Origin of the sequence: Candidatus Methanoplasma cognatum (assembly GCA_009777615.1) — an archaeon.
GTDB classification, from domain to species: domain Archaea; phylum Thermoplasmatota; class Thermoplasmata; order Methanomassiliicoccales; family Methanomethylophilaceae; genus Methanoplasma; species Methanoplasma cognatum.
The window spans coordinates 1-57,671 of record WRLM01000006.1; the positions used below are offsets into that span (position 1 = coordinate 1).

The 57,671-nt window shown below is 52.3% G+C and carries 25 protein-coding genes and 1 tRNA gene (1 of these 26 running past the window's edge); 12 read left to right on the forward strand and 14 right to left on the reverse strand.

Annotation, left to right across the window (positions count from 1 at the left end; genetic code table 11):
• The coding region (locus FWG96_06760; GenBank protein ID MCL2032946.1) for a glycoside hydrolase family 99-like domain-containing protein at positions 1-10,148 on the reverse strand (10,148 nt) is incomplete at its 3' end.
• Between the two features lie 752 nt (positions 10,149-10,900).
• Between FWG96_06760 and FWG96_06765 the strand changes: the two genes are divergently transcribed.
• The 4 genes from FWG96_06765 (at position 10,901) to FWG96_06780 (ending at position 16,029) form a co-directional block, all read left to right on the forward strand.
• On the forward strand, positions 10,901-11,272 hold the full coding sequence (locus FWG96_06765; GenBank protein MCL2032947.1) for a MarR family transcriptional regulator: 372 nt from the start codon (positions 10,901-10,903) through the stop codon (positions 11,270-11,272).
• Positions 11,273-11,394: 122 nt separating this feature from the next.
• Positions 11,395-13,158, forward strand: a complete 1,764-nt coding sequence (locus FWG96_06770; GenBank protein MCL2032948.1) for an ABC transporter ATP-binding protein/permease — start codon at positions 11,395-11,397, stop codon at positions 13,156-13,158.
• Positions 13,155-14,999, forward strand: coding sequence for an ABC transporter ATP-binding protein/permease (locus FWG96_06775; GenBank protein ID MCL2032949.1), 1,845 nt, complete (start codon positions 13,155-13,157; stop codon positions 14,997-14,999). The genes FWG96_06770 and FWG96_06775 overlap by 4 nt, the downstream gene beginning before the upstream one ends.
• A 160-nt stretch (positions 15,000-15,159) precedes the next feature.
• Positions 15,160-16,029 (forward strand): EamA family transporter, encoded by an 870-nt coding sequence (locus FWG96_06780; GenBank protein ID MCL2032950.1) that lies wholly within the window; start codon positions 15,160-15,162, stop codon positions 16,027-16,029.
• Positions 16,030-16,072: 43 nt separating this feature from the next.
• On the opposite strand, the gene hdrB is transcribed toward FWG96_06780, so the two are convergent.
• The 6 genes from hdrB to FWG96_06810 form a co-directional block, all read right to left on the reverse strand.
• On the reverse strand, positions 16,073-16,918 hold the full coding sequence (gene hdrB, locus FWG96_06785; GenBank protein MCL2032951.1) for a CoB--CoM heterodisulfide reductase subunit B: 846 nt from the start codon (positions 16,916-16,918) through the stop codon (positions 16,073-16,075).
• A gap of 4 nt (positions 16,919-16,922) precedes the next feature.
• On the reverse strand, positions 16,923-17,354 hold the full coding sequence (hdrC, locus tag FWG96_06790; GenBank protein ID MCL2032952.1) for a CoB--CoM heterodisulfide reductase subunit C: 432 nt from the start codon (positions 17,352-17,354) through the stop codon (positions 16,923-16,925).
• Between the two features lie 153 nt (positions 17,355-17,507).
• Positions 17,508-18,311, reverse strand: coding sequence for a LysR family transcriptional regulator (locus FWG96_06795; GenBank protein ID MCL2032953.1), 804 nt, complete (start codon positions 18,309-18,311; stop codon positions 17,508-17,510).
• 518 nt (positions 18,312-18,829) lie between these two features.
• Complete coding sequence (locus tag FWG96_06800; protein MCL2032954.1) at positions 18,830-19,420, reverse strand: hypothetical protein; 591 nt, start codon at positions 19,418-19,420, stop codon at positions 18,830-18,832.
• A gap of 82 nt (positions 19,421-19,502) precedes the next feature.
• Positions 19,503-20,729: a radical SAM protein gene (locus tag FWG96_06805; GenBank protein MCL2032955.1), complete on the reverse strand. Its 1,227-nt coding sequence runs from the start codon at positions 20,727-20,729 to the stop codon at positions 19,503-19,505.
• Positions 20,730-20,899: 170 nt separating this feature from the next.
• The gene (locus FWG96_06810; protein ID MCL2032956.1) at positions 20,900-22,030 is read right to left on the reverse strand and encodes a radical SAM protein; all 1,131 of its coding nucleotides are present in this window, start codon (positions 22,028-22,030) and stop codon (positions 20,900-20,902) included.
• Between the two features lie 143 nt (positions 22,031-22,173).
• On the opposite strand from FWG96_06810, the gene FWG96_06815 reads away from it, so the two are divergent.
• Positions 22,174-22,668 (forward strand): hydrogenase maturation protease, encoded by a 495-nt coding sequence (locus FWG96_06815; GenBank protein ID MCL2032957.1) that lies wholly within the window; start codon positions 22,174-22,176, stop codon positions 22,666-22,668.
• On the opposite strand, the gene FWG96_06820 is transcribed toward FWG96_06815, so the two are convergent.
• Positions 22,643-23,917: an insulinase family protein gene (locus tag FWG96_06820; protein ID MCL2032958.1), complete on the reverse strand. Its 1,275-nt coding sequence runs from the start codon at positions 23,915-23,917 to the stop codon at positions 22,643-22,645. The two genes, FWG96_06815 and FWG96_06820, sit on opposite strands and share 26 nt — an antisense overlap.
• 56 nt (positions 23,918-23,973) lie before the next feature.
• Here FWG96_06820 and FWG96_06825 point away from each other — a divergent pair, with 56 nt between their 5' ends.
• The 3 genes from FWG96_06825 to FWG96_06835 are packed head-to-tail and all read left to right on the forward strand — an operon-like array spanning position 23,974 to position 25,622.
• Complete coding sequence (locus tag FWG96_06825; GenBank protein MCL2032959.1) at positions 23,974-24,717, forward strand: PAC2 family protein; 744 nt, start codon at positions 23,974-23,976, stop codon at positions 24,715-24,717.
• Positions 24,718-24,723: 6 nt separating this feature from the next.
• The gene (locus tag FWG96_06830; GenBank protein MCL2032960.1) at positions 24,724-25,197 is read left to right on the forward strand and encodes a pyruvoyl-dependent arginine decarboxylase; all 474 of its coding nucleotides are present in this window, start codon (positions 24,724-24,726) and stop codon (positions 25,195-25,197) included.
• A complete protein-coding gene (locus FWG96_06835; GenBank protein MCL2032961.1) occupies positions 25,194-25,622 on the forward strand; it encodes a hypothetical protein in 429 nt (142 codons plus the stop codon). Before FWG96_06830 ends, FWG96_06835 begins: the two co-directional genes overlap by 4 nt.
• Positions 25,623-25,624: 2 nt before the next feature.
• Here FWG96_06835 and FWG96_06840 read toward each other — a convergent pair whose 3' ends face one another.
• Both FWG96_06840 and FWG96_06845 read right to left on the reverse strand, forming a co-directional pair.
• Positions 25,625-26,356, reverse strand: a complete 732-nt coding sequence (locus FWG96_06840; GenBank protein ID MCL2032962.1) for a hypothetical protein — start codon at positions 26,354-26,356, stop codon at positions 25,625-25,627.
• 87 nt (positions 26,357-26,443) lie between these two features.
• Positions 26,444-28,339 carry a phosphoadenosine phosphosulfate reductase family protein gene (locus FWG96_06845; GenBank protein ID MCL2032963.1) on the reverse strand — a complete coding sequence of 632 codons (1,896 nt, stop codon included), beginning with the start codon at positions 28,337-28,339 and terminating at the stop codon, positions 26,444-26,446.
• A 58-nt stretch (positions 28,340-28,397) separates the two neighbouring features.
• On the opposite strand from FWG96_06845, the gene FWG96_06850 reads away from it, so the two are divergent.
• Positions 28,398-29,072: a site-2 protease family protein gene (locus FWG96_06850; GenBank protein ID MCL2032964.1), complete on the forward strand. Its 675-nt coding sequence runs from the start codon at positions 28,398-28,400 to the stop codon at positions 29,070-29,072.
• Between the two features lie 179 nt (positions 29,073-29,251).
• Here FWG96_06850 and FWG96_06855 read toward each other — a convergent pair whose 3' ends face one another.
• Complete coding sequence (locus tag FWG96_06855) at positions 29,252-30,685, reverse strand: FAD-binding oxidoreductase (GenBank protein ID MCL2032965.1); 1,434 nt, start codon at positions 30,683-30,685, stop codon at positions 29,252-29,254.
• A 105-nt stretch (positions 30,686-30,790) separates the two neighbouring features.
• Here FWG96_06855 and FWG96_06860 point away from each other — a divergent pair, with 105 nt between their 5' ends.
• Positions 30,791-31,423: an adenylate kinase gene (locus FWG96_06860; GenBank protein MCL2032966.1), complete on the forward strand. Its 633-nt coding sequence runs from the start codon at positions 30,791-30,793 to the stop codon at positions 31,421-31,423.
• A gap of 156 nt (positions 31,424-31,579) precedes the next feature.
• Here the strand turns inward: FWG96_06860 and FWG96_06865 are convergent, their stop codons facing one another.
• A complete protein-coding gene (locus tag FWG96_06865) occupies positions 31,580-41,821 on the reverse strand; it encodes a hypothetical protein (protein MCL2032967.1) in 10,242 nt (3,413 codons plus the stop codon).
• Between the two features lie 617 nt (positions 41,822-42,438).
• Complete coding sequence (locus FWG96_06870; GenBank protein MCL2032968.1) at positions 42,439-54,780, reverse strand: hypothetical protein; 12,342 nt, start codon at positions 54,778-54,780, stop codon at positions 42,439-42,441.
• Positions 54,781-55,312: 532 nt separating this feature from the next.
• Here FWG96_06870 and FWG96_06875 point away from each other — a divergent pair.
• Both FWG96_06875 and FWG96_06880 read left to right on the forward strand, forming a co-directional pair.
• Positions 55,313-55,388 (forward strand) — tRNA-Gln (locus FWG96_06875).
• A gap of 321 nt (positions 55,389-55,709) precedes the next feature.
• Entirely contained in the window at positions 55,710-56,954 is a 1,245-nt protein-coding gene (locus tag FWG96_06880; protein ID MCL2032969.1) for a magnesium transporter, read from the forward strand.
• A 325-nt stretch (positions 56,955-57,279) separates the two neighbouring features.
• On the opposite strand, the gene FWG96_06885 is transcribed toward FWG96_06880, so the two are convergent.
• Positions 57,280-57,671 carry the 3' portion of a potassium channel protein gene (locus tag FWG96_06885; GenBank protein ID MCL2032970.1) on the reverse strand. The gene runs 190 nt beyond the window's last position, so the window shows 392 of its 582 coding nt (coding positions 191-582); its start codon lies off the right edge, out of view — the gene reads right to left on this strand; the stop codon is at positions 57,280-57,282.

Sequence of the window (57,671 nt, forward strand, 5' to 3'; positions counted from 1 at the left end):
GTGAGATGATCGAGGACTATGTCGTCTTCCACGAAATACCAGCCATCGACCGTGTTGTAGCCTGTCAGATTGCCGTCCATGGTGGAGAAATAGCTCTGATTGATCCTTGTCACACTCGCGTGTGTTTTCAAGGTTCCGTCCACATCGACATAGGTGTAGCCTGATTCCGCGACCCGCATGGTGAAGTTGACGTCGGACGCCGATGCAGTGTACGAAGCCGACGGCACCGTTCCCGACATCAGGATGTAGTCGGTCATGGAAACGCCGGTTATTACGACCGCCGATCCGGCATTCGCCGTTATGGTGTATGTGCCGTCCGCCGCCGTGGTGTATGAAGCCGCAAGGGCTCCGGTGCAGGTGATGGTCACTCCGCTGAGGCCGACGGAAGTTCCGTCTATGGACACCTTGCCGGATACCGTGAAGGCATCCTGGTTGACGGTGAAGGTCACGGTGAAGGTCACCGGGGAGACGGAGTTTGTGTTGCCGGCCGCCGGACCCACCGCGAACACAGCTGTGTATGTGCCTACGGGGAGACCGTCGTTCGGTTTGACGGTGAAGCCGCCGCTGCCGCCGTCCGGGATACTGCCTATCGAAGTCGACGACAGCGTGAAGGACGACGTGCTTCCGCTGACCGGGGTTATCGAAAGATCGCCGGTCGGCAGGTTGCCGACGTTATTTACCGACATCGCATTAGCGGATATGGAGCCGTAACCTACGTTCGCTGTTCCGAAGTCCCAGGAGCCTGGGACAACCTCTATTCCGTAGGCGGCGATCTGCGCGATGAACTGGTTGTTCTTTATCAGAATATTGTATGTGTGTGTTCCGCCCACATATGTATCGTTCTGCGACGCGCCGCTCACCGTTCCTCCGCCGATCAAGATTATGGTCTCGCCCGCGTAGGTGCTTGGTAATGCGGTGTCATCGAAGGCGACCATTGTGTTCCCGTCGCCGACAAAGGCATTGCCGGTGACGGTGGAATAGGTAAACGACTGATCCAATGTGCCCGTGAATCCGAACGAGGATCTGCCCATGCCTATCGTAAAGTTGCCGATGATCTGGCTGCCGGCGCCGAATTGAACCGTATTGGTGGTATCGTCAAGGGTGACGTTGCCGGTGATCAGACCGTAGTTATTGAAGGTCGCGGATAAGGTGCCGGTGAGGATGCCGTTCCCGCCGCCCTTGATCTCTGCCCCTTCTTCGTTGGTGATGGTGACACGGCGTGTGGTGTAAATGCCGTCCGCGGCCTCGCCTTCGATAGTGCCGGAGTTGCTGACGGCGAATGAGGAAGATGAGGCTGCGCTGGCATAAATGCCGTATGTCTTCCCTTGGATCTCGCCGCCGGCGCCGTTAGTGATGGTTACCTCTCCATTACCGGCAAGGATGCCGGCGCCGTAACCGTTGGTCTGCGTACCGTTGGTCTGCGTGCCGGTGACCGTGCCGTTGTTGGTTATCGCACCGCTGGCGATGTTTATGCCGCCGCGGTATCCTTCGATCCCGCCTCCGGCGTAATTGGTTATGTTGCAGGGAACGGAGCTCGTATGAATGATGCCGTAATTGGCATACGACTGGTATGGAGAAGAGTATACTCGGATCATACCATAGTTATGTATCGTGGCACTGCTGCTTTGTGCTACATACACGCCGTTGCCTGCACCGGAGATCGTGCCTTCGTTGGTAAGCTGAAGGCTGCCCCCTATGGCAGAGATACCATACGTAATATTGCCGACACCGATGTATCCGCCGCTCTTGTTTTCGATGGCGACGTTGCCGGAGTCAATAGCAATTGCGACGTTGCCGCTTATTGTGCCCCAGTTCATTATTGTGCTGCTGCCGTTGCCTGTGAGGGATATGCCGTTGCTTCCCGTTATCGTTCCGTAGTTATTGATCTCTGCGCCGGCCCCGACAGACATTGCATCATATCCGCCGCTGGCAATATTGCCGTAGTTGGTGATCTTGCCGCCGCTGGTGGAGGTGAGGAAGATGACGGGGCCTCCCATACTTTGTAAGGTGCCGGTGACCCCATTGATTATCTCACCAGTATATTGTAAAATGATGCCGTTGCCAGCATTAGTGACGATGTGGGCGGTGTTGATGAGCTTACTTCCGCTGCCGAGAACGGTCTGATTTCCGCTGCTGACCTTCCCTATGGAGGGGACGGGCGGCAGATGCTCGGAATACACCGCAAAGGTGCGGATTGAGCCTATGTTGACACTGCCGGTCACCGTCAGTGTGCAGCCGTCGGCTATGATGATGCTGACGTCGCCTGTGATGAACAGCGTACCGGCGATCAGAGCATCCTCGGCCAAGTAGTACCATCCTCCCGTAGCCGCCGCATCGGAACCATTCATTTCATAGCGCGATGATGAAAAGAACATGAGGTCAAAATAAGCCTGATCTACCATCAGCGCGCCATGGGTGCCCGGACTTCCGTCCACGTTGACATAACCATAACTTGCCTGCTCAACTGTGAAGTTTACGTCGGACGCATTTGTTCTGTAAGACGCCGACGGTACCGTTCCCGATACCAGGACATGGTAAGCCAAGGAAACGCTGGTTATAACAACCATTGACCCGGCATTCGCCGTTATGGTGTATGTGCCGTCGGCGGCGGTGGTGTATGAGGTCATCAAAGCTCCGGCGCAGGTTATGGTCGCTCCGCCGATACCGGCGGAAGTTCCGTTGATGGTCACCTTGCCGGATACCGTGAAGGTATTATGACTCATGGTGAAGTTGACGCCGGACGCATCTGTTGTGTACGACGCAGGTATCGTTCCAGTGACCATGGTGTAGTAGTTCTTTGAAACGCCTGTTATCACGACGGTCGAGCCGGCACTAGCCGTTATGGTGTATGTGCCGTCAGCGGCAGTGATATATGACCCAGCCAGGGCTCCTGTGCAGGAGATCGTCGCTTCGCTAACACCGGCGGAAGTTCCCTCAAGTGTCACCCTGCCGGATACCGTGTATGTGCCAAAGGGATAGACCGTTTCCGCGATCATGCCTTGGCTCAGATTATAGAAGCTTCCGCTTCCGGTCGTGGTGAGCTGGGAGGCGCGGACCATATAATACCGTGTGCTTCCGGGATCCGCATGGGTCCAATCTGTTCCCTGTACGATAGCAAGCCGCGTATAGGGCCCGTCCTTGTTCGTCGCGCCGTATATGTAGTAATCTGTGATCGCGCTGTCCGCAGAAGCGGTCCACTGCAGATGCGTTCCGTTCGTTGTGCCGCTTGCTTGCAGGTCTGTAGCGGGCAGTACGGGATACATATGCAGCGTTGGGTCCCCTATGAGATTTATGTGGGCATTGCTAACATTACTAATATAGGGTGTGTTGGGGCTGCCGTATGGGGATGTTCCGGTGATTATTCCGTAATTGTTCTGCGTCAGCATGACGCTGTAACCGATAGTTTCCCCCAGCGCCATATGATGGAAGTACCAATCCGGCCGTCCGACCCAGGCGCTGGCGAGTCCATAATCCGATGTGGCGATGAATGCGCGCAGAAGATTGTCCTGTCTGTCAAAGTCCACAAAGTAACTGCCAAGGACCTGGGCGAAGATTATGCCGAAGTTCTGCGAGGATGCAATGGTGCTCGTTGTAAGCGTACCGCCAATGGCGCCTACGCTCGTGTAAGTGCCGCCTCCGGCAATATGCGCCCATGTGTATGTGTTCTGCGAGAGGTGTTGCGACCACGATCCGGCGTCTATTCTTGCACCCGGTCCCCATAATGTTGGGAAAAGCCTGTAGGCATTATCTGAGACGCTGTTCACGGTCCCCGCAAACCCATCCGAGATCAAAGCGTCCTTGGTCGTGGTCATCTGACCGATCCTGTACTGATGGTCTTTGTTCAGATACTGCCGCAACAGCTCCGTGGCATCCTTTGAGAAAGCGGGCATATTGTTGAAATCCACCCTTCCGACTTGCAGCTGCACTTCCCGGATGGTCGAATTGGATGAATCCCAAGGCGCAGCTACAGCCCCATAATACAAGTCCGACGGTAACGGGCGGGGGTCATGTCCGTCGGGTGCGAAATTGGCGGTTCTGAGAACAGGTATATGACCCAATAAGAACACAGCTTTGACATTAGCTGGGTCCGCATTGTAATCCGCCTGCACCAAGGCCCGCGCCGATTCCGGCGTCGCGTTCCTTGATACATCATGGCGCAGTACTCCCCAGCCATCGCCGATCAGGTCATTCTTAAGGGTCTCGATCTCAGCGCTCAGCGCTGCCGCCTGTTCGGCCTCTACAAGCAGTACGACCTTGCCGCGGTATTCCACGGCCGGTATTTTTATGCCGGTACTGATGTAACCCGCATCGCTGAAGATGTTGCTGCCGTTGACACAGTATTCGTATATCTGGCCGACGGTTACGTTCGTATCCACATAAAAGGTTGCATCGCTGCTAAGAGTAGCGATCGGCGGTCCCCACTCCATTGCGTCCTTGTCTTTCCGGTAGACATCATAGCGGCCAAGATCATACGGCACCTTGCCGGGCCACTCCACCCGGATCGTTGCAGGAGATTCACTTACCTGGGCGCTTAACGCCAATACAGAAATAGTATCATTCAAGGCGAAATTGATATTGGACACCGACGCTGTGTAAGGCGCCGAGGGTATTGATCCGGATACCACCAGATAATTCGCCCTGACGACACCGGTTATAATGACCGTTTGCCCGACATTCGCCGTTATGGTGTATGTTCCATCGGCGGCATTCATATATGATTCTGCCAGGGCTCCGGTGCAATATATGGTCACTCCGCTGAGACCGACGGAAGTTCCGCTGAGGGACACCCTGCCGGATACCGTGAATGTGTCATGTCTCATGGTGAAGTTGACGTCGGACGCATCTGTTGTGTACGACGCTGGTACCGTTCCTGAGATCCGGGTGTGGTAAAGCTTAGAAACCCCTGTTATTGTTACGGTCGAGCCGGCATTCGCCGTTATGGTGTATGTGCCGTCCGCTGCCGTGACGTATGAGGCCTCCTGGGCTCCGGTGCAGTAGATGGCTACGTCGCTTATGCCCGCGGAAGTTCCGTCAAGGGTCACCTTGCCGGACACTGTGTATGTGGAGGCCGCTTCCGCTATCACGCCTTGGCTCAGATTATAGAAGCTTCCGCTTCCCGTTACGGTAAGTTCGGAAGCGCGGACCATATAATACTGCGTGCCTCCTGGATTTGTATGGGTCCAGTCGGTTCCCTGTACGATGGCGAGCCGCGTGTAGGGTCCATCCTCGTTCGACGCGCCGTACACGTAGTAGTCGGCGACCCCGCTGTCAGCAGATGCTGTCCACTGCAGATACATTCCGTTCATCGTGCCGCTGGCCTGCAGATCTGTTGCCGGCAGTACCGGGTACATCCGCAGAGTGGGGTCCCCCATCAGGTTTATGTGAACGAAGTTACCGTTTATGCCGGCGTAAGGATAACCTGTTATGGTAAAGGGGAAGACTCCTCCTGTGTTGTTCTGTGTCAGCCTGGCGCTGTAACCGATGGTCTCTCCCAATCCCATGTGGTGGAAGTACCAGGACGGCCTTCCGACCCAGGCGTTGGTAAGCCCGTAATCAGGTGTGGCGAGGAATGCGCGCAGAAGGTTGTTCTGCGTGTCCCACTCCACGAAGTAACTGCCGAAGGTCTGGGCAAAGATTATGCCAAAATTCTGTGAGTTGGCGATGGTACTCGTAGTAAGCGAACCGCCGGTGGCGCCGACGCTCGTGTAGCTGCCCCCTCCGGCGATGTGCGCCCATGTGTATGTGTTCTGAGACAGATACGACGACCACGATCCGTCATCTATCTGCGCGCCTGGCCCCCATAATGCGGGGAAAAGCCTGTAGGCATTATTGGAGACGCTGTTCGTAGACCCAGCGAATCCGTTCGCGACAAGAGCATCCTTGGTCGTGGTCATCTGACCGATCCTGTACTGATGGTCTTTGTTCAGATACTGCCGCAGCAGTTCCGTGTCGCTCTTTGAGAAAGCGGGCATATTATCGAAATCTACCCTTCCCACCTGCAGCTGCACTGTCCCGGGGATCCTTGAGGGAGACAGGTCCCAGGATGCGGTCATGGTCCCGTAATACGTATCCGCCGGGAATGAGCGGAAGCTATGTCCGTCCGGTCCTAGACTGCCTGATTTGAAGATCGGTACATGGCCAAATAGGAACACCGCTTTGACATTGGCCGGGTCCGCATTATAATCCGCCAGCACCAAGGCCTTCGCCGATTCCGGCGTCGCGTTCCTCGACACATCGTGGCGCAGCACTGTCCAGCCGTCGCCGATCAGATCGTTCTTAAGAGTTTCAAGTTCAGCGCTCAGCGCCGCCGCCTGTTCGGCCTCCACCAGCAGAACGACCGCGCCGCGGTATTCCACAGCCGGTACATTTATGCCGGCGCAGACGTAGCCTGCGTCATAGAAACTGCCGCTGCCGGTGACACAGTATTCATAGATCTGGCCAACGGTCACGTTCGTATCCACATAATAGGTTGCGTCAATGCTAAGAGAAGCGATAGGTTCCCAGGCATTCGAGTCTTTGCTTTTTCGGTAGACATCATAGCGATCGAGGTTATACGGCACTTTGCTGGGCCATTCCAGCCGGATCGTTGCCGGCGATTCGCTCACTACGGCGCTCAGCATAACCACATTGTCGGCGTTGGGGGGATACACTTGTTCAGGCTTCATGGTGAAGTCAACATTGGATGCTACTGTCGTATATGATGCCGAAGGTATTGTCCCAGATGCCCTGACGTATTCCGCCTTGGTGATGCCGGTTATCACAACTGTGGATCCTGCATTCGCTGTTATGGCATACGTGCCGTCGGCGGCTGTGATATATGACGCCTCCAGAGCTCCCGTGCAGGTAATCGTCACTCCGCTGAGGCCGTTTGTGGTTCCGTCAACGGACACCTTGCCGGACACTGTGTATGTGGAGGCCGCTTCCGCTATCACGCCTTGGCTAAGGTTATAGAAGCTTCCGCTTCCGGTTGTGGTGAGTTCGGAAGCGCGAACCATATAATACTGCGTGCCTCCTGGATTTGTATGGGTCCAGTCGGTTCCCTGTACGATGGCAAGCCGCGTATACGGCCCGTCCTTGTTTGACGCACCGTATACGTAGTAGTCTGTGACATCATTGTCCGCAGAAGCGGTCCATTGAAGATGCATTCCGTTCGGGGCGTAGTTAGTCTGGAGATCCGCCGCCGGCAGTACCGGGTACATCCGTAAGGTGGGGTCTCCCATCAGGTTTATGTGGGCATAGTTACCAGTTATGCCGACGTACGGATAACCGGACAGCGGCGAGGAGACTCCTCCTGTATTGTTCTGTGTCATCCTGGTGCTGTAGCCGATGGTCTCTCCCAATCCCATGTGGTGGAAGTACCAAGCCGGCCGGCCGACCCAGGAATTTGTGAGTCCGTAATCCGGCGTGGCGAGGAATGCGCGCAGAAGGTTGTTCTCTGTGTCAAAGTCCAAGAAATAACTGCCGAAGGACTGAGCAAAGATCATGCCGAAGTTCTGTGAGTTGGCGATGGTGCTCGTATAAAGCGTACCGCCAGCGGCGCCGACGTTAGTGTAGTTGCCGTATCCGGCGATGTGCCCCCATGTGTATGTGTTCTGAGACAGATACAACGACCATGATCCGTCATCTATCTGCGCATCCGGCCCCCATAACGTCGGGAAAAGCTTATAGGCGTTATCGGAGACGCTGTTCATGGTCCCCGCAAACCCGTTCGCGACCAAAGCGTCCTTGGTCGTGGTCATCTGACCGATCCTGTACTGATGGTCTTTGTTCAGATACTGCCGCAGCAGTTCCGTGGCGCTCTTTGAGAAGGCGGGCATATTGTCGAAATCCACCCGTCCCACCTGCAGCTGCACTGTCCCGGGGATCCTCCCAGGAGACAGGTCCCAGGATGCAGTCATGGTCCCATAATAAGAGTCCCCCGGCAATGCGCGGGCCGCATGTCCGTCCGGGGCGAAATTGCCTGTTCTGAACACAGGTATATGGCCAAATAAGAACACCGCTTTGACGTTGGCCTGGTCCGCATTATAATCCGCCAGCACCAAGGCCTTCGCCGATTCCGGCGTCGCGTTCCTCGACACATCGTGGCGCAACACTGTCCAGCCGTCGCCGATCAGATCGTTCTTAAGAGTTTCAAGTTCAGCGCTCAGCGCCGCCGCCTGTTCGGCCTCCACCAGCAGAACGACCTTGCCGCGGTATTCCACGGCCGGTACTTTTATGCCGGCGGTGATGTAACCTGCGTCATAGAAGCTGGTGCTGCTGTTGACACAGTACTCATAGATCTGGCCGACGGTTACGTTCGTATCCACATAATAGGTCGCACTGCTACTCAGAATAGCGATCGGCTGTCCCCAGGCTGCCGCATCTTTGCTCTTTCGGTAGACATCATAGCGGCTGAGATTATACGGCCCTTTGCTGAGCCATTCCAGCCGGATCTCTGCCGGCGATTCGCTCACTATGGCGTTTAGCATGATCACGTCATCGGCGTTGGGGGGATACTCCGCGCCTCTTATTTCCTCCCAGACGGCATACAGCATGACCGGCACGGTGATGAGTTTAGTGTAGTCTCCGCCTTGCTGATAGGTCGGCGCTGCCGCATTGGGATCTTCGGACCAGCCCAAGAATACGTGTCCTGAACGCGTCGGGATCTCCGACGGAAGTATGGTCGGCGCAGAAACATACGGCCTTGTTATGTAGTCGGGGGCGCCTTCGCCGCCGTTGGCATCAAAGCTGATCTTGGCATGCCACACCGCATAGAGGGTCCTGTTCCTGTTCTCGATAAATAGATCACCGGGCTGGTACACAGCGGTCCCTCCGTCGTAGCCCCAGCCCATGAAGAGCAGACCGCTGCGGACAGGCTGCGTCTGGTCCAGAGTGATCTGTTCGTTGTAACCTTTCGTCTGGGAGGCGACAGGGGGCGTTCCGTAATACATTTCATAGTTGATAGTATAGGTGGCGGAGATCTCCTGCCCGCTCCTGAAGACATCCTGAATACGCTCCAGGAACTCAAAGCCGTTCTTTACGGTCGGCTCGATGATAGTCCCTTCTCCGAACTCGTTCCAGCAGTGCAGCATTCCGATGCCTTTCGTTTGGTCGTAGTTGTTGACTATTGCGGCGTATCCGTCGCGCAGGTGCGATTCAAACTCATCCGGCGTCGGCGTACAGATCTTAGCTGTTTCCGCACCTCCGAGTCCTCCCCAGGACGGGATCCTCTCCCAGCCTGCTGTCATCGGTACAAAATAGGTCATGTTGGGGTAGGTCTTTAAGATCCATTCCCATTGAATGACGTAAGCTTCGCTGAGCTCCTCATAATTTTCCGCGCCGGGGTTGGCAACATTGGTGTAAGGGGTGCCTTCCACGCCGCGGTGGTTGAAATAAGCCGTAATGGCGTCGGCCCCTGCGGATACGGTGAAGTCAAACCAATACGAATACGGCTCGACACACATCACAAAGTATATGCCGTCCAGCCCACGTTCCTTCGCCCTGTCCCGTGCATGATCAAGCATTTCGGCGGCCGTTATACCAATGGCTTGGGCCTGCTCTCTGAGGCCGGCTGGCTCAGCGGTCGTACCGCCCCCGTCCGAAAAGATGTACATTACAGGTTTGTTGTCTATCTGCAGATATTCTGGATTGCTAAAGTGTTCATCGATCCAATAATCGATCATTTCATTCCATTCGTCGATCGATGTCGGCGACGGGAAACTTTCGTGGTTGCACCAAAGCAGAGAGTAAGAAACAAGGTCCCGATTTTCCGCTTCGAGGTAAGCGCGGACTGCGGGGTTGATTATGTCCGGATTGACGCCCGGTATCCAATACCAGGCCATTGACATGAAGTCTATTCCATAATCAGCCATCCATTCGATGTGCTGCTCCATCGCCCCCACATCGCGGGACTCATACCAGCCCGCTAACGGTTCTCTGTCCGGGCTGTACGGCTTGATCTTATCCCATGTGTGTAGTCCCAAGACATTCAGGGCTATGGGATCGGGTTCAGCGGTCCACTTCCCAAAATAGTACATGCCGAGCATGACATCGTCGTCAACGACCGCCGCATCATTCGTTTGAGACTGATGGACGATCCCTCCAATGAACAGCAGCGCTGATATCAGCACTGTTGCCAGTATAAGCTTGGATCGAGTTATTTTTTTCATTTAAACCCCCCTGTATATCTCCGTTTTGTCACAAACGAGAACACGGATTTTTTCAGTACTCTATATCTAATTATATAATATATAAACGGCTCACTTTTAGTCAATTCCATACATATCCAGTATGAAAAATTTCAACACAATCAATAGAGAAATTTTGACAGAATAATCATATCCTGTTGACATCTCGCCGCATAAAAAAACAAAGTCTTCCTTTATCGCCCTTTGCGCTCATTCATCCCCCGGTATACCTGCGGCATGCGCTCTGTTCCTTACTCTTCCGGTGACCTCTCCGGTCGCTTTTCGGCTCCGCTGCTCTCCGGAAAAGGAGTTCGCGATCGGTGGGAAACGCCCAATTCATACTTCACCCCTGCACAATCAGATGGGGGTTCTGGAACAGCATGTCTGCGATGCGGACGGCGTTAGCATTATCTTTATTCCCTATTGATTTAGTATGATAATCCAGTAGCTTTGAGAAGGTTCTCATTGAAGACGCTGTCTGGAATCGCATTTAAGAAAATGACTCAAAAGAACCCTGTGTCTGTTTACCCCGCCATTAGCCATGCCCGCATTTGCTTCTGTTACCATTACGATCCAATGGCCTCTGTCCGTATTTTTAATCCTAAAAGAATGTCCTATACAAAATAACTTATATAGTAAATTGCTAATGCCGTTAGCTAAATAAGGGGGTGTGAGGGACGGACTATAGTGATCTTGCGAAAGAGTTCATACAGAACATGCGGACGGTTCAGATAGTGAGCAGACAGAAGCGTGTCCAGGAGGGCATCGGAAGCGAGGCTTTCATTCTCCACTGCATCAACGAAAATCAAGGCAGGACCGTTCCCAGTCAGATAAGCGACGAAATGGGCATCAGCTCGGCCCGCGTCGCCACTGCTCTGAACAGCCTTGAGGACAAAGGTCTCATCACACGCGAGATCGACGTCGGCGACAGGCGGAAGATAATCGTCAAACTGACGCCGAAGGGCAGAGACCATGTGGAAGAATGGCATAAGAAACTACTTGAAAAATTGACGAACGTCCTTATGCAGATCGGAGAAGAGGATGCGAAGGAACTGGTTCGTATCACCGGTAAGCTCACGGAGGTGCTTTCAAAGCCCCGGCCTTGAGTGCCGCCGTTCGACCTGTGTTTAAGATGCTGCGATATCACAACGAATTTTCTCCCATCGCTGAACATCGGACGAATCAATATAACAATAAATAGCAACACAGAACGACGCAAGGTAATAGCATGACAAACATTCTCAGATATCTCAGGCCGAAAGAGTGGGCGCTGATCGGAGTCATCGTAGCTTTCATAGTGGTCCAGGTCTGGCTCGACCTGAAGCTGCCGGAGTATATGAGAACAATAACCCAGCTCATAGGAAACCCAGGCAGCACAATGGACGACATATGGTTCAACGGGAAGTATATGCTCCTGTGCTCGCTGGGGAGCCTCGCGACCGCAATAGTGGTGGGCTTCATTGCCGCCAGGGTCGGCTCGTCGTTCGCACAACGGCTAAGGAGCCTGCAGTTCGATAAAGTGGGATCATTTTCCATGTCGGAGATCAACAAGTTCTCTATCGGGAGCCTCATCACCCGCTCGACGAACGATGTGACACAGGTACAGATGATCTTCATAATGGGGCTGCAGATTATAATTAAAGCACCTATACTCGCAGTGTGGACGCTTGTCAAGATCTCAGACAGAGGCTACGAATGGACCTCTGCAACAGGCGTCGCGATGGCCTTGATCGCTGTGATGTTTATCGTCGTCATAATAAAAGTAATCCCAAAATTCAGGATGATGCAGATATTCATCGACAATATCAACAAGGTGACGAGAGAGAACCTCACAGGCCTCCCTGTCGTCCGGGCGTACAATGCGGAGGATTACCAAAAGAGGAAGTTCGAGAAGGCTAATGAGGAACTGACCGCCACCCAGCTGTACACCACCCGCGCGATGGCGACGCTGATGCCGCTGATAGGCGTCATAATGAACACTCTGATGCTGTCTATCTACTGGATCGGTGCGATCCTGGTCAATAGCGCCGGAAGCATGGAAGAGACGCTGATTGTGTTCTCGGACATGATCGTCTTCACGACCTACGCAATGATGGTAATGATGGCGGTCATGATGATAATGATGCTATTCATAATGTTGCCGCGTGCGCAGGTGTCCGCAAAACGTATCGCCGAGGTCCTCGACACAGAGCTGTCCATAAAAGACGGGACGGTGACCGGGTCCGGCAGCGGGCGGGCGGGCGAGGTAGAGTTCAGGAACGTGAGCTTCAAGTACCCAGGCGATTCCGATTACGTCCTGAAAGACATCAGTTTCTCTGCAGGGCAGGGCGAGACGGTCGCATTCATAGGCTCCACCGGAAGCGGAAAAAGCACGCTCATAAACCTCATTCCAAGGTTCTATGACGCAACGGAGGGGTCTGTCCTGGTGGACGGAGTGAACGTGCGCGAATATAAGTTGGAATCGCTGTATAACAAGATAGGCTATGTGCCCCAGAAGAGCATCCTTTTCAGCGGGACAGTCTCGTCGAACGTAGCATTCGGCGAGGGCGAAGGCGGGCAGGCGACCAATGATGACATAAGGAAAGCGGTGAGGATCGCTCAGGGTGCGGATTTCGTCGAGAATATGAAAGGTGCATACGAGGGGGAGATCGCCCGCGGCGGCGCGAACGTGTCAGGCGGCCAGAAGCAACGCCTTTCCATCGCGCGGGCAGTGTGTCGGAAACCAGAGATATACATCTTCGACGACAGCTTCTCCGCGCTTGACTACAAGACAGACAGGGCTCTGAGGACCGCCCTCAAGAAGGAGACGCAGGGGGTCACGAGCATGATCGTGGCCCAGCGCATCGGCACCATAATGGACGCTGACAAGATCGTGGTCCTGGACGAAGGAGAGATCGTGGGAATCGGGAAGCACAAGGAGCTCCTCAACACCTGCAGAGTATACAGGGAGATTGCTATGTCACAGCTGAGCGAGAAGGAGCTGGCGATATGAGCGACTACGAACCGCGCAGACAACCTCCAAGAAGAGGTCCCATGGGCGGCCCTATGGGCATGGGTCCCGGCGAGAAGCCGAAGGATTTCAAAAAGACCTGGGGGAAGCTTATCAGGTACAGCAGTGCATTCCTCCCTCTGGTCACGGTCGCTCTAGCGATGGCAGTAGCGGCGGCGGTCCTGCAGACGATTAGCCCCGACTGGATAAGGAGGCTTACGGACGAGATAACTAACGGCGTCCCGGGGCTGGGGGGAATGCTGAGTGGTATCAACATGGACCTCGTGGTCATGATCTGCATCACGCTAGTCAGCTTCTATGCCGTCGCCGCAGTGCTAAATTTCCTGTTGTATTGGATCATGGCGACCGTCACTCAGAAGATCTGCAAGAGCATGCGCTCGGACATATCGGGCAAGATCAACCGTCTGCCTTTCAGCTACTTCAACAAAACAAGCTACGGCGATGTCCTGAGCCGCACAACTAACGATGTCGACACCATCGGACAGACACTTAACCAGAGCGTGCCCACACTCGTCTCTGCGGCATCGACGCTGGTCGTCGCACTGATAATGATGTTCTGGACGAACTGGATGATGGCGCTTACCGCTGTTGGCGCCAGCTTGCTCGGTTTTGCGATGATGGCGGCCATCGTCAAGAAGTCCCAGAAGTTCTTCGTTGCGCAACAGGCCGGGCTAGGCGAGATCAACGGCCATGTGGAAGAAACATACACAGGACACAGCATCGTGAAAGTTTACAACGGCGGCAGAGAGTTCAAAGGGAAGTTTGAAGAGATAAACGGCAGACTGTACATAAGCGGGTGGAAATCTATGTTTTTCTCAGGGATAATGATGCCGCTGATGCTCTTCGTCGGCAACTTCGGGTATGTAGCTGTCTGCATCGTCGGAGCCGTGCTGACAATGGACGGAGTCATCTCATTCGGCGTGATAGCCGCATTCATGCTTTATGTGAGATTTTTCACGCAGCCGCTATCGCAGTTCGCGCAGGTCACCACCAATCTCCAGAGGACCGCCGCCGCGAGCGAGCGGGTCTTCGAGTTCCTGGAGGAAAAAGAAATGGAGGACGAAAGCAAGAAGCCGAAGCTCCTCGACCGGGCAAAGGGCAGCGTGGAATTCAGGAACGTCAGGTTCGGATATACTCAGGACAAGATCGTCATCAATGATTTCTCAGCAAAGGTAAAGCCGGGACAGAAGATCGCGATCGTCGGTCCGACCGGTGCGGGCAAGACCACTTTGGTCAACCTGCTGATGAGGTTCTACGAACTTGACGGCGGCGAGATATTGCTTGACGGCGTGCCTATCAACGAGATCCCGCGCGAGAATGTGCATGAGCAGTTCTGTATGGTGCTGCAGGACACTTGGTTGTATGAGGGCACCATAAAGGAGAACATAATCTACTCAAAGCCGGGCGTCTCAGACGACGACGTGATCGCCGCCTGCAAGACCGTAGGGCTGCATCATTTCGTACAGACCCTGCCGGAAGGATATGACACTATGCTAAGCGACTCGGCGAACCTCTCCGAGGGCCAGAAACAGCTGCTTACTATAGCTCGCGCTATCATCAAGGACTCGCGGCTGCTGATACTGGATGAAGCGACCAGTTCGGTGGACACACGTACCGAGCGCATCGTGCAGGATGCCATGGACATACTGATGAAGGACCGGACCTCATTCATCATCGCACACAGGCTGTCGACTATCAAGAACGCCGACTTGATCCTAGTGCTGAGGGACGGGGACATCGTAGAGAGCGGCGATCACAACGAGTTGCTGGCACAGCGCGGATTCTATGCCGAACTGTACAACAGTCAATTCGAAACTGCATGATCGGGCCTCCTGCATGATATTGCGCCGACGAAGATGGTCTTTACGTCCTCCTTAGCGGATGCAGTATTCTAGTAGTCATCCTTAACATTCCCAAACAAAGACCGAGGTCACGTCTTTTAATCTATTTGCCATACCTATTATCAACATCCCGGAGCCCCTTATGGAATATTGGATCATCTTCGCATTCGCTTCCGCTTTATTCGCCGGCCTGACGTCGATACTGGCAAAGATAGGTCTCAGGGGAGTGGATTCCAACCTGGCCACAGCTCTGAGGACCATAGTGGTCCTCGGATTCGCCTGGATGGTCGTTCTCGTCGTGGGTTCCCAGAACACGATCTCGGACATCAGCACATACACCCTGACCTTCCTGATACTGTCCGGATTGGCCACCGGTGCGTCTTGGCTCTGTTATTTCCGTGCGGTGCAGATCGGGCAGGTGAGCAAGGTCTCCCCAGTTGATAAGAGCAGCACGGTCCTTACGATGGTCTTGGCGTTCATCTTCCTAGGGGAAGGGGTCTCCGCCGGTACGTTGTTAGGAATGGTCCTGATGATCCTTGGAACATTCCTCATGATACAGAGGACTGGAGAGGACAACGAATCAACGGCGGACAGGAGGTCCTGGATCATCTTTGCATGCTTGGCCGCATTGTTCGCCGCCTTGACATCGATACTGGGAAAGGTAGGGATAGAGGGCGTCGAGTCGAACCTCGGGACAGCGATAAGGACCATCGTGGTCCTTCTGATGGCCTGGATCATCGTACTTATCCAGAAGAAACACAAAGATATCAGAAGCATTGGCAGGAAGAACTGGAACTTCATCATCCTTTCCGGCGTAGCGACGGGACTCTCCTGGCTTTGCTTTTATAATGCGTTACAGAACGGTCCCGCGAGCGTCGTGGTCCCCATCGACAAACTGAGTATTGTTATCACCGTCATATTCGCATTCCTGATACTGAGGGAACGGCTGTCTAAACGCGCCTTGTTCGGCCTGGTCCTGCTCACCGCAGGCACGCTGGTTCTTCTTCTTTGACAATTTAAAAGTGTTAAGGGGGGCTTACGCCCCCTGTTTATGATCAGAGTTTAACGGGTACCATGTGCGCCGAGAGACCCAGTTCCTTCTCGTCCATTCCCATCGCTATGCCGAAAAGCTGCGAGAGGTGTATGACCGGGATGTTGAACCCGAGGTCCTTCTGGCTTGAATCGAACTGGAGATGGCAGAACGGGCACACGTCGACGATGAACTGCGCGCCCGACTCCTTCATGTTCTCCAGGTTCGTTCTGGTGAATTCCTTTGCGACGTCCCCGAATGCCGCTCTGACGCCTCCGCCGGCGCCGCAGCAGAGGGTCTTCTGCTTTCTGGGGACGCTCGCTGCTCCCGTCGCCTCGACAAGGTCGTCGAGTATGCGGGGGGCCTCCGAGTCCTCAAGCTGCTTTATGTCGCTGGGTTTCAGGAAGTGGCATCCGTAGAAAGTCGCTATCTTGTAGCTTACGGGGTTGGTCACCTTTGCCTTTATCGCGTCGACGCCTATCTCTTTGTACAGCACCTCGGCGAAGTGGTAGACCTTTGTCGTTCCTTTGTACTCCATTCCGATCTCCTTAAGGAACTTGTTCGCTTTTGCGAGCACTTCCGGATGATTGTTGAGCTCGTGAGCCGCCTCGAAGAGCGATCCGTAACATCCGTTGCAGATCGTGATTATCGGCAGCCCCTGCTTCTCCGCCAGCGCGAGGTTCCTCGCCGCCGAGGCGATCCAGGTGTCCCTGCTGAACGATTTTATCACACCGGGCGCCGGACAGCAGCCGGCGTCCTCAAGATCGACGAGTTCGATGCCGAGCTTCTCACAGACGACCCTTGTGGACTTCTCCAGTCCGGGGTATCTCAGAGGCGCTATGCAGCCCAGGAAGAATGCGTATTTTGCCATACGATCACTCCACTATCTTGTTGAACCCTGTTGCGTTCATTAGCGTCACAAGGTCTTCCATCGCTTTCTTGTTCGCCAGTACGGTCGGGGGGGTCTTTGCGAGGCCCAGCTCCTCTCTCAGCTTCGCTATGTCGGCGTTGACCGAGACCGTGTGCCCTATTTTGTAGAGGTTCGCTGCGGTCTTTTTGTGGTTCTCGTAGATATGGCCTTCTGCTACCGCCATGTTCCTGAGCGCAACGACGACATCCACTATCGGAACGGCGCGGGGGCACCTCTCCACGCATGTGTAGCATGTGGTGCAGTCCCAAAGCTCCTCGCTGCCGAGTATCTCATCTTTGAGGCTGAGCTGCGTCTGCCTCATGAGTTTCCTGACCCTGTAAGAAGTGCGCCTTCCGGAGGGGCAGCTTGCTGTGCAGGTTCCGCACTGGAAGCACATTTTTACGTCTGCGCCCCCCAGGTCTGCGACCCGCTTCTCAAATTCTGGGTTTGGTCTTATCTCCGTAATAATCACCTAAGACGCACACCTTCCTTATGGTATATAAAACAAAGAGACCTGTGCGCACAGTATTACCTCAAACAGCAATAGTTATTACCGGATATTTCTGGTCTGAAGCGCCTTTACAAGCTTGTTTATCATTTTATCTTCTTTCCGATAGATCGCGGTGATGGAATGTCTCAGGACCTTCGGATCCACCGCGCTTTTCATTTTGATCCCTTTCCTCAGCAAAAGGAACTCGTCGACGAAGTAACTCTTCTTAGAACCCAGAAGCTCCGGGAGGGAGAATGTCTCCGATTCGATACTGTATTTCCTGTCCATTGTGTCAAGGAACATGAAAGCTACCCTCTGGGCGCCGTATCTGTATCTTATGAACGATGTCCCGTTATCGACGAACACCATCCCCATGTAGCCTATCTCCGTGCCGTCGAACTCGTCCGCGTCGAACAGATACAAGGGATCGTCTATGACGGCGAAATCCGCGAGGTTCTCCTTCATCATCCTGATGTTATGCTTGTCGTCAGATATGACGAGTTCGACGTCCGTCATCTTCAAAGCGGAAAGGACGGACATCATCAGGTCCTCCGTGACCGGACTGCAGCAGATAGTGAAATTATGATCGTCCGAACATCTGAGCTCGGTGGTGACATAGGTCTCCAGTATCAGCCTGCCGTCGTCATTCAGCTTTGTCCCGGCCGGCGTGGAGATCGTTATAGGCGAGCCTGCCGCTTCCTCGATCGCCGAAATGTATCTGTGAACGACCGGGACCGATATGCCCAGCGCCTTGGCGGCGGCCGTCTTGCTCCCTGTCCTGGCAACGGCAGCCAAGGTCTCCAGCTGGCGGTTGGTCACCAGACGGCCGTTGATCATCTGCTCTGTCCTTACGGATATCTCCACGCAACGTTATCTCAGACCATGCGGATAAGTTTTATTCTTCGGGCCATATTCAGGAATCCCATAAAACTTCATCCACAACACCATGGGACTCTCTCTTTGCATGATCTCACTCATCTATCGTCCAGAAACATGCCAAAGCCCTAATGCCAAGTCATTCAAAGCCATTGTCCTGGATATAAACGCAAAGGACACCTCCACGGTGCGAACAAAACGATATTTTGGGACACCAGAATTAAGAAACATAATTTTTATGAGCAAGAGTTAAAATAGTATTAAAACCATGTGTGGCCATGCGGTTGATTTTTGGTCCAGACTACTTGAAGTGGGGCGCGAATACCAACGATCCACTATGTGAGCCTTTTGCACCAAACACATGCACCTCTTTCAGACCTGAAAGGAGAGAGTCTAACTGCAGTCAAGGTTTTGCACCAAACACATGTACATCGTTGCAATAAAAAATTCCAGGCGATAATACGTTGCACACTATCCAATAGTGATGCGCGGTGTTGATATAATAATTATTTAGTCCACATGTTCAACTCATAACGCGGCAGAGTATCATAATAATCATTTAATAATTTTTTTTGTTTTCCTTTATGGCTATAAATATCTATGACCACATGGGGCCTCTCTTCTATTTTTGTAATTGTAACTTTTGCTCTCCACAAAGAGGTGTTCTCGGCGGATATTCTTAAAAAATACAGAGCGATGTCCGTTTCATTACAACATGTAGCAAATTCTGCAGTGAAGTTGTTATGCATGCCTCCCAAATTATAGTTCAGCACCCCCCCGGGGTTGATTCTTTCTATTAGGCTTTTTTCTGTTTCCCTCGGAGGGAGACCGACTTTCATTTTCTCTGCTGTGACATCGCCATAATTAAAATATAGTCCTTGTATGGCACTATTGACAGTGAGTTTGCCTATGACCTCTATGCCCACTAATAAATTTTCCTTTTCCTCATCATTCACATCGGGGCATCTAAAAAATCTTGTTTTATATCTGGGGGATCTGGAATTTTTCCACGATATCCACATTCCAAATAACATTACAATTAAAGCAATATATCCTGATGAACCAATCGCATCATTGATAAAAGATAGAATGTCCACGCTTCATTACTTCACTATATATTAATAAAATTATTTATTTTTTTGAACTGTTTTGGGTAAACTTGTAGATAGAAAAAATTCTTTAACGTGTCTTTAAATCTTGCTCTTTGATTTTATTTTTTGCAATAATTTTCAAAATATCTTGTATTATGTCCTTGTAAGTGTGACATCTTGCTGACTCGTGCTCTCTATCATATTTGGCCTTGCATCCCCCTCCACAAATCGGTAACAGTGAGCATGAATTACACCTCAAATCAATGATTGGTTCTGACCAATCCATAATCATTTTACTGTTTATTTCAAGGGGATCTATACTGCCAACCACCTTTTCCTTTATACCAACGAGGATTGGACATTTTGTAATAGTTCCATCTGTATAAAAAATAAAACTGTTTTTATCACACATAAACCTACAATATGCGGGCTTTGGAGTTAGATTAAAGTATTCTTTATCTCCACTAAACCCTGTTTCGTCAATTTTTTTTACTACTTCCAAAAGGTTGTGTGAGTTATCTATTTCCGGGCCTTGTTCATAACATTCTGTGCTAAATAACAAGGCGGGCCGAATCGACACATCTTCTTTTGAAAAATTACGCCCGATATAATCTATTAGGTCTAAAATGGAGTTGACATTACTCTTCCCTATATTTAGCCTAAAAGTCACTTTTAAACCGGAATCTATTACACTTTTAGCATTTTTTATTATGCTTTCAAAACTTATTTCTGGCGAGTCGAATTTTTTTATTTTTGTGTGAAGGGCACCATAACCATCCAACGGAACTTGAACACTTTTCACACTCCATTTACTAAACTTATCTATTATCTCTTTTGTAAGTAAGGAGCCATTGGTGACTATTGCTGAGTCATATTCCATTTTTTCGTCCGAAATTGATTTGCATATTTTGCTTATGATATCTGGTCGAAGAAGCGGCTCGCCACCAGAAAATGTTAGATGAGTGTTGTCCTTACGGTGAGATATTATAAAGTTTATTATTTTATCAACGGTTGCTCCTGACATTTCTGCCATGCCAACAGTGTTGGCGGCATAACAATAGTCACAATTCGCATTACAAGAATTAGTTATGTGTATCCAATAGCTTGTGTCAGAATAACGAACGTCTCTTAGGTCTTGTTGATCAATCCATGATTCGTATTTGTCTGTCGTAAAAAACCCCATTTTTACAATGTCAGACTCTTCGTCTAGAACCACACTTTCTTTACTTAGAAGTAAAGTCTCCACAGGATCAAATATCGCCATTGCCCCTGTTTTCGAGTTAAAAATAATCGTGCCAACTTCATCCTTTGACAAGATATTATATTTTGATGGGTGGTACACTCTCATTAACAATCCAATAATAGTTATTAAATAAAATCTTAACTCTGAGTCTTTTTGTAAATTTCGCCTTCTTTAACAAAAAAATTTGATGCCCGATAGCCTGAGCAAAAGGGAGAAAGAGCGTGCAGCGCTTTTGTTTCTGGTCATTTTGTTAATCCCATTGCTTGTTTAAAAAAAGGGTTAAGGTCCATATGATCATCCATAGCATAGTAAAAGTCATTTACTTTTCTAATAATGTGGCCCAATAGTTTTTTGTTTATATAACATGTAAAGGAGACGCCATCATCGGTCTTCCTATTCCGTAACTCTCCATTGATACGCCCACCTTGACAATATTTATACAACTCACAACTTCCAATACATTTTTCTCCTTGACACTTGGAATAAACTAACATTTTCTTGAAGCCGTCTGAGTTAAACACTTCATCGATTGTGCTAAAATTATGGATATTTCCATAGTAAAAAGAATCCTCATAACACATATTGCACAGTTCTAACTCTCCAGAGGGATCCACACACATCCATTTACCATGACATGATGTGTTTGAACATGATGTGTCTTTATTTTCTTTTATCGTTCGGATATTGCTAAAAAACGGTTCCACAGATATGCCATCTTTATCACTTATCCAATATTCAAAGAAATCAATCATTTTTTCAGTATACTTTTTTATATCAAGCTTTAGAACCTCATTTTTTTTCGCAAACCCTTCTTCGACAAGGGGATTTAGCTGTAAGTTCTGTATTCCTTCTTCTTTGAATGATTCATAAGTTTCGATAAGTCTATCAACATTGACTCCAGAAACAACTGAAATTGCGCCAACAGACATCCCGTGTGATAACAGTTCTCGGTAACCTTTCAAAAAATCGTCTTTGTTTCCTCTTAAGTAGTCATGGTTGCGACCATCGAACGAGGTCCCGCATCCGAAATTGTTTTCATGGAGAAATTTTGCAAATTCTGGCGTAACGAGTGTACAATTTGTTTGCACGTTGTTTCTCACTTCTGTATTATTAATGGTAGCGTATTGTTTTTGTAAACTTATCGCCTTTTTATAAAAATCAAGGCCAACAATCAATGGCTCACCCCCGTGCCATAAAAACTGAACCTTGGAATACTCTGGAATGACCATTCTGAAAACCTTTTCCAGCGTATCGTCGCTCATAATTTTTTTATCAAATCCTGTCTCAGAGCGATAACAATATTTACACCTCATGTTACAGAAATACGTTGGTATAAGCGTGACACTCATAACGGCATTTTTCTCAGCAACCATATGTGTATATATTAATACTATTCTATTATTCTTTTCAGTTATTGACAATTTTTGCCTAATATGCTCCCTTAATAAAATTTTGTTTTTTAAGGGGCCTCATTCACATAGCAACCAATAATAAAGAAGACAGATTTAAGGTGGATGTGGCGAAGCTTGCAGATAGGATAGTTGTTATCGGCCTTGGAAGTCCGATCATGTGCGATGACGCCGTCGGGCTCAAGGTATCGGAGGCCGTCGAAGCGCTGGGACTGCCTGATGTGGATACGCTGCAGGAGGCCGTTGGCGGACTGGATATAATCCCTATGGTCTCCGGATACAGGTACGCGGTGATCGTGGACGCCATACAGACCGGGGAATATGAACCGGGCACCGTGCTCATCTTCGACCCGGAAAGCTTTGACTGCACCGTGGCGGACGTTCCGGCGCATGATGTCAACCTAGCTACCGCGATAAAGATGGGGAGACAGATGGACAACAGCGTTATGCCTGCGGTGATCAAATTCGTCGCGATAGAGGTTGCGGACCTCCGGACGGTCAGCGAAGAGATGACCCCTAAGGTTGCGGCGGCCGTAGATCCGGCAAAGAACGCCGTCCTCCACCTGCTTGCCGGATTCAGAGATCCAGATCCGAGTTATTGAACTTCTCGATCTCCTTATTCTTCCTTCCCAGCACGGAGACGTTCAGAGTTGAGCCTCTGATGACGTCCGAAGCGACCCTCATCACGTCCTCCTCCGTTACACCGGATATAGCTTTCAGACGGTCGCTGAGGGAAAGGTACTTACCGTTGAGCAGGAAATCCCTTCCAAGCATATACATACGGTGTTCGGTCGATTCCATGGACCTCACCAGCGCGCCTTTGATCAGGTTCTTCGTTCTCTCCAGCTCCCCTTTCCCGAATCCATTGTCCCTCACATCCCTGTAGACCTTCGCGGTCGTCTCCATGCTCTCGATCACATTTCCGTCGGTGGATGACATGCATGTGCACAGCGCTCCGGCGTCGGAACGCTGTTCCACCATGTTGTATATGGAGTAAACGAGCGCCTTCTTCTCTCTGACCTCCTGGAACAGCCTTGAGCTCATCCCGGAGCCCAGGACCGCGCTAAGCAGCGTAAGCGGCGCCCTGTCCTTATGGTCTGGGTCATAGGCGGGGAACCCCATCGCAACATGATAGTGCTCAGAATTGTTCTTCCTGAAACTGTATCCCGTCTTCGGGGCGGCCGGCCTTTCTCTTTCTATCTTCTTTTTGCCGGAAAGACCGTCGAACTTCTCCTCCGCCCACGAGAGGACCTCCTTCATCTCGACTGCGCCGGCGGCGAATACCGAGATGTTCGGTATGCCGTACCTTTCTTCATAATACTCCCTGAGGTCCTCGGAAGATAACCCTTTCACTATCTCGACGGTACCTCCTTCGTCCTGAGACAGGGGGTGGCCCCTCCATATGTTCGCCGAGAAGACGTCGTGGATATACGTTTCCGGTTCGTTCTCGATCATGCTCAGTTCCTGGATGACGATCTTCTTCTCGAGTTCGACGTCATTTTCGTTGATGAGGGGATTGACCACCACATCGGAGACCGTATCCTTGGCGACATCCTTCGTCTCCTTTATCGTCACTCCGTAGAAGGCGGTCATCTCTTTTCCCGTGAACGCGTTCATCTCGCCGCCGGCGCCTTCCATCTCCTTCGCCATTTGATAGGACGACCTGTTCTTTGTCTCTCTGAACACAACATGCTCCAAAAGGTGCGATATGCCCATCACATTTTCGGACTCGTCCCTGGAACCGGTGCGCACTCCCACCATATATCCCGCGCTCTCGCACCCGGGGATCTTCTCAATAAGCACAGGTATCCCACCTGAGGTCTTCTCAAAAAAAATGTTCTTCCCGCTCATGCCCGCGGGATGATTGTGCGAGTAATTATACATTCACAATCACTACGGCAGGTATCATGACGGAGATGAAGATAATAAGGTACTCCGAACAAAAGTACGATAACCCCACCGCGATAGTGGGTCTGCCGGGGATAGGTCTTGTCGGTTCGATACTCACAAGCTTTGCGATCAGGGAGCTGGACATGGAGGTTGTGGCGGCGATCACATCCCCGGATTTCCCTCCGTACACACTGATCCAGAACGGGAATCCGTATCCGCCGGTAAGAGTGTACGGGTGCAGGAGGGAGAATACTTCGGCCGACTGCGGAGACCTGGTCATCGTGACCTCCGAGATCACGCTCAGGCCGGAACAGTACTACGACCTTAACGCGACCCTTATGGGTCTGTTCAAAGAGATGGGCATAACCAGCGTGATAGCGCTTGAGGGGATACCGCAGTTCGAAGAGAATATGAACATATTCGCCTGCGGGTCGTCGGCGGCCTCCAAAGAAAGGATAGAAGGGCTCGGGCTGAAGATGCTGAACGATGGATTAGTGAGAGGATTGACCGGAGTCATGCTCTACGAGGCGTTCTATTCGAACATGGACGTCATCGCCATGCTGTGTCCCGCCAATCCCGCGTTGCCGGACCCCAGATCGGCGGCGAGGATACTTGAGCCCCTTTCCAAGATCATGCCGGAGCTAGCGATAGATGCGGAACCGCTGTACAAAGAGGCGGAAGAGATCGAGAGCAAGATCAAACAGCAGCAGGAATACGGGTATGACGTTGCGCCCAAGGATATCCAGCAACTTTACGGGTGATCCTCTTTGCAACTTATCCCGACCAAATATTTCGTCACGTCCGGAAAGGCGGCGAGCGGTATATCCGGCCTCAACGCATTCGACCGGGCGCTAATGTCCGCCGGTATCTGCGAGCAGAATCTGGTCGCCGTATCGTCGGTGATACCGGATGGTGCGGTGATGATCGATCGTGTTGAGATACCGATGGGTGCGGTCACCCACTGCGTAATGTCCCAGATGAGGGGAAGGGGCGAAGAGGTCATTTCGGCGGGCATCGCCTACGCCCGCAGGAAGGACGGAAAGGGAGGATACGTCGCGGAAGGGCACCTGCACGGATCCGGGAAGAGCCTGAGGATAGAACTGGAAAAGAGGGTCGAAGAGATGTCGAAGGTCCGTGAAGCGGCTTTTGAAGAGACCCATTTTTTAATAGAAGAGATGGAGGTCCCGGAAGGCATGTACGGATGCTGTCTGGCGGCGCTTGTCTTCACAGAGTACAGATGACATACGCCATAATCTCCTGCAGCAAATGCCGGCGCCGGCGGATCATCGACCGTTCGTCGTCGTCCTCGATATGCCCGTACTGTAGCGGAACGGAAGAGCACAAAGGCCTCAGAGTGATCTTCGAGAACAAAGACCAGAGTGTCGTCAGGGACGCGCTTATGCGGACGCATCATATCGGCATTCCCGAAAAGAAAAGAACGGGGGCAGACCCCGATCCGCTCTCCACGATCATCTACAGATATGAGGCCTGCAAAGACCTGCAGGAGAAGATGACATTGGTCTCAAAGGGCCTGACGGACCTGTACGGCACATTCACGCTGGAGGACATTGAGAAGATCGATGAAAAGAACGCGGAGAAGCTGTTGAGCGCCATGCTGGAACTCTGTCTTGTGCGGGAAGTGAGGTACGGAAGGTACAGCGCCTGACGTCACTTAGGGACATCCTTCCTTGTTTTGCCTTCCATCCTTAGGACGTCCCTTACGACGCGGGACAGCTTCACATACATTGTGTAATAGAAATAAACCGCCGCCACGATCAATGCCAGAATGAAGCATGCGTAAAGCATTATCTCACTTTCGGACGTATAGGCCGCATACAGGACCATAATGAACACCACATTGACGAACATGCTCTGCAGAGCGAACTCCATGGGCTTCCGTCTGGCGATACCTTCTCCGACCGTGGTGCCTATTCCGGACAGGATCAGTATGTAGGATAATGCCATCAGAAATAACCACAGGTAATCTCCGACGCTTATGGACGCACCCTCTCCCGTGAGCACGGTCCCGAGGGTTCCGAAATAGTATATCGTGCCGAAGGCCATCGTGCACCCCATCCCCAGACCCAGACCGTAGCCGTAAAAGACCGAATCGGATTTGCCGTGGAACCTTTTAAGATTCATGACTGCGACCATCGCGAGACATTGTACGGCGGCGAACAGTATCATATAGATCATGCTCGGAGGACTCATCAGATATGTGTAGAAGGCGAAAAGCAACGTACCCGCTATCAACCCCACTACGAAAAGCGAAAAGAACGCCGGATCGCTGAAGAACGGCTGCTCGACCGCCGGGTAGGTGTACTTTCTAAGCACAGCATACATCAGTATCAGGGTCGGAGCGAAGGCCATTATTCCCGCCGCATACAGTATGACATCCATCCGTTGTACATACGCAGGCTGAATAATAACCTTTGTTGCGCTCAGAACTGCGTTGAACAAAGAGGGCGTCCGGCCCTAGCCCTTCCTTTACCTTTGCTCCGCCCGGATGCGGTCGTAGTAATGCACCACCATACAGGACCTCTCACACTTCCCGCATCTGATGCATCTCTTCCGGTCGACCTTGAAGCCCCCTTTTATCGTCACGGCGTTCTTAGGACATCCTTTCGCGCATATCCCGCACTCGGTGCACATCTCCGCCCGTATCAGCGCCTTTGCCGTCCTCTCGAACAAGGCCTCGGCATCCTTCTTCGTGCCGGCGGTGACGGATATCTGTCCTCCGCCGAATAGCTTCGATCTTCCGCTGTTCGTTTTCAGGAGAGCTATCTCAAACTCGGGGGAATACTTGACGTCCCCTATGACGCCTAAAGCATCCTCCACGTACGCGAAGTCCCTTTTCGACGGGACGTCGATCACCGCTTCCATAGAGTATCCGCCGGCGGCGCATGGGGATGCCCCCTTCATCATCTTCACGGAGGGTCCGGCGCTCTTCTTCGGCCTCATATCCAGATCCATTTCCTTTGCTATCTGGATCATCTTTGGAGGGAGGACCTTCCATCTCCAGAATCCCATGTCCGCGAACTCTTTCGGGAGACCTTTCGACTCGGCATATCTGCGGAGGTACCCCTCCCATTTGGCGTACATATCGGGGTGCGTCCTCTCCGTATTCTTCCACTCGCTTGCAAGGGAGGAGGCGCACAGGTAGCACCCTATCCTCTCAAGGTCCCTGTCATAAAGAGGATTGTAGCTCAGGCCTCTCATCCAGATATATCCCCATATCTCCGCCGCTGACCATTCCCTTACCGGGTTCAGGTTGGTCTGGTTCGGAACAAAGGGATTCTTGGACACGAACCCGATGTCTGATCTGGAGAAGGATTCCAGCATACGGTTGCCCTCAATGGTGACGGTTCCTTTCGGGAACTCCTTCGATATCAGCTCCGTAACGGGGCCGAGCTTGCAGGCTTTGCAGCACCATCTGAAATCTTTTGCCGGAGGTCCGAATGTATCCACATTGTCCCAGAACGCATTTCCAGCCGACGCTTTGAGGAGTTTCAGGTCGTTATCTTCCACGAACCTGTCTACATACTCTGCCGTTTCCGGGAACTCCAATCCCGTGTCAATGAAAATAAGGGTCAGATCGTCCAGCGCTTTGGACGCCACGCCGTATGCGGCAAGGGAGTCCTTTCCTCCCGAAAAAGAGACCGTCACCGGAACATCCTTCTTCGATACGAACGACCTGATGTCGCTGACCCCTTTACTCTCTATGCTTTCCAGGTGTTCCTTGTTGGACCTTATGAGCTCTTCCCTGCCCGACGGCGGGGACATGGGTCTGCCCCATGACGGATCCAGATCCTTTATCTTGACCGCCCTTTCCGCCGTTGCGATACTGTCGCTGTCTGCCAGTGCTGTCCCCGGACCCGCCTTTTTCCCTTTTCTGACTATGAGGGGGTCGCCTGCGGAGAACTCGCCCGCCGATCCGGTGATATCCTCTCCGGCCACCGTCTTTCCCTTCAGATGCCCGGATATGTTGCCTATGCTTACCAGGTTCTTCGTCGCCGCCCCGGCAAAGATGTCCGCCCCCGCCTGCCTGAGATCCAGACGGAGGACGCTCTCCTTCAGATCGAACCTTACGGTCCCGATTACCTCTCCGTGAGCGATGATCTCATCGGACCTGTCCTCGCCGGGGATCTTGTTGAAGAACATCATTCTGCCGGATATCGGCTCGTCCGTTCCGAAAGAGTCTTTGAACAGGCGGCTTATGACGCCGATGCTGTCGCCCATACAGGGCCTTATGTCCCCGGGGCTGTTTATCTCGAAGCTCCTTCCTTCAGAACCGCAGAATGAGCATCCCTTTCCGAAGATCAGCGTTCCGCATCCGTCGCACCATCTTTTCTCGACCTTCCCGTGTGCGATGTTCTGTGCCATTTTCCTCTGATTCTCAATCCTATGCACATTTATAAACAATGACACTAATGCGGAAATCATGAGGGATGCCGCTGACGGCCTGAGAAGAGTAGACCCGGGCTATCGGCCCGTAAGGGGTAAGATCAGTTTCAGTAAGACAGAGATCATTCACATTGCCGCTGCAATAGCCGTTCTTTCAATCGCATACTCTTTTGTTATGATGAGAAGAGAGGGGCTGGATTTTGATTCGGACCAGACAACGAATACCCTCATCATCATAGGAATATCTGCGATATTGGTCATCTGCAGTTTCCTTTTCCACGAGCTCGGACACAAATTCGTCGCCCAGAGATACAACGCATGGTCCGAGTTCAGGGCATACCCCTACGGTTTGGTGATGGCGCTGATAATCTCATCCGTCTTTGGATTCCTGTTCGCCGCGCCGGGTGCAGTTTACATAAGAGGGCACATAGATAGGAGAATGAACGGAAAGATCAGCCTCGCAGGGCCTGCGGTCAACTTCGTTATCGCGGCTGTTGCGATCGTGGTCTTCCTTGCGTTAGAGCCCGGACCTCTGGCATATGTCATATTCATGCTCGCCAACCTCAACGCATTCCTGGGTCTGTTCAATATGATCCCCGTTCCTCCCTTCGACGGATCTAAGATCGTTGCCTGGAACGTACCGATATATGTAGCTGCTGCCTTGGTCGGCGCTGCGGAACTTGCGGTCGTGTGGCTCTACCTCTTATTATAAGGGGATAAGTCAGAGACCCCCCTTTGAACATTCTGTCAGGAGTCGGGATTACCGATCATAATAACGATTAGATAAATCACGATTAGAGAATGGCGCTGAAAGACGAAGCATAGTCTGAAAAACATAAGCGGCCTCCGTGCAGACTGCACAGAGGCCGGAATGAAAGGTTTGCAAGGAGTTTACATATACTCTTCGCAGGGGTACCTCAGGTTCGTCAGTATCGATCCTTCCCACTGTTCCAGCTTTCCCGGGTTCAGGATGTTGTTGGGATCCATCGCCTTCTTTATCGCAATGATCGACGAGAGTTCAGAAGCCCTCTCCCTCATGTACTTAGGCGCTTTCGCTATCCCCACGCCGTGCTCGCCGGTGACCGTCCCTCCAAGATCGATGCAGACATCGAATATCTCGTCGGTGGCCTTCACCGCTCTTTCCCACTCGTCTGTGTCAGTGGGGTCTATGAGTATCTTCGTATGCAGGTTGCCGTCGCCCGCGTGACCGTAGGTTGCGATGGTCACCCTATACTTATCCGCGATCTCCTGGAACGCCTTCACGGCTTCAGGCACATTCGAGATGGGGACGCCCATGTCGTCCGCCAGCGACACCGATGAGTGTCCCGGCTTAAGCGCCGATAACGCCGCCATGATCGATTTCCTGGCGTCGGTCCAGGCGTCTATCTGCTTCTGGTCATAGGAGGGGGTGATCGTTACCGCGCCTGTCTCTTTGGCGACCTCCTCGATGATCTTCAGATCCCTGCTCACTACCTCGTCGGTCTCCCCGTCGGCTTCAAAGATGCACAGCGCCTCACAATCAGGCACCGGGTTGCCCCTTGCTTTGTTCACCGCTTTTATGCTTATGCTGTCCATGAGTTCGCAGGATGCGGGGATCATCGGCCTTGCAATAAGTTTCGCTATGCAGTTACCTGCGTCATGTATGCTGTTGAAGGTACACAGGCAGTAAGCAGACTTCTTTGGTTTGGTGGTCAGTTTCAATGTTATCTCAGTGATTATACCCAGCGTCCCTTCGGAGCCGCACATCAGCCTCGCCAGCTGGTACCCTGAGGCGTCTTTGATCGTCCTGGTTCCGGCGCGCACTATCTCTCCGTCGGCTTTGACGTATGTGAGGCCAAGAACATAATCCCTCGTCGCGCCGTATTTCACCGCTCTCATACCCGATGCGTTGAGAGCGACCATCCCTCCGATCTGACATGCCTCGGCAGATCCGGGGGCGGGGGGGAAGAAGAATCCGTATTTCGCCAGTTCGTCGTTAAGGTCATTGTAGTTTATCCCGGGTTCGACATCGACCCAGAGGTCCGCCACGCTTACCTTCTTCACTTTGTTCATCCTCTGCATGGCCATTACTATGCCGCCTTTTATCGGCACGGCGGACCCGCACAATCCTGTTCCGGCGCCTCTCGGCACGACCGGGATCTTCTCTCTGTTGGCGATCTTCATTATCTCCGAGACCTGTTCGGTGGTCCTCGGCTGAATTACGATATCGGGACTGTTGCGGAAAATCGACGCATCAAAGCCGTAAGTGTACAGGTCCGCGGACCTAGTCGAGTACCCCTCCTTGCCTACGATCTTCTCGATGCTGTCTATTATTCTCTGTTCCATTTAAACACCGACAACCCACATCCATCTGATGGGTTATAAAACATTCATATTGAATACGATACGGTGAGGAAATAGCCTTTTAAAGATTGAATGAATCGCTTGGATATGAAAACAAAGATCATCCTCTTAGGCCCCCCCGGATCGGGCAAAGGCACTCAGGGCGAGATGCTCGGCGGGGAATTTGGGTTCGTAAGACTTTCCACAGGGGACATGCTCAGAGAGGCCGCAAGGAACGGAACGCCGCTCGGGATCAAAGCGAAAGGATACATGGACAGCGGCGCGCTTGTCCCGAACGATCTGATAATCAACCTCATGATGGAGAAGATCGCATCCCTAGGCGACGGAACGGGAGTGATATTCGACGGTTTCCCAAGGACAGTGGAACAGGCCGATGCTCTCGGCGAGCGGATAGACGTGGACCTTGCTCTGAACCTTGACGTCGATGATGCGGAATTGGTCAACAGACTCACGAAAAGGCGCTCGTGCCCGAAATGCAATGCCGTATACCACCTAGACTACAACCCGCCGGCGGAATCGGGGATATGCGATAAATGCGGCTCGGAACTCTACCACAGAGATGATGATAAAGAGGAGACTGTCGTCAACAGGCTGAACGTATACCGCAGGAACACGATGCCCCTCATCGAATACTACGAAAAAAGGGGAAAGCTCCGGACCGTCAGAGGCACCGGGGACATTGACGGGATATTCGAGAAGGTTAAGGAAACAGTCCTCTGATGCGTGCTGTGGCGAGCCCCTTATTGAAATGAGGAGTCTGTATCCGTAAGCCTACTGATGTCTAGTTTGGGCAATATTGCGATAGTACATCCCTGTTCGACGACCTTTTAGGGTGTGTTGATTATCATCAACGCCCCAATAGAGTGTGCCATTAACTTAACTCACCTCCATAGAGTACTCCGCATGGAGAAAGCTGTTTAACTCAAAAACATATCTTGTACCATCGTCTGACGTGAGCGACGCATGGCGTGTTACGTTTATCGCCGATACTTTATAGACTGTTCCGCCTGAAACCACTCCTTCATATGTCGTACCGTTTAATACCGCAGATATCACATAATCTGCCCTTATCCACACAGTTCTGTCATCAAATTCCACAAACACGAGTTGTCTACCTTCTACATCTACCACTTCACACGGTTTGCCGCTTAATCCCGCATAATAGAGTTTGCCATTTAACTCCACAACAGGTACATGAGTCCAATATCCTTCATACCCTACAACATGCCAGCCGTTATTCCCCCAAGTTCTAACAATTGTACTATTTTCGGGCTGTTCTCCTAGTTCCCAGCGATTCCATGTTGCTTCACAATAATAGTAATCAGTCCCATCGTAATTCGTGGGGAGTCTGCCAGCTACATTGGGGTTTAGCGCAACGCCAGCCGTAAGATGAATACCAACTGAACCATCATTATGCAAAACCTCTACCCAATGTATCACATATCTGTAATTCATTGCTCCAATCAAAGATACGAAAAGGAGTACGTGGTCCTCGCAGTCGCCTATATTTTCTGTGAGGGTCTCTGCTGGCAACCTCCAATAATCTGGCGTTATGTGGTCGCCTTCTTCGTTGTCATAAGGGATATTTTGAACAAACCTTAGTACGAAATTAATGCGATCAACGTCCCTCCAGCCATCGGTGATTTCATTAAACGCTCTTGCTATGTCTCTTATTATTTGATCATCGGATCTTATATAGGTGTTCAAATCATCATAATGGGGCGATCTTTTTATTTCTGTATTTAACGCTTCTTCATACCACCTTAAAGACATCTGAGGAACATCCATTCGTGCAGTACCATTGTTTATTAATAATCGAACATTATTAATTTCCACTTCTCTATTAGGAGTAAGTAAGCTATTTGCATAAGTCCATGTAAAGGTTGGGTTGGCCCAATAATAAGTTTCGTATGACAGCTCATAATATCCATTTAGGTTGATGAGAGTTATAGTATGTCTGATTATAAAAGCACCTATTGAGCCATAATCATAACTGGCGCCCCAATCAGATGTGCTATTGTACAGTATATTTCCATTAGTGTCGCTAATCGTCCAAATCCTTTGGCTGATTTCGTCATTACTATTGGTTGGTGTCATTGTAATGACTGTAGGCGTTGAATTTTGCGTTGTGACCGTGAAATACGCCGGATGTGAAAATCTCCCCTCGATTATCATATCCCTGTTGACATTGAAAGTGGGGAGCCATGGAGTTGTAGCCCACTGTTCACCCCCCATATCAATCCGATACCATCCTTCAAAGACCCATCCTGCATTTAATGTGTTATTCGAAACTACGCAATCGAACTCGTAATACCCTGAGTTTCCGTCATTGACCCAGCCACCTATAATCCGTAAACCTCCCGCATCACCAACCTCACTGGGAGTGGTATAAACCTTTATTGTATAGCATTGGATGGTGAAATCCTGTGTGAAGTCACCTGTCGCGCTACCGTTCTCTATGGTGGCTGTGACGATCACTTTGCCGGATCCACTCGTCCAAAGGGTGTTGCCGATGATGGTTGCCCCCGTAGTTCCCTTGTCCTTGACATACCAGTTTATGGTCTTGTATGTGGTGTTGGAGGGGGCCACCGTTCCGGTCAGACGCAGCGATATTCCCGCCACCGTCACTTGCGGAACTCCGGTGATGCCCGTCACATATACAGGCGTCATGACGATGTCAAAGTCCTGTGTATATGGTTCACCGATTGCAGCACCGTCGGTTATAGTGGCCGTAACGGTCACCGTACCGACTCCGGTCGTATTGAGTCTGTTGGTGTTAGTGATCGTCGCCCCAGTAGTTCCCGGATACTTGACCTCCCAAGCGATGGTCTTGTTCGTTGCGTTGGTGGGTTCCACTGTTCCAATCAGGGTCAGCTGTGTTCCCGCTGTTGCCGTTGTCGGAATTCCTGTGATATTCGTCACTGGCACCGGTTCCACTCTGATTGTGAACTCTTGTGCATATGGCATACCGCCGCCGGCGCCATATGCGATCGTGGCCGTCACTATGGCTATGCCCGATGTGGTTGTGGATAATGTGTTTCCGCTTATGGTCGCTCCGGTAAGTCCTCGTACAGACCATGATATGGTCTGGAACGTGGCGTCTGACGGGTCCACCGTTCCAGTAAGAGTCAGAGGCGTTCTGACGACAGCCGCCGAAGGCACTTCCGATATGCTCGTTACAGGTACAACTACGCCGTACTTCACGATAATAGCATCCTGGTTGCCTTTTGTCGTTATGCCCGCCCAGTCGCCGGAATTGAATGTGGCTGAATACCCAACGGCGACAACACCACCAGGTATGGCCATCACTGAGTAATAATAATCAACGCCGGAACCACCGAAGTTCTTCTTCCACACCGCATTGCCATCGTTATTGTACTTCACGATGATTGCATCGTAGTTTCCTTTTCCGGTGACACCTGTCCAATCTCCATTGCCGAATGCATTGGAATACCCAACAGCGATAACGCCGCCCGGTACCGCTGTCACTGAATTATATGCATCTATGCCGTTCCCGCCAAAGTTCTTCTTCCATACCACATTGCCGTCGTTGTCGTACTTCACGATGATCGCGTCTTGGCTGCCTTTTGTCGTTATGCCCGCCCAGTCGCCGGAATTGAATGTGGCTGAATATCCAACAGCGATAACACCGTCATGTACCGCCGTTACCGACTGATAAGTGTCGATGCCCGAACCACCGAAGTTCTTCTTCCACACCACGTTGCCGTCGTTGTCGTACTTCACGATGATCGCGTCTTGGCTGCCTTTTGTCGTTATGCCCGCCCAGTCGCCGGAATTGAATGTGGCTGAATACCCGACGGCGACAACGCCGTCAGGTACCGCCGTTACCGACTGATAAGTGTCGATGCCCGAACCACCGAAGTTCTTCTTCCACACCACATTGCCGTCGTTATCATACTTAACAATAATCGCATCTTGGTTGCCCTTACCTGTTACGCCCGCCCAATCGCCGTTACCAATCGTGGCTGAATACCCGACAGCGATAACGCCGCCCGGTACCGCTGTAACTGAATTATATGCATCTATGCCGTTCCCGCCAAAGTTCTTCTTCCATACCACATTGCCGTCGTTATCGTACTTCACGATGATCGCGTCTTGGCTGCCTTTTGTCGTTATGCCCGCCCAGTCGCCGGAGTTGAATGTGGCCGAATATCCAACGGCGATAACACCATCATGTATCGCCGTTACCGACTGATAAATATCATTACCTGAACTTCCGAAATTCTTTCTATAAATTTCATCCAATGGGGCAAGGTTGTCCCTTGATTCTATAATGAAATCCTGCACATATGACGTACCGTCCGCATTGCCTTTTTCAATCGTGGCCGTCACGGTCAACGTTCCCGATCCGGTCGTCGAGAGGATGTTACCATTAATCGTCGCTCCGGTTGTACCATAGTTCTTAATGGACCATGATATGGTCTGGAACGTGGCGTTTGACGGGGCCACCGTTCCGGTCAGGGTCAGAGGCGTCCCGGCGACAGACTCTGTGGGAACGCCTGTGATGTCCATGACAGGAATCACTGGTGCCGCCACTGTGATCGTGAAGTCCTTTGTGTATGGTGTGCCAACGGCTACGCCGTCGGCAATGGTGGCCGTCACGACGACTGTGCCTGCCGCTGTTGTGGATAATACGTTTACGCTGATGGATGCTCCCGTTGTTGAACTGGGACTCTTAACTGACCATGATATGGCCTTGTTTGTCGCATCGGCGGGGACCACCGTTCCGGTCAGGGTGAGAGGCGTCCCGGCGACAGCCGCTGTGGGAACGCCGGCGATATCTGTAACTGGAACAGTGTTTGCTGTCGCTACCGATAACCTTGCCTCGATCGTGATATCTCCATTGACCATAATACTACCAGTATTTTGTACGGGCCATCCGCCTTGGAACATATTGGCCCCTTCGCAATACCATCCATCAAAGACCCATCCCTCGTCCGGCGTAACTACAAAGTCAATTCTCGTTCCGGCGGTGGCCCAGCCAACGATCGCTGACTCGGTGGTCGCTACTTGATTTGCGCCACTGAAAACAGCCGACAGTATTCCCGCATTGACCGGGGAGACATAAATCTCTACCCGGTACCCGCCTAAAGTGAGGGTGAAATCCTTCACGTAGTCTACACCTGGTGCGGTGCCGTTTGCGACGGTAGCTGTAATGACTGCCGTGCCGGTTCCCGTGGTGGATAGAGTACTGCCGCTGATGGTCGCTCCCGTTGTCCCTGCATTCTTGACAGACCACATTATGGTCTTATTCGTGGCGTTATTCGGAGACACTGTTCCGGCCAGGGTCAGAGGTATCCCTGCGACAGCCGTTGCGGGGACGCCGGCAATGTCCATGACGGGAATCACTGGTGCCGCCACTGTGATCGTGAAGTCCTTTGTGTATGGTGTGCCTACGGCTACGCCATTGGCTATGGTTGCCGTAACGGTAACCGTGCCGCCGGCGGTCGCGGATAGGATGTTCCCTGAAATCGCTGCTCCCGTTGTTCCAGCGCTCTTGATTGTCCATACAATATCCTTGTGCGTGGCGTTGGAGGGGACCGCTGCTCCTGTCAGAGTCAGAGGTATCCCTGCGGCTGCCGCAGAAGGCACCTCAATTATATCCGTGACGGGGATCAACGTCGGTAACGCCGATAATCTTCCCTCGATCGCGATATCTCCGTTGACTGTGAAAGTATGCCAAGTGCTTACAGACCACTGGAAATCGGTGCCTCCCATATACCATCCATCAAAGGTCCATCCGTTACCCGGCGCAACTGCGCAATCGATCTCAGTTCCGGCGGCGACCCATCCGCTGTTCTCCTGGTTTTCGTTATTGTAATAAACGTTCAAGGTCCCGGCATCGCCTGGAGTGATGTAGATCTCTACCCAGTACCCGGAGAAAGAGATGGTGAAATCTTTCACGAAGTCTACGCCGGGCGCGGTGCCGTTTGCGATGGTCGCAGTAATGACCGCCGTGCCGGTTCCCGTAGTGGAAAGAGTACTGCCGCTGATGGCCGCTCCCGTTGTCCCAGCGCTCTTGACAGACCATGTTATGATCTTGTTTGTTGCGTTATTCGGAGATGCCGTCCCTGCCAGAGTCAGAGGTGTTCCGGCGACAGCCGTTGCTGGGACCCCGGTTATATCTGTGACTGGAACATTTTGTGTTGTTGCCGATAATCTTCCTTCTATTGTGATATCTTTACTGACTGTGAAAGAGTACAGCTGGGACGCGGACAGTAAGGTGTTCCCCTCATACCATCCGATAAAGGTATATCCTTCAAAGGATCTGGCTTCGCATTCAAAGCTCGTTCCCTGATCGACCAGTGTGCTGGTCCTCCACAGCACTCCGGTGCCGCCCAGGGTCATAGAGGCCTCTACCCTGTATTTGTCGGAGGAGCAAGAGATGCTGAAATCCTTCACGAAGTCTACGCCGGGCGAGATGCCGTTTGCGATGGTGGCAGTCACGACTGCTGTGCCTGCCGCTGTTGTAGATAATACATTTCCGCTGATCGTAGCTCCCGTTGTTCCGGCATTCTTAACAGACCATACTATGGCCTGGTTCGCTGCATCGGATGGTACTACCATTCCGGTTAGTGTCAGAGGTGTTCCGGCGGCAGCTATCGAAGACACTCCTGTTATGTCCACGACGGAAGCCAGAACCGTTACGCCATACTTTACGATAATCGCATCGGAGCCTCCTTTCCCTGCGGTGCCTGCCCAGTCGCCGTTACCGAATGTTTCTGAATATCCTCCTGCGACAATGCCGCCCGGTACTGCCGTCACTGATTGATAATAATCATGGCCTGACCCGCCGAAGTTCTCCTTCAACACAACATTGCCGTTGTTGTCATACTTCACAATGATCGCGTCGGCGCCGCCTTTCCCAGTGACGCCGACCCAATCTCCATTCCCAAATGAGCTAGAATGCCCAGCGATGACAATACCATCCGACACTGCCGTCACTGACCGATAATAATCATCGCCGATTCCGCCGAAGTTCTTCTTCAGCAAAACATTACCGTTGTTGTCATATTTCACGATGATAGCATCAATGCCGCCTTTACCGCCGACGCCGATCCAATCTCCATTCCCAAATAAATACGAGTACCCAACTGCAACTATGCCGTCGGACACTGCCGTCACCGATTGATAAACATCGCCGGCCGACCCGCCGAAGTTCTTTTTCCATACAACATTGCCGTTGTTGTCATACTTCACGATGATCGCGTCGTTGCCGCCTTTACCGCCGACGCCCGCCCAATCTCCGCTACCGAATGCGCTAGAATACCCCGCGGCGACAAAACCATCGGACACTGCCGTCACCGATTGATAATAATCGCCGCCTGACCCGCCGAAGTTCTTTTTCCATACAACATTGCCGTTGTTGTCATACTTCACAATGATCGCGTCGGCGCCGCCTTTCCCGGCGACGCCCGCCCAATCTCCATTGCCAAATGTATCTGAATATCCCGCGGCGACAACGCCATCGGATACGGTAATCACTGAAAGATAGTATTCACTGCCAGATCCGCCGAAGTTCTTTTTCCATACAACATTGCCGTTGTTGTCATACTTCACAATGATCGCGTCGGCGCCGCCTTTCCCGGCGACACCCGCCCAATCCCCGTTACCGAACGAACCTGCGTATGAATATCCCACAGCGATAACGCCGTCGAATACGGCCGTCACTGAGTAATAATAATCAGTACTTGACCCGCCGAAGTTATTCTTCCACACCACATTGCCGTTGTTATCATACTTTACAATGATCGCATCATAGTTACCCTTTCCCTGGACCCCTGCCCAATCACCGTCGCCGACATTATTAGAATATCCCACAGCGACAACACCATCGGGTGTTGCCGCCACAGATCGGTATTCATCCTGGACGGGTCCGCCAAAGTTCTTTTTGTATATTTCTTCCCATGGAGCAACTGCGCTCTCCGCCTCTATGATGAAATCCTTCACGAAGTCTATGCCAGGCGCGATACCGTTTGCAATGGTCGCTGTGATGACCGCCTTGCCAGCTCCAGTTGTCAAGAGGATATTGCCGCTGATGGTCGCTCCTGTTGTCCCAGCGCTCTTAACGGACCATATTATGGTCTTGTACGCAGCATCGGACGGTACCGCCGTTCCGGTCAGTGTCAGAGGCGTTCCGGCGGTAGCTGCCGAAGACACTCCTATTATGTCCATGACAGGAACCAGAACCGATACGCCATACTTCACGATGATCGCGTCGCTGTTACCTTTCCATGCAACGCCTGTCCAATCCCCGTTATCTAATACGTCTGAATACCCAACGGCGACGATGCCGCCAGATATAGCTGTTACTGAATAATAACAATCGCCGCTTGACCCGCCGACATTATCTTTCCACACTATGTCGCCATTGTTGTCATACTTCACGATGATCGCATCGGCGTCACCTTTCCCCATGACGCCGGTCCAGTCGCCATTGCCGAACAGGCTCGAGTACCCTACAGCGACAACACCGTCTGGTACCGTCGTTACTGATCGATAATAATCGCTGCCTGACCCGCCAAAGTTCTTCTTCCACACCACATTGCCATTGTTGTCATATTTCACGATGATCGCATCGGAACCGCCTTTCCCTGCGACGCCCCCCCAATCGCCATTACTGAAAGAAGTCGAATGCCCCGCTACCACAATGCCGTCTGGTACCGCCGTCACTGACTGATAAATATCGCCGCCTGATGTACCGAAGTTTTTCTTCCATACAACATCGCCGTTGTTGTCATATTTCACGATGATTGCGTCATAGCTACCTTTTCCTACGGTGCTTGCCCAGTCGCCATTACCAAATGCTTCCGAATATCCCGCGGCGACAACACCATCGGATACGGTCGTCACTGATTGATAATAATCGCCGCTTGACCCGCCAAAGTTCTTCTTCCACACTACATTGCCATTATTGTCATACTTCACGATGATCGCATCGTAGCCGCCTTTCCCTGTGACGCCCGCCCAATCACCGTTGCCAAAAGAAGTCGAATACCCCACTACCACAACGCCATCGGGTACTGCCGTCACTGAATTATAATAATCCTGGCCGGATCCGCCGAAGTTCTTCTTCCATACAACGTTGCCATTGTTGTCATACTTCACGATTATCGCATCAGTGCCGTCTTTCCCTGCGACGCCCGCCCAATCACCATTGCCAAATTTGCTCGAATATCCAACGGCAATAAGGCCGTCAGATACTACTGCCACCGATCGATAATGATCCTGGCCGGACCCGCCAAAGCTCTTCTTCCATACAATGTTGCCGTTGTTGTCATACTTCACGATTATCGCATCGGTGCCGCCTTTCCCTCCGATGCTCGCCCAATCGCCATTGCCAAATGCACCAGAATATCCCACAGCGACAATGCCGTCGGGTGTAGCCGCTACAGATAGGTATTCATCCTGGCCGGACCCGCCGAAGCTCTTTTTATATATTTCTTCCAAAAGAACAGAGGCGCACTCCGCCTCTATGATGAAGTCCTTCACGAAGTCTACGCCGGGCGAGATGCCGTTTGCGACAATGGCTGTCACAACAACTGTACCTGTCGCTGCTACGGATAACACATTTCCGCTGATGATCGCCCCCGTTGTCCCAGCACTCTTAACAGACCATGTTATGGTCTTGTATGCAACTTCGGAAGGGACCACGGTTCCGGTCAGCGTCAGAGGAATTCCAGCAGTAGCCGTCAAAGGCACCCCCGTTATGTTCGTGACAGGAGCCGGAGCCGTTACGAAATACTTCACGATAATTGCATCATTGTTACCTTTCCCTACGATGCCTGTCCAATCCCCATTATCAAATGCGTTAGAACATCCCGCAGCGACAACGCCGTCGGGTACCGCTGTCACTGAGAAACAAGCATCGTTACCTGACCCGCCGAAGTTCCTCTTCCATACTACATTGCCATTGTTGTCATATTTCACGAGGATCATGTCGGCGCCGCCTTTTCCCGCAACGCCGGTCCAATCACCATCACCTAGTGTGCCTGAATGCCCCGCGAGGATTATGCCATCGGGTACTGCCGCCGCTGAACGATACATATCGTTATCCGGCCCGCCGAAGTTCTTCTTCCATACTACATTGCCGTTGTTGTCATATTTCACGACTGTCGCATCGTTGTTACCTTTCCCTGCGAAACCGATCCAGTCGCCGTCACCGAAAGCATTGGAGTATCCGGCGGCGACAATGCCGTCGGGCACTGCTGTTACCGAGTAATAGTAGTCATAGCCTGACCCACCGAAGTTTTTCTTCCACACCACATTGCCATTGTTGTCATACTTCACGATGATTGCATCCCATCCGCCCTTCCCAGTAGCACCGGCCCAATCACCGATACCGAATGCGCCCGAGTATCCCACGACGACAATGCCGTCTGGCACTGCCGTTACTGATTGATAATAATCGCTGCCTGACCCGCCAAAGTTCTTCTTCCACACCACATTGCCGTTGTTGTCATACTTCACGATGATTGCATCATAGCCGCCTTTCCCTTTGATGTCGGTCCAATCGCCGTTACCCATTGAATTAGAATTACCTACGGCGACAACGCCGTCTGGTACTGCCGCCACCGAGTAATAATAATCAACGTTGGTTCCGCCGATATTCTTCTTCCATAATACATTGCCATTGTTGTCATATTTTACAATGATGGCATCGTTGTAACCTTTTCCTGCGACACCGATCCAATCACCATTGCCGAATGAGTCCTGGTATGAAATACCCACAGCGACAATGCCGTCGGGCACTGCCGTCACTGAATAATAATAATCATCATCTGACCCACCAAAATTCTTCTTCCATATTACATTGCCATTGTTATCATACTTCACGATGATCGCATCGATTTTACCTTTACCTTCGACGCCCGTCCAATCTCCGTCGCCAAATGCGCCTGAATACCCAACGGCGACAATACCGCCTGGTACTGCCGTTACTGATTGATAATAATCCTGGCCGGACCCGCCGAAGTTCTTTCCGTACATTTCGCCGCTACCGTCTCCTCCCGACATGGAAGTAACAGCGACCGATACTAGCGCAAGCGATACTGTCAGCAACGCAAGCACTACTAAAACACTCTTTTTGCCTTTCATCGTGATACCTCTTTTTTAATAAAGGCCTGCCTGAATCTAAATTACGGCCTGCCCCCATACTACTTGAATAATTGTAGGAGTTAACAGTATAAATAACAGAATCATTAAGTTCGACATTGGTCGAACGATGGCATCCTTATTGGGGAAGAAGGCATCATTATCCAGCTTATATGAAGCTATAGAACTGGCACCCAACTCCATATCGGGATAAGAACCGGTCGCTTTCGCCGTACAGTGCGGTTCATGAACAGCGCGCTATATCTGCATGAGGGAGTGAGGAGCTTTGCGGCGGCGCGCCTCGTTCGATCTCCTAAAAGAGAATGGCGGACCGTTAAGCACGCGGCGCGGTCGGAGCGGCCGGTCATCGCCGCAGCGTGTGCGGAAACCGCCTTTTTCTTATAAAATAAAAATCAGCTGCATATGATAAATATGACCACTCGACAGAGGGCCGCTGAACACTGCGGCAGAGCAGATGATATTCGAATCATCTTCTCAGACCGGTGTTTTGAATTCAGCCTGCCTCCCTGTCTTGTGATCTGGTCGCCTGTGTGGATGATGACCTCCGCAGTACGGTCAATCATCCTTTTAGAGACCTTTCATTAAGTACACGACACCTTTTACGCATAGACAACCACTGGGTCATTGTTCCACACTGCATCATTGCCAACCCATGCCCATTCCCAGCCTAAATTCTCCTCCCATGTGTTGAGGATCATACATCCGCCAAGCATCCCCAGCTTATAGCCTTCCCAGGTTGCGTCGCAGTAATAGTATGTTTTCCCCCCATATTCTACATGAGTTCCGGTTCCGTCTGTTACAAGAACGCCGGCAGTGATGTGGTCTCCCATCCGGCCTCCCCCTATCCCCTTTGTGTCCACGTCATGTATCACGAATTCGTAATCCATTGCTTTGATCAAGTATACAAAGAGTAGAGCATGGTCCTCGCAGTCGCCTCCTCGGTTCAGAAGGGGTTCTCCTTTCTGTTTGGCTTCTTCTTCAGAGGCAGAGAGGGCTTTTCCTTCCCAGAACGTCTCGGTAGGCAGCTTCCAATACTCTCCCACCCCCATACTCTGATTGTCGGTCACAAACGGAATATTCTGAACGAACCTCAGTACGAAATTGATGCGGCTGGAATCGCTCCAGCCGGCGGTGACCACTGTGAAGGCATCCGCTATGCTCTTCAGCACCGGATCCTCATATGACAGATAGTCACCTAGTGTGTCTGTGTATCCCCATTGCTGCCTGTCCAGATCCCTGCCCAACGCCTCCAGCGCATTTCCCACTATCTCGTTGTACAGTTCTTCGGACATCTGAACGTTCATTGTTGCGGTGCCTCTGTCTATTACCAGCTGGACATAGTCATTTTCCGCTTCAGCAAAAGGGGTCATTGAGACACTTGCATACGTCCATGTATAGGCCGGAGCTCCCCTGCCTGTATCGGATTCTAGGAAATACGCAGTGTATTCCATGTCAACGAGGTTCATGCCCAAATACCTGGATGGATTCGTGGAGTTATCATCCCAGTACAGGAAAACATACCCTGCGTTCTCTGAGACCTCGATCGTCAGAAGGTCCATCTTGTTGACCTCAAACTGCCCCCCATATGGGATGGACGCGGTCATTCCCGGCAGAGACCAGGCGAACGTTCCCGCTCCCGGCGGGTCGGCGGTCAGAGTTATCACGGACTTGCTTCCGGCTGTATTGTAAAGGAAGTATGCCGTCAGCGAGGCGTCGTCGGACAAGGTGAGTTCCTTAATCGCGTCCGTGGAGGCATCCTCCCAGAACCGGAAGTCGGATCCGAGGACCGGACTTATCTCCACGATCTCATCGAGGTTGAAGGTCACCGGCAGGCCGAGGTATGGAGTCCATGCCGTATCTCCCAGGAGCCTGTACTGGAGGGCGCCTGATCCCAGTGGGTATGCGCTCAGGGTCAGGGTCACTGTGCTGGGTTGGAAGTATGCGGTCAGCGCGGCATCCGCAGACATTGTGTATACCCTGTCTGTGCCGGTGCTTGAGTCCTCCCAGTACCGGAAGACGTATTCGGGTTCCACAGTTGTTCTGATCTCTATGCTGTCATTTTCGTTGAACACCACCAGCCCTTCGTAGGCAAACCATGTTTCCGTTCCTGTGAGCTTGTACTCAAAGGCACCTGCCCCTTCGGGGTATGACTCCAGGGTCAGAGTCACTGTGTCTGGCCCAAGGAAGTATGCCCTGTATGACGCGTCGCCGCTTTGAGGCGCGCTCACGAACCTTGACGTGCTTACGGAGTTGTCCTCCCAGTACAGGAAGGTGTATCCGTACGCCTCTGTCGTAATAATTGTCAGGTCATCGGTGTTGTTGACGTAGAATGATCCGTTGTACCCAAGGAACACGGACATTCCCGGCAGGGTCCACTCAAATGTTCCCGCTCCTCCCGGGAAGGCGTCCAGAGTTATCTGGACACGCTCATTGGATATCTCCGAGAGGAAATAGGCCATCAGAGTGTTGCCTGTAGGCAGTATTGTGTATTCCATCACGGGGTCGTCGTCGGCATTCTCCCAGAACCTGAATGCATATGTGGGTTCAGCGATTGCTCTGATCTCTACGGTGTCGCCGATATCGAATGTCGCCGGCATGCCGCCGTAAGGGATCCATACCGTCGCTCCCTTAAGCCTGTACTCAAAGGTACCGGCCCCTGCGGGGTATGTATCCAGAATCAGAGGGGCCGTGACGTCAAAGTATGCGGTGTATCCCGTGTCGTCGGTAACCATGCTCAAATGTCGGGATGGGTCCGTGGAGTTATCCTCCCAGTACTGGAAGCCATATCCCGCGCCCCCTACAGCTTCGATCGTCAGAGAGTCCATCTTGTTTACCTCAAACGGCCCTTCATATGGGATGGACACGGTCATTCCGTCCAGCTGCCAATAGAACGTTCCCGTTCCCGGCGGGCTGGCGGTCAGAGTTATCGTGGACTTGCCTCCGGCTATATTGAAAAGGAAGTATGCGTTCAGCGAGGTGTCGGCGGACAATGTGAGTTCCTTCGGTGTGTCCGTGGAGGTGTCCTCCCAGAACCAGAAGTCGACTGTGGGCTGGGAGGGGACCGGGTTTACTTCCACGATATCGCCGACGTTGAACGTAATCGGCAAGCCAACGCCAGTGTGGGGGGTCCATGCCGTATCTCCCTGAAGCCTGTACTGGAAGGAAGCCATTCCCAACGGGTATGCGGTCAGGGTCAGAGTCACTGTGCTGGATTGGAAGTATGCGGTCAGCATTGCATCGGAGGATATGGTGTATACTCTATATTCGCCGGTGCTTAAGTCCTCCCAGTTCTGGAAGGTGTATCCGGGTTCCGCAATCGCTCTGATCACTACGACATCGCCTGCGTAGAATGCCGCCGAAGTAGTGTAGGTGTTCCATACCGCTTCTCCTTGGAGTCTGTATTCAAAGGTACCTGCCCCAACGGAGTATGATTCCAGGGTCAGATAGACCGTCGTGGGGGGGTCATCAGAGAGGAAGGATGCTGTCAGCGCGGCACCGCCGGCGGACATTGTGACGGTCCTAACGGGGTTGGTGCCGGCATCCTCCCAGGACTGGAAGGTGTAGTCGGGCGCCGCAGTTGCTATGATCTCTATGACATCGCCGATGTTGAACCACTCCGGCGAGCCGAGGTATGCGACCCAGTCTGTCATTCCCTGGAGCCTGTAATCGAAGGTACCGGCCGTCGCCGGGTCTGCGTTCAGGGTCAGGCTGACCGCGTTGAGGTCATCGAGGAAGTACGCAGTGTATTCCGCAGTGGCTACAATATGCGTGCCAACATTCCTCGACTGGCTTGCCGAGACGTTGTCCAACCAGTACTGGAAGGTGTAGTCCTGCGCCTCATCGACTGCGATGGTCAGGTCGTCGTCCTTGTTGATCGCGAACGACGCGCCGCTAGCGCACGGGAAGGATCCGGTCATTCCGCCCAGCCGCAATGTGAATGTTCCTCCTGCCGACGGGTCGGCGGTCAGGGTTATCGTTACCCAATCGCCGGGGTTGTCGGAGAGGAAGTATGCTGTCAGTGTCTCATTGGTGTAAGGAACTGAAGACATAGTGTATGTCCTCGGGTTGCTGTTAGTGTTGTCCTCCCAGAACCGGAAGGTGTATCCGTTTGTCGCATATGTTCTAATCTCTACGATGTCGCCTGGGTTGAGTTGTACCGGCATGGTGTAAGTGGTCCATGACGACACTCCATTAACCCTGTACTCAAAGACGACATCCGCGGCGGCGGGGGACGACTCAAGGGTCAGGGTGACCATGTCAACTCCAGAGAAATATGCAGTGTAGCTCTTTGTGTCGGTGACGTGGGTGCCCACGGCCCTTGACATGCTTGTAGACGAATCCTCCCAATACATGAAGGTGCCCGTATCCTCTATGGTCTCGATCATCAGGTAGTCGGTCTTGTTGATCACGAACGGCACGCCGTCCACATACGGAACGAATGCGGTCATTCCGCCCAGCTGCCATTCGAACGTTCCCGCTCCCGAGGGGCTGGCGATCAGGGTTATCTCGACAGTGTCAGTTCCGAGGAAGTATGCTGTATCCGACTGGTCGCCGGCGGACATGTTAAATGTCCTTTCAGGGTCAGTATCCGCATCCTCCCAGAACAGGAAGGTGCACACGGGTTGCGCGTCTGCCCTAACATTTACGACATCCACATCGTTGAACGCCATCGTCGTTCCTCCTACGAATTCACGCCAATACGTCATTCCGACGTTAGCGATCTGGTACTTGAAGTCGCCGTACCCTGCGGGGAGGTCATACAGCGTCAGGTCGGCCTGCTCGCTGAGGTTGTCAGTGAGGAAGTACGCAATGAAGTTCTTCTCGTCTTCGCCCAGCTGCCAGGAGTCTATGGTCCTGGATACGTTATCATCATGCTCATCCATCCAGAACTGGAAGGTGTAGCCGAGTTCCGCTATGGCCCCGATAACCAGGTCATCGATATGTTTGTTGACGTAGAACGGTCCGGTGTATTCGAACACGTTGGGCATTCCGTATACCTGCCAAGTGAACGTTCCCGTTCCCGACGGTACGTCGGTCATGGTTACCAGGACCCTGCTGTTGGGATCGTCCGCGAGGAAGTATGCGACACCGGTGTTATTGATGCTGTCGAATGACCTGACGGGATTGGTGTTTGTGATTACCTCCCAGTACTGGAAGGTATACCCTTGTACACCGACCGCTCTGACCTGTACGGTATCGCCGACGTTGAACATCTCCGAGCCTGTGTATGCGGCCCAGCCTGTCATTCCGGAGAGCATGTACTCAAAGGTGCCCAGCCACGATGGTACCGCCTGGAGGTCCAGGGCGAACCTCTCGGCGGGGTTGTCAGAGGTGAAGAACGCAGTGTACGTCTCTGTACCGGCGTTTAGGGGGTGGTTGCCCACATTCCTGGTGGGGCTTGTGGAAGCATCCTCCCAGACCAGGAAGGTATGTGTGAGTTCCGCTTCGGCCCTGATGGTCAGGTCGTCGATCTTGTTAATCTCAAACGGCGTGCCGCTTATATACGGAACAAAGTCGGTCATTCCGTCCAGCTGCCAGGAGAACGTTCCTCCTACCGACGGCACGGCGATCAGGGTTATCTCGACCGTGTCAGCTCCGAGGAAGTATGCCGTAAGCGTGGTGTCGCCGACCGGCATTGTGTATGCCCGCTCGGCGTTGTCGTCGGCATTCTCCCAGAACAGGAAGCTGTATCCGGATTCCGCAGTTGCTCTGACCTCTATGGCATCACCAACATTGAATTGCACCGGCGCAGCGTAGGCGAGCCAAGCCGTCATCCCCATTAGCCTATACTCAAAGGTACCGGCTGCGGGGTTGACGTCGGGTAACGCCTCGAGGGTCAGATACGGCGCGGCGGCGTCAAGGAAGTACGCAGTGTATCCCTCTGTGCCGGTGGTGTTGAGGAGGTGGTCGCCCACAATCCAGGTTGGGGTTGTGTAAACATTCTCCCATGAGACGAATGTGTATAATGCCGCTTGCTCGGCATGAACGGTCAGGTCATCGCTTTTGTTGATCACGAACGGCGTGCCGCTAACGTACGGAATGAACGCGGTCATTCCGTCCAGCTGCCAAGAGAATGTTCCCGCTCCAGGCGGGCTGGCGGTCAGGGTTATCTCTACCCAATCGCCGGAGTTGTCGGAGAGGAAGTATGCCGTCAGTGTCTCATTGGTGTAAGGAACTAAAGACATAGTGTATGTCCTCGGGTTGCTGGTAGTGTTGTCTTCCCAGAACCGGAAGGTGTATCCGTTTGTCGCGGATGTTCTGATCTCTACTGTTTCGCCGGGGTTGAATTGTACCGGCATGGTGTAAGTGATCCATGACGGCGTTCCCTGAACCCTGTACTCGAAGACGACATCCGCAGCGGCGGGGGACGACTCAAGGGTCAGGACGACCATGTCTACTCCGGAGAAGTATGCAGTGTAGCTCTTGGTGTCGGTGACATGGGTGCCCACGAGCCTTATCATGCTTGTAGACATGTCCTCCCAATACAGGAAGGTGCCCGTATCCTCTATGATCTCGATCATCAGGTAGTCGGCCTTGTTGACCACGAACGGCGTGCCGCTCACGTACTGGACCCACGCGGTCATTCCGAAAAACTGCCATCTAAACGTTCCAGCTCCCAACGGGCTGGCGGTCAGGGTTATCTCTACCCAATCGCTGGGATCATCGGAGAGGAAGTATGCATACACAGTTGTGCCTATTTGGTCGATTAAGGTTATAAAAATCTCATCCTCTGAAGCATCTTGCCAGAACAGGAAGTCATATCCACTTTCCGGGACTGCTCTGAGCTCTACGACGTCGCCGATGTTGAATAGCTCGCCATAAGTATACGTGGTCCATCCTTCCATTCCTGGATACCTGTACTCAAAGGTGCTGGCTCCAGCGGGCATTGATCCAATGAACAATGGAGCCGTGTCGGTTCCGAGGAAGTATGCGGTATATTCCTCAGTGCCGACGATGTTGCTGAGATGGTCGCCCACATTCCTGTAGAGAATTGTAGAAGTATCATCCCAGAACATGAATGTATGTGTAAGTTCCGCTTCGGCTTCAATGAACAGATTGTCGCTCTTGTTGATCACGAACGGCGTGCCGCTAACGTACGGAATGAACGCGGTCATTCCGTCCAGCTGCCAAGAGAATGTTCCCGCTCCCGGCGGGCTGGCGGTCAGAGTTATCGTTACCCAATCGCCGGGGTTGTCGGAGAGGAAGTATGCCGTCAGTGTCTCATTGGTGTAAGGAACTGAAGACATAGTGTATGTCCTCGGGTTGCTGTTAGTGTTGTTCTCCCAGAACCGGAAGGTGTATCCGTTTGTCGCATACGTATTGATCTCTACGACATCGCTGGGGTTGAGTTGTACCGGCATGGTGTAAGTGGTCCATGACGGCGTTCCATTAACCCTGTACTCGAAGACGACATCCGCAGCGGCGGGGGACGACTCGAGGATCAGGACGACCATGTCAACTCCGGAGAAGTATGCAGTGTATTCCGCAGTGCCTGTGATGTTGCTGAGATGGTCGCCCACATTCCTGTAGGGGCTTGTGGAAAAATCTTCCCAATACATGAAGGTGCCCATATCTTCTGTGGTCTCGATCGTCAGGTAGTCGGCCTTGTTGATCATGAACGGCGTGCCGCTCACGTACGAAAAGGATGCGGTCATTCCTGGCAGCGACCAAGAGAATGTTCCCGCTCCCGAGGGGCTGGCGGTCAGGGTTATCTCTACCCAATCGCTGGGATCATCGGAGAGGAAGTATGCATACACAGTTGTGCCTAATTGGTCGATGGAGGTTGTAAATATCTTATCCTCTGAAGCATCTTCCCAGAATTGGAATTCATAGTCACCTATCGGGACTGCTCTGAGCTCTACGATGTCGCCGACGTTGAATGACTCGCCGTAAGTATATGCGGTCCATCCTTCCATCCCGAGATACCTGTACTCAAAGGTGCCGGCTCCTGTGGGCGTTGGAATAACGAACAATGGGGCCGTGTCATTTCCGAGGAAGTACGCAGTGTACGTATGGGCGTTGCCGTTGCCGCTATGGTCAGCTACATCCAAGGTTGGGTTTGCAGTACCGTTACTCCAGACCTTGAAGGCGTATCCGGGTTCCGCTGTGGCCTCGACGAACAGTCTGTCGCTCTTGTTGATCCTGAACGGTACGCCGTCCACGTACGGAACGGATGCAGTCATTCCGTCCAGCCACCATGTGAACGTTCCCGCTCCCGAGGGGCTGGCGGTCAGGGTTATCTCTACCCAGTCGCCAAAGACGTCTGAGACGAAGTACGCTGTATCCGACTGGTCACCGAGGGACATATCAAATTGCCTTAAGGGATTAGTGTCCATATCCTCCCAGAACATGAAGGTGCACGAGGGTTGCGCATCTGCCCTAACATATACGATGTCCCCCTTATTGAACGCCATCGTCGTTCCTACGAAGTTGTGCCAAGACGTCATTCCAACACCAGCGATCTGGTACTTGAAGTCGCCATACCCTACGGGGAGGTCATACAGCGTCAGGTCGGCCCGCTCGCTGAGGTCGTCAGTGAGGAAGTACGCAATGTATTCTTTCTCATCGTCATCCAGATAGAAGGAGTATATGTCCCTGAGTGCAGTCGTAATTGGTTCATCTATCCATTGCTTGAAGGTGTAGTCGGGTTCCGCTATGGCCACGATCGTCAGGTCATCGATATACCTGTTGACGTAGAACGGTCCGGTGTATTCTAAAGCATAGGGCATTCCATATAATTGCCAAGTGAACGTTCCCGCTCCCGACGGGAGGTTGGTCAGGGTTATTCTTACCCTGCCGCCGGAGTCGTCCGCGAGGAAGTATGCGAAACCGGAGTTATTGATACTGTCGAATGACCTGACGGGATTGGTGTTTGTGATTACCTCCCAGTACTGGAAGGCATACCCTTGTACACCGACCGCTCTGACCTGTACGGTATCGCCAACGTTGAACATCTCCGAGCCTGTGTATGCGGCCCAGGCTGTCATTCCGGGGAGCATGTATTCAAAGGTGCCCAGCCATGATGGTACCGCCTGGAGGTCCAGGGCGAACCTCTCGGCGGGGTTGTTAGGGGTGAAGAACGCAGTGTACGTCTCTGTGCCGGTGGTGTTGAGGAGGTGGTCGCCCACATGCCTGGTGGGGGTTGTGGTAGCGTCCTCCCAAATCAGGAGGGTGTATCCGGGTTCCCCTGCGGCCTCAACGGTCAGATCGTCGCTCTTATTGATGAAGAATGGCGTGCCGCTCACATACGGAACGGACGCGGTCATCCCGTCCAGCTGCCAGGAGAACATTCCTCCTACCGACGGCACAGCGACCAGGGTTATCTCGACAGTGTCAGTTCCGAGGAAGTATGCGGTATGCGAGACACCGCCGACGGGTATTGTGAATATCCTCGGGTTGGTGTCGATGGCATCTTCCCAGAACATGAATGTGTATGGAGATGCTGCGGCCGCTCTTACCTCTATGTTGTCGCCGACATTGAATTGCACCGGCGTGGTGTAGGGGAGCCAAGTTGTCGTCCCTAGGAGCCTGTACTCAAAGATACCGGCTTCGGGAGTGACGTCGGGTGACACCTCAAGGGTCAGGGTGGCTGTGTTGGAACCGAGGAAGTACGCAGTGTATTCCGCAGTGTCTGCAGTGTGCGTGCCCACATACCTTACGAGGTTTGTGGAATTATTCTCCCAAATCAGGAAGGTGTATCCGGGTTCCCCTAAGGCCTCAACGATCAGATCGTCGCTCTTGTTAATCGCGAACGGCGTGCCGCTCACATACGGAATGAACGCGGTCATTCCGTCCAGCTGCCAGGAGAACGTTCCCGCTCCCGGCGGGCTGGCGGTCAGGGTTATCTCTACCTGATCGCTGACGTTGGCTGAGAGGAAGTATGCGGTATGCGAGACACCGCCGGCGGGTATTGTGAATGTCCTCTGATAGGTGTAGATGGCATCCTCCCAGAACATGAATGTATATCCGGGTGCCGCAACCGCTCCGACCTCTATGTTATCGCCGACATTGAATTGCACCGGTATAGAGTAGGCGAGCCAAGTTGTCGTCCCTAGGAGCCTGTACTCGAAGGTACCGGCTTCGGGAGTGACGCCGGGTGACGCCTCAAGGGTCAGGGTGACCGCGTTGAGGTCATCGAGGAAGTACGCAGTATATACCGCAGTGTCTGCAGTGTGCGTGCCCACATGCCTTACGGGGTTTGTGGAATTATCCTCCCAGAACCGGAAGGTGTATCCAAGTTCATCTTCGGTCTCAACGAACAGGTCATCGCTCTTGTTGATCACGAATGGCGTGCCGCTCACATACGGAATGAACGCGGTCATTCCGTCCAGCTGCCAGGAGAATATTCCCGCTCCCGGCGGGCTGGCGGCCAGGGTTATATATGCCTGATCGTTGGGGTCTTCGGAAAGGAAGTATGCCGTCAGCACATTGTCGCCTGGCACCGCTGACATCGTATGTGTCCTCGACGGGTTGATGCTGGCATCCTCCCAGAACCGGAAGGTGTATCCGTTTGTCGCAACTATTCTGACCTCTACGACATCGCCGGCATTGAGTGTCATCGGCGTGCCGGAGTAAGCAATCCATGACACCATTCCCAGGAGCCTGTACTCAAAGGTATCCGCTATGGCTGGGTACGTGTTCAGGGTCAGGGTTGCTGCTTCGGCGGTCAGGAAGTATGCTATGTATTCCGTATCGTAAGAGTTCGTGCCCACGACCCTCGATGGGCCAGTGGAATTATCCTCCCAGTGTTGGAAGGTCTCTCCCGGTTCTTCTGTCACATAGATGGTCAGGTAGTCGGTCGTGTTGACCCGGAACGGCCCAATGTATTCAACAGGTGCGGCCATTCCCGGCAAGGACCAGGCAAACGTTCCCGCTCCGGCGGGTGACGCGGTCAGGGTTATCTGGGCTCCGCTCCCAGGTGTACCGGTGAAGAAATATGCGGTCAGCACGGTGTCGGAGGATGGCATGGTGAACATCCTCTGATCGGCATCGTCGCCGTCCTCCCAGAACCGGAAGGTGTATCCCGATAACGCCGTTACCCTTATCTCCACCACATCATCGACGTTGAGTGTCATCGGCGTGCCGGGGTAAGAGGCCCATAACGTCATTCCCTGGAGCCTGTACTCAAAGATACCCGCCATGACAGGGTATGTGTTCAGGGTCAGGGTTGCTGTTACGGCGGTCAGGAAATACGCGGTGTATTCCGTATCGTAAGAGTTCGTGCCCACTATCCTTGAGGCGTCGGTTGAATAATCCTCCCAGAACAGGAAGGTGCATCCGGGCTCTTCTGCCGCATAGATGGTCAGGTAGTCGGTCGTGTTGACATGGAACGGCTCGACGTACTGAACGGGTGCGGCCATTCCTGGGAGGAACCAAGCGAACGTTCCCGCTCCGGCGGGTGACGCGGTCAGGGTTATCTGAGCAGTATCTGATCCGAGGAAGTATGCGGTGAGTACGGCGCCGCCGGAGGGTATAGTGAACTCCCTCATATAGTCATAGCTACTGTCCTCCCAGAACCTGAAGGTGTATTGGGGCAACGCAGTTGCTCTTATCTCTACGATATCGCCGACAGTGAATTCTATAGGCGTACCGTAGTAAATATCCCATGCCGTCGATCCCTGGAGCCTGTACTCAAAGGTGCCTGTAATGGCGGGGTAAGCGTTCAGAGTCAGGGTCGCTTTTTCGATTATTAGGAAGTATGCTGTGTATTCCGTATCGTAAGAGTTCGTGCCCACTATCCTTGAAAGATCGGTTGAATTGTCCTCCCAGAACTGGAAGATCTCTCCGGGCTCTTCTGCCACGGAGATCGCCAGGTAGTCGATCGTGTTGACCTGGAACGGCCCGACGTACGGAATTGATACGGTCATTCCCGGCAGGGACCAGGTGAAGGTTCCCGCTCCGACGGGCGACACTGTCAGGGTTATCAGGGCAGTGTCTGGTCCGAGGAAGTATGCGGTCAATACGTTATCGCTAGGCGTTGATTCGGGTAGAATTGTGTACATCCTCGTAGCAACGACGCCGGCATCCTCCCAGAACCGGAAGGTATATCCCGGTAACGCTGCCGCCTTTATCTCCACCTCGTCGCCGATGTTGAACAGTACCGGCATGCCCAAGTAGGTGATCCAAGCCGCCGTTCCCTGGAGTCTGTACTCAAAGGTGCCTGTAATGGCGGGGTAAGTGTTCAGAGTCAGGGCCACCGCATCGTCTCCGAGGAAGTATGCGGTGTATATTGTGTCGGCGGGATGTGCGCCTACATGCTTAGATAGATTTGTGGAGTTGTCGTTCCAATATCTGAAAGTGTAATCCGCTTCGGCTGACGTTGATATCGTCAGGTCGTCGCTCTTCTTGACATAGAATGGATCATCGTATACAACGGATGCGGTCATTCCGGGCAGGGACCAAGTGAACATTCCCGCCCCCGCCGGTATGGAATTCAGAGTGATCAGAGATCTGTCGCTAAGCGTGTCCGTCAGGAAGTATGCGATCAGCGTAGCGTCGGATGATATTGTGTATGTCCTAACGGCGCTGGTGCTTGCGTCCTCCCAGAATCGGAAGTCGAAGCCGATGGCCGCTGCGGTCGTGATCTCAATTATATCGCCGGCATAGAGTGTCACCGGCAAACCGAAGTAGTTTTGCCATGTTGTCGTTCCCTGGATCCTGTACTGGAACGTACTGGTCCCTGCAGGGTACGCATTTAGGGTCAGGGTCACCGTTTCACTGACGGGTGTGACTTGGCCGCCTTCTACTGCGGCGCTGATCAGACTGCCTTCAGATACTGCCGTCACCAACTGATAATCGTCGGCGTCTAGCTCGCCGAAGTTCTTTCCATATATTTCGCTGTCGTTTTTCTCTCCCACCATAGAAACGATAGCGACCGATACAAGTGCAAGCGATACTGTAAGCAACGCTAGTCCTATTAGAATACTCCTTTTATTCTTCATAATGATACCTTCGTTTAATTTGATTGGGGCCGCCTGTATAGTTGCGGCCCGTTTCCCCCGTATTATTATGTAAATAGAGTGTATAAATAATATGTAGTTGAAGCCGCCGCATGATATAATCCGAAAAGGCGGAAACCACACTATTTTTTGCATCCGAGGGGTGTGAGGCCAATAATATCTCGATAAAGGCGGCGGTATCTGTTCGGACGGAACTGCGGCCTCCTTCGGAGTGTCTCGCGCCGGCCTTCTCAGAAGAATTCCCGGAAACAAGCACGCTTTGATATAATTCATACTAAAACAGTATGAAATAGAATACCTAGTAACGGCACCGTTCATCATGGCATCTTTCGCCTTTTGACGGATTCGCATCTGTCCGTTCATTCCATCCTTTTCCGCAGAACGGGACCGGCAGCAGAGCTTACTTCCGGCACCATACAAGCTGACGACGACACCGCAGAGGACCTCCGGACCAAAATGCAACCAATAAAACATAGAAAAATATTAAAGGGGCGCTGTGTTGAGGAGGTTTAACAGCCTCGTAGTGTAGCGGTCAATCATGCGGGACTCTGGATCCTGCGACCACAGTTCGAATCTGTGCGAGGCTACCATTCATATCTGGCTTGCCCGTTTTTTCACTCTTTACCATTGCTTTAGCGCTTTCGTTCATCACTACTCCGCTTCTTTCATGAAAAGAGAAAGAAGAGCTTTACCTCATTCATAGAAGGTTACCTTTCCCATGGGCGGCCTTCCGGATATATCTCCCGTTGCCTCCCCTTTGGAGATAACGTACACCCTGATCCCATCAGGGGACGGTGTCTTCAGCTGTCCTTCCGTGCCCGTGCAGTAAGATGCGCCGCCGCACCGCCATTTATCATAAATATAGCCTACTCGTTGCCTGATATGATAAGCATGGGCTGAGGTGGCGTTTCATGGGTTCCAGCAAAGTTGTCAGCGGATTCTTCGGCCGTAACAAAGCCGTGTTCGTTATGGGGCTCACCGCGCTTACCATCGCCGCGACGGCGGACCTTATTGCCGGAATATTCCTGGGTTCGATGGAGACATACATTCTGGCCATCCCGGGAATGATGGTCCTCGTTTATTCGGCCATAGGGATGAGGGGGAACATCTTCGGCGCCATGGGTTCCAGACTCGGGACGTCCATGCACATGGGTACTTTCAAGATGTCCTTCAAAAAAGGCTCCATCCTTCGTGCCAATATCGAATCGTCCATAGGGCTCAGTTTCTTAGTGTCTCTCGCTATGGGCGTTATCGGGTGGGCGGTCGTCGCCATCTTCGGCTTCGGCGAGATACATATCGCCAGCTTCGTATTCATATCAATGCTCGGCGGCCTGCTGGCCGGGATCGTCCTTCTGGGCATCAATTTATTGATAGCATGGAGCGGTTTCAAAAAGAACTGGGATGTGGATAACATCACCGCTCCGCTGATCGCCGCTGCCGGGGACATCGTTACGATGCCTATGCTCTTCATCTGCGCCTGGTTCGTGATACACTGCCCCGATCAGAATATAATAACCCTTCTTACCCTTCTCCTGATACTTGCCACCGTTGTATTCCTCGTGTTCATATTTGCCAGGAAGATCGTGCTCGGAAGGAAGGATGAGGCGAAGAGGATAATATCTCAGTCCACACCCATACTGCTGATGTGCTTGGTGCTGGATATCGCGGCGGGGGTCATCATCGAGAACAAGACGGAAGTGCTGATCATTCTTCCCGTCCTCATAATACTGATGCCGGCTTTCCTGAACGAAGGGAACGCCCTGTCCGGAATGCTTACGTCCAGGCTCTCTTCCATGCTGCATCTGGGTACTCTTCGTGTAAGCAGATTCCCCGGCAAGAATGCGTCGGAGAACTTCTTCATCACTTACGTCCTTGCGGCGGTGACCTACAGCTATATCGGAGTGATGGCGTTCCTAGCCGCGATGATGATGGGCGGTCCGGGAGACATAGGTTTCATAAAAGTAATGGGCATAGTCCTGATATCTGGTATGATCACGACAACGATCCTTAACTTCCTTTCATACTATGTTGCGGTGACCGCCGTCAGATTTGATCTTGACCCTGACGACCACAGCATACCTATGACATCCTCCTCCATGGACCTCATCAGCGCAGGGGTGCTGATAGGCGTGATCGTACTGCTGACCTTATCCTAAGAAGGGTTCGGCTTGCGGTGTTTTCGATAATGATCCGCAGATCCGTTACCTCATCTGCAGATATGAACAAAAAAACAAAACGATGACCTGCTGAACGATATCTGCGCCTGTAAGTCTTCAGTTATCCGATTATGACCGTACCTCTTGTTACATCTTGCCCTTCTTCCGTGACCGACTTGGTCGTCATGACCGTCATCCCGCAGACGTCAATGTGCAATTCGGATTCTATTATCTCATTCATTTTTCATCCCCGCACACCATACGGGCGGGGGGTATTTTAATCTTCAAGAGAAAAAGAGGTGTTTCTAGTGATCGGACATGATCCTCATGACGATAATTCCTTATCCGTACCGTCGGCAAAGGCCTTGAAATAAGGAACGCCGTCCGACGGACCCTTGGCGATTAGTATGTCCCCTTCTTCCATTACGGTGCCCTTCCCGGGACCAAAGATGTATTCTTTATCTCTTTTTATGGCGATGATGAACATCCCGCAGTTGGTGCTGAGGCGCGTTTCCGCAAACGACTTCCCGTTCAGCACAGAGTCCTTCACGACCTTCGCAAGACTTATGGTGGTCTCAGATTCTTTTATGGACATTGCGAGGACGGGGTGTTTCCCGAGCCCTCTCAGAACGACATCCGCTATGGATTTGGCGGCGTTCGCGATGGACATTATCGAGGTCTGAAGCCTGACCGCCACGACTATCCTGGCTATTTCCG

What these genes read in the sequence shown, in the direction of transcription:
- hdrB (MCL2032951.1), bottom strand. Translation starts at nt 16,918, where the DNA reads ATGGCAAAATACGCATTCTTCCTGGGCTGCATAGCGCCTCTGAGATAC.
- FWG96_06850 (MCL2032964.1), top strand. Translation starts at nt 28,398, where the DNA reads ATGAGGGATGCCGCTGACGGCCTGAGAAGAGTAGACCCGGGCTATCGG.
- FWG96_06780 (MCL2032950.1), top strand. Translation starts at nt 15,160, where the DNA reads ATGGAATATTGGATCATCTTCGCATTCGCTTCCGCTTTATTCGCCGGC.
- FWG96_06860 (MCL2032966.1), top strand. Translation starts at nt 30,791, where the DNA reads ATGAAAACAAAGATCATCCTCTTAGGCCCCCCCGGATCGGGCAAAGGC.
- FWG96_06825 (MCL2032959.1), top strand. Translation starts at nt 23,974, where the DNA reads ATGACGGAGATGAAGATAATAAGGTACTCCGAACAAAAGTACGATAAC.
- hdrC (MCL2032952.1), bottom strand. Translation starts at nt 17,354, where the DNA reads ATGTGCTTCCAGTGCGGAACCTGCACAGCAAGCTGCCCCTCCGGAAGG.
- FWG96_06820 (MCL2032958.1), bottom strand. Translation starts at nt 23,917, where the DNA reads ATGAGCGGGAAGAACATTTTTTTTGAGAAGACCTCAGGTGGGATACCT.
- FWG96_06870 (MCL2032968.1), bottom strand. Translation starts at nt 54,780, where the DNA reads ATGAAGAATAAAAGGAGTATTCTAATAGGACTAGCGTTGCTTACAGTA.
- FWG96_06810 (MCL2032956.1), bottom strand. Translation starts at nt 22,030, where the DNA reads ATGGTTGCTGAGAAAAATGCCGTTATGAGTGTCACGCTTATACCAACG.
- FWG96_06770 (MCL2032948.1), top strand. Translation starts at nt 11,395, where the DNA reads ATGACAAACATTCTCAGATATCTCAGGCCGAAAGAGTGGGCGCTGATC.
- FWG96_06865 (MCL2032967.1), bottom strand. Translation starts at nt 41,821, where the DNA reads ATGAAAGGCAAAAAGAGTGTTTTAGTAGTGCTTGCGTTGCTGACAGTA.
- FWG96_06855 (MCL2032965.1), bottom strand. Translation starts at nt 30,685, where the DNA reads ATGGAACAGAGAATAATAGACAGCATCGAGAAGATCGTAGGCAAGGAG.
- FWG96_06845 (MCL2032963.1), bottom strand. Translation starts at nt 28,339, where the DNA reads ATGGCACAGAACATCGCACACGGGAAGGTCGAGAAAAGATGGTGCGAC.
- FWG96_06835 (MCL2032961.1), top strand. Translation starts at nt 25,194, where the DNA reads ATGACATACGCCATAATCTCCTGCAGCAAATGCCGGCGCCGGCGGATC.
- FWG96_06840 (MCL2032962.1), bottom strand. Translation starts at nt 26,356, where the DNA reads ATGGATGTCATACTGTATGCGGCGGGAATAATGGCCTTCGCTCCGACC.
- FWG96_06880 (MCL2032969.1), top strand. Translation starts at nt 55,710, where the DNA reads ATGGGTTCCAGCAAAGTTGTCAGCGGATTCTTCGGCCGTAACAAAGCC.
- FWG96_06775 (MCL2032949.1), top strand. Translation starts at nt 13,155, where the DNA reads ATGAGCGACTACGAACCGCGCAGACAACCTCCAAGAAGAGGTCCCATG.